Origin of the sequence: Deinococcus peraridilitoris DSM 19664, from assembly GCF_000317835.1 — a bacterium.
Classification (GTDB): Bacteria; Deinococcota; Deinococci; order Deinococcales; family Deinococcaceae; genus Deinococcus_A; species Deinococcus_A peraridilitoris.
The window spans coordinates 1140001-1195100 of sequence record NC_019793.1 but is presented as its reverse complement, the minus strand read 5'-3'; the positions used below and the strand labels follow the sequence as shown (position 1 = coordinate 1195100).

General features: G+C 63.2%; 54 protein-coding genes, 1 tRNA gene and 1 rRNA gene (1 of these 56 running past the window's edge). 34 read left to right on the top strand and 22 right to left on the bottom strand.

All coding sequences use genetic code 11. The features are described 5' to 3' along the window. Positions 1-31: 31 nt before the first annotated feature. Together lpdA and cutA are read left to right on the top strand one after the other, a co-directional pair. The gene (lpdA, locus tag DEIPE_RS05750) at positions 32-1438 is read left to right on the top strand and encodes a dihydrolipoyl dehydrogenase (RefSeq protein ID WP_015235039.1); all 1407 of its coding nucleotides are present in this window, start codon (positions 32-34) and stop codon (positions 1436-1438) included. Positions 1439-1612: 174 nt separating this feature from the next. Then, positions 1613-1927 carry a divalent-cation tolerance protein CutA gene (cutA, locus tag DEIPE_RS05745; protein WP_015235038.1) on the top strand — a complete coding sequence of 105 codons (315 nt, stop codon included), beginning with the start codon at positions 1613-1615 and terminating at the stop codon, positions 1925-1927. A 68-nt stretch (positions 1928-1995) separates the two neighbouring features. On the opposite strand, the gene DEIPE_RS05740 is transcribed toward cutA, so the two are convergent. Both DEIPE_RS05740 and DEIPE_RS05735 read right to left on the bottom strand, forming a co-directional pair. After that, positions 1996-3102 carry a PQQ-dependent sugar dehydrogenase gene (locus DEIPE_RS05740; protein WP_015235037.1) on the bottom strand — a complete coding sequence of 369 codons (1107 nt, stop codon included), beginning with the start codon at positions 3100-3102 and terminating at the stop codon, positions 1996-1998. 90 nt (positions 3103-3192) lie between these two features. Next, positions 3193-4443: an aminopeptidase gene (locus DEIPE_RS05735; protein ID WP_015235036.1), complete on the bottom strand. Its 1251-nt coding sequence runs from the start codon at positions 4441-4443 to the stop codon at positions 3193-3195. Between the two features lie 122 nt (positions 4444-4565). Between DEIPE_RS05735 and DEIPE_RS05730 the strand changes: the two genes are divergently transcribed. Then, positions 4566-4642: transfer RNA gene (locus DEIPE_RS05730), tRNA-Pro, on the top strand. 164 nt (positions 4643-4806) lie between these two features. On the opposite strand, the gene DEIPE_RS05725 is transcribed toward DEIPE_RS05730, so the two are convergent. The 3 genes from DEIPE_RS05725 to DEIPE_RS05715 form a co-directional block, all read right to left on the bottom strand. Continuing rightward, positions 4807-5634, bottom strand: a complete 828-nt coding sequence (locus DEIPE_RS05725) for a DODA-type extradiol aromatic ring-opening family dioxygenase (protein ID WP_041231210.1) — start codon at positions 5632-5634, stop codon at positions 4807-4809. A gap of 429 nt (positions 5635-6063) precedes the next feature. Then, complete coding sequence (locus DEIPE_RS05720; RefSeq protein ID WP_015235034.1) at positions 6064-7293, bottom strand: alpha/beta fold hydrolase; 1230 nt, start codon at positions 7291-7293, stop codon at positions 6064-6066. Positions 7294-7407: 114 nt separating this feature from the next. After that, positions 7408-8547, bottom strand: coding sequence for an MFS transporter (locus DEIPE_RS05715; protein WP_015235033.1), 1140 nt, complete (start codon positions 8545-8547; stop codon positions 7408-7410). A gap of 367 nt (positions 8548-8914) precedes the next feature. On the opposite strand from DEIPE_RS05715, the gene DEIPE_RS05705 reads away from it, so the two are divergent. Both DEIPE_RS05705 and DEIPE_RS05700 read left to right on the top strand, forming a co-directional pair. Next, positions 8915-9622 carry a hypothetical protein gene (locus DEIPE_RS05705; protein WP_157448777.1) on the top strand — a complete coding sequence of 236 codons (708 nt, stop codon included), beginning with the start codon at positions 8915-8917 and terminating at the stop codon, positions 9620-9622. A 198-nt stretch (positions 9623-9820) separates the two neighbouring features. Then, positions 9821-11341 (top strand): DUF4127 family protein, encoded by a 1521-nt coding sequence (locus tag DEIPE_RS05700; RefSeq protein ID WP_015235031.1) that lies wholly within the window; start codon positions 9821-9823, stop codon positions 11339-11341. A 72-nt stretch (positions 11342-11413) separates the two neighbouring features. Here the strand turns inward: DEIPE_RS05700 and DEIPE_RS05695 are convergent, their stop codons facing one another. The 5 genes from DEIPE_RS05695 to DEIPE_RS05675 form a co-directional block, all read right to left on the bottom strand. Beyond that, positions 11414-12511, bottom strand: coding sequence for a serine hydrolase (locus tag DEIPE_RS05695; RefSeq protein ID WP_015235030.1), 1098 nt, complete (start codon positions 12509-12511; stop codon positions 11414-11416). A gap of 290 nt (positions 12512-12801) precedes the next feature. Then, positions 12802-15336 (bottom strand): UvrD-helicase domain-containing protein, encoded by a 2535-nt coding sequence (locus DEIPE_RS05690; protein WP_015235029.1) that lies wholly within the window; start codon positions 15334-15336, stop codon positions 12802-12804. Beyond that, positions 15333-17417 (bottom strand): PD-(D/E)XK nuclease family protein, encoded by a 2085-nt coding sequence (locus tag DEIPE_RS05685; protein ID WP_041230718.1) that lies wholly within the window; start codon positions 17415-17417, stop codon positions 15333-15335. Before DEIPE_RS05685 ends, DEIPE_RS05690 begins: the two co-directional genes overlap by 4 nt. 1 nt (position 17418) lies before the next feature. Then, entirely contained in the window at positions 17419-17883 is a 465-nt protein-coding gene (locus DEIPE_RS23800; RefSeq protein ID WP_157448776.1) for a hypothetical protein, read from the bottom strand. A gap of 307 nt (positions 17884-18190) precedes the next feature. Beyond that, complete coding sequence (locus tag DEIPE_RS05675; RefSeq protein ID WP_015235027.1) at positions 18191-18448, bottom strand: hypothetical protein; 258 nt, start codon at positions 18446-18448, stop codon at positions 18191-18193. A 454-nt stretch (positions 18449-18902) separates the two neighbouring features. Between DEIPE_RS05675 and DEIPE_RS23790 the strand changes: the two genes are divergently transcribed. Further along, complete coding sequence (locus DEIPE_RS23790) at positions 18903-19511, top strand: hypothetical protein (RefSeq protein WP_157448775.1); 609 nt, start codon at positions 18903-18905, stop codon at positions 19509-19511. A 101-nt stretch (positions 19512-19612) separates the two neighbouring features. On the opposite strand, the gene DEIPE_RS05665 is transcribed toward DEIPE_RS23790, so the two are convergent. After that, entirely contained in the window at positions 19613-20014 is a 402-nt protein-coding gene (locus tag DEIPE_RS05665) for a hypothetical protein (protein ID WP_157448774.1), read from the bottom strand. Between the two features lie 177 nt (positions 20015-20191). On the opposite strand from DEIPE_RS05665, the gene DEIPE_RS05660 reads away from it, so the two are divergent. The 3 genes from DEIPE_RS05660 to DEIPE_RS05650 all read left to right on the top strand — a co-directional run bounded on the left by DEIPE_RS05660 (position 20192) and on the right by DEIPE_RS05650 (position 22397). Then, on the top strand, positions 20192-20551 hold the full coding sequence (locus DEIPE_RS05660) for an IS630 transposase-related protein (RefSeq protein ID WP_041230715.1): 360 nt from the start codon (positions 20192-20194) through the stop codon (positions 20549-20551). A gap of 46 nt (positions 20552-20597) precedes the next feature. Beyond that, positions 20598-21035, top strand: coding sequence for a transposase (locus tag DEIPE_RS05655; protein ID WP_157448773.1), 438 nt, complete (start codon positions 20598-20600; stop codon positions 21033-21035). Positions 21036-21938: 903 nt separating this feature from the next. Continuing rightward, positions 21939-22397 carry a DUF6328 family protein gene (locus DEIPE_RS05650; protein ID WP_041230714.1) on the top strand — a complete coding sequence of 153 codons (459 nt, stop codon included), beginning with the start codon at positions 21939-21941 and terminating at the stop codon, positions 22395-22397. 396 nt (positions 22398-22793) lie between these two features. Here DEIPE_RS05650 and DEIPE_RS05645 read toward each other — a convergent pair whose 3' ends face one another. Beyond that, positions 22794-23066 carry a hypothetical protein gene (locus DEIPE_RS05645; protein WP_015235022.1) on the bottom strand — a complete coding sequence of 91 codons (273 nt, stop codon included), beginning with the start codon at positions 23064-23066 and terminating at the stop codon, positions 22794-22796. 126 nt (positions 23067-23192) lie between these two features. Between DEIPE_RS05645 and pstS the strand changes: the two genes are divergently transcribed. From pstS to DEIPE_RS05615, 6 genes are all read left to right on the top strand, one after another. Beyond that, a complete protein-coding gene (gene pstS / locus DEIPE_RS05640; RefSeq protein WP_041230713.1) occupies positions 23193-24212 on the top strand; it encodes a phosphate ABC transporter substrate-binding protein PstS in 1020 nt (339 codons plus the stop codon). Positions 24213-24358: 146 nt separating this feature from the next. Then, entirely contained in the window at positions 24359-25324 is a 966-nt protein-coding gene (gene pstC, locus DEIPE_RS05635) for a phosphate ABC transporter permease subunit PstC (protein WP_015235020.1), read from the top strand. Beyond that, positions 25324-26193 carry a phosphate ABC transporter permease PstA gene (pstA, locus tag DEIPE_RS05630; RefSeq protein WP_015235019.1) on the top strand — a complete coding sequence of 290 codons (870 nt, stop codon included), beginning with the start codon at positions 25324-25326 and terminating at the stop codon, positions 26191-26193. Before pstC ends, pstA begins: the two co-directional genes overlap by 1 nt. Before the next feature lie 16 nt (positions 26194-26209). Next, positions 26210-27004, top strand: a complete 795-nt coding sequence (pstB, locus tag DEIPE_RS05625) for a phosphate ABC transporter ATP-binding protein PstB (RefSeq protein WP_015235018.1) — start codon at positions 26210-26212, stop codon at positions 27002-27004. 16 nt (positions 27005-27020) lie between these two features. Continuing rightward, positions 27021-27665: a phosphate signaling complex protein PhoU gene (gene phoU / locus DEIPE_RS05620; RefSeq protein ID WP_015235017.1), complete on the top strand. Its 645-nt coding sequence runs from the start codon at positions 27021-27023 to the stop codon at positions 27663-27665. A gap of 108 nt (positions 27666-27773) precedes the next feature. Then, positions 27774-28193: a hypothetical protein gene (locus tag DEIPE_RS05615; RefSeq protein WP_157448772.1), complete on the top strand. Its 420-nt coding sequence runs from the start codon at positions 27774-27776 to the stop codon at positions 28191-28193. Between the two features lie 19 nt (positions 28194-28212). Here the strand turns inward: DEIPE_RS05615 and DEIPE_RS05610 are convergent, their stop codons facing one another. From DEIPE_RS05610 to mglB, 3 genes are all read right to left on the bottom strand, one after another. Then, positions 28213-28611, bottom strand: a complete 399-nt coding sequence (locus DEIPE_RS05610) for an ACT domain-containing protein (protein WP_015235015.1) — start codon at positions 28609-28611, stop codon at positions 28213-28215. 153 nt (positions 28612-28764) lie between these two features. Beyond that, the gene (gene mglA, locus DEIPE_RS05605; RefSeq protein WP_015235014.1) at positions 28765-29358 is read right to left on the bottom strand and encodes a GTPase MglA; all 594 of its coding nucleotides are present in this window, start codon (positions 29356-29358) and stop codon (positions 28765-28767) included. Between the two features lie 71 nt (positions 29359-29429). Beyond that, positions 29430-29915, bottom strand: a complete 486-nt coding sequence (gene mglB, locus DEIPE_RS05600) for a GTPase-activating protein MglB (protein WP_015235013.1) — start codon at positions 29913-29915, stop codon at positions 29430-29432. Between the two features lie 201 nt (positions 29916-30116). Here mglB and DEIPE_RS05595 point away from each other — a divergent pair, with 201 nt between their 5' ends. Then, positions 30117-32132 (top strand): phosphodiester glycosidase family protein, encoded by a 2016-nt coding sequence (locus DEIPE_RS05595; protein ID WP_015235011.1) that lies wholly within the window; start codon positions 30117-30119, stop codon positions 32130-32132. 70 nt (positions 32133-32202) lie between these two features. Here the strand turns inward: DEIPE_RS05595 and DEIPE_RS05590 are convergent, their stop codons facing one another. Beyond that, positions 32203-32868, bottom strand: a complete 666-nt coding sequence (locus DEIPE_RS05590; protein WP_015235010.1) for a response regulator transcription factor — start codon at positions 32866-32868, stop codon at positions 32203-32205. Positions 32869-33166: 298 nt separating this feature from the next. On the opposite strand from DEIPE_RS05590, the gene DEIPE_RS22015 reads away from it, so the two are divergent. Further along, entirely contained in the window at positions 33167-33988 is an 822-nt protein-coding gene (locus DEIPE_RS22015; protein ID WP_015235009.1) for a GGDEF domain-containing protein, read from the top strand. Between the two features lie 118 nt (positions 33989-34106). Further along, positions 34107-34430, top strand: coding sequence for a hypothetical protein (locus DEIPE_RS05580; protein WP_015235008.1), 324 nt, complete (start codon positions 34107-34109; stop codon positions 34428-34430). A 57-nt stretch (positions 34431-34487) separates the two neighbouring features. Here the strand turns inward: DEIPE_RS05580 and DEIPE_RS05575 are convergent, their stop codons facing one another. The 3 genes from DEIPE_RS05575 to DEIPE_RS05565 form a co-directional block, all read right to left on the bottom strand. Continuing rightward, a complete protein-coding gene (locus DEIPE_RS05575; RefSeq protein WP_015235007.1) occupies positions 34488-35702 on the bottom strand; it encodes a vWA domain-containing protein in 1215 nt (404 codons plus the stop codon). Between the two features lie 27 nt (positions 35703-35729). Next, entirely contained in the window at positions 35730-36203 is a 474-nt protein-coding gene (locus DEIPE_RS05570) for a hypothetical protein (protein WP_015235006.1), read from the bottom strand. Positions 36204-36279: 76 nt separating this feature from the next. Then, the gene (locus DEIPE_RS05565; RefSeq protein ID WP_015235005.1) at positions 36280-37719 is read right to left on the bottom strand and encodes a sigma 54-interacting transcriptional regulator; all 1440 of its coding nucleotides are present in this window, start codon (positions 37717-37719) and stop codon (positions 36280-36282) included. Positions 37720-37997: 278 nt separating this feature from the next. On the opposite strand from DEIPE_RS05565, the gene DEIPE_RS05560 reads away from it, so the two are divergent. The 4 genes from DEIPE_RS05560 to DEIPE_RS05550 all read left to right on the top strand — a co-directional run bounded on the left by DEIPE_RS05560 (position 37998) and on the right by DEIPE_RS05550 (position 39868). Further along, the gene (locus DEIPE_RS05560) at positions 37998-38210 is read left to right on the top strand and encodes a hypothetical protein (RefSeq protein WP_015235004.1); all 213 of its coding nucleotides are present in this window, start codon (positions 37998-38000) and stop codon (positions 38208-38210) included. A 107-nt stretch (positions 38211-38317) separates the two neighbouring features. Beyond that, positions 38318-38572 carry a hypothetical protein gene (locus tag DEIPE_RS23785; protein ID WP_157448771.1) on the top strand — a complete coding sequence of 85 codons (255 nt, stop codon included), beginning with the start codon at positions 38318-38320 and terminating at the stop codon, positions 38570-38572. A gap of 3 nt (positions 38573-38575) precedes the next feature. Further along, positions 38576-39070, top strand: coding sequence for a thioredoxin-like domain-containing protein (locus tag DEIPE_RS05555; RefSeq protein ID WP_015235003.1), 495 nt, complete (start codon positions 38576-38578; stop codon positions 39068-39070). Between the two features lie 63 nt (positions 39071-39133). After that, a complete protein-coding gene (locus DEIPE_RS05550; RefSeq protein ID WP_015235002.1) occupies positions 39134-39868 on the top strand; it encodes an SIR2 family NAD-dependent protein deacylase in 735 nt (244 codons plus the stop codon). Between the two features lie 152 nt (positions 39869-40020). Here DEIPE_RS05550 and DEIPE_RS05545 read toward each other — a convergent pair whose 3' ends face one another. Then, complete coding sequence (locus tag DEIPE_RS05545) at positions 40021-40482, bottom strand: flavin reductase family protein (protein ID WP_015235001.1); 462 nt, start codon at positions 40480-40482, stop codon at positions 40021-40023. Positions 40483-40597: 115 nt separating this feature from the next. After that, on the bottom strand, positions 40598-41272 hold the full coding sequence (locus DEIPE_RS05540) for a DUF2270 domain-containing protein (protein ID WP_052326767.1): 675 nt from the start codon (positions 41270-41272) through the stop codon (positions 40598-40600). A 112-nt stretch (positions 41273-41384) separates the two neighbouring features. Between DEIPE_RS05540 and mutY the strand changes: the two genes are divergently transcribed. From mutY to DEIPE_RS05515, 5 genes are all read left to right on the top strand, one after another. Beyond that, complete coding sequence (gene mutY, locus DEIPE_RS05535) at positions 41385-42410, top strand: A/G-specific adenine glycosylase (RefSeq protein WP_015234999.1); 1026 nt, start codon at positions 41385-41387, stop codon at positions 42408-42410. 97 nt (positions 42411-42507) lie between these two features. Beyond that, a complete protein-coding gene (locus DEIPE_RS05530; protein WP_157448770.1) occupies positions 42508-43326 on the top strand; it encodes an isoprenyl transferase in 819 nt (272 codons plus the stop codon). 66 nt (positions 43327-43392) lie between these two features. Continuing rightward, positions 43393-44604 carry an HRDC domain-containing protein gene (locus tag DEIPE_RS05525; protein ID WP_015234997.1) on the top strand — a complete coding sequence of 404 codons (1212 nt, stop codon included), beginning with the start codon at positions 43393-43395 and terminating at the stop codon, positions 44602-44604. 75 nt (positions 44605-44679) lie between these two features. Beyond that, a complete protein-coding gene (gene trmH, locus DEIPE_RS05520; RefSeq protein ID WP_015234996.1) occupies positions 44680-45336 on the top strand; it encodes a tRNA (guanosine(18)-2'-O)-methyltransferase TrmH in 657 nt (218 codons plus the stop codon). Positions 45337-45572: 236 nt separating this feature from the next. Then, the gene (locus tag DEIPE_RS05515; RefSeq protein WP_015234995.1) at positions 45573-46793 is read left to right on the top strand and encodes a 2,3-bisphosphoglycerate-independent phosphoglycerate mutase; all 1221 of its coding nucleotides are present in this window, start codon (positions 45573-45575) and stop codon (positions 46791-46793) included. A 180-nt stretch (positions 46794-46973) separates the two neighbouring features. Here the strand turns inward: DEIPE_RS05515 and DEIPE_RS05510 are convergent, their stop codons facing one another. Beyond that, positions 46974-48209 (bottom strand): M24 family metallopeptidase, encoded by a 1236-nt coding sequence (locus DEIPE_RS05510; protein ID WP_015234994.1) that lies wholly within the window; start codon positions 48207-48209, stop codon positions 46974-46976. A gap of 223 nt (positions 48210-48432) precedes the next feature. On the opposite strand from DEIPE_RS05510, the gene DEIPE_RS05505 reads away from it, so the two are divergent. The 7 genes from DEIPE_RS05505 to DEIPE_RS05475 all read left to right on the top strand — a co-directional run. Then, positions 48433-48831, top strand: a complete 399-nt coding sequence (locus tag DEIPE_RS05505; RefSeq protein ID WP_015234993.1) for a HesB/IscA family protein — start codon at positions 48433-48435, stop codon at positions 48829-48831. 243 nt (positions 48832-49074) lie between these two features. Continuing rightward, the gene (locus DEIPE_RS05500) at positions 49075-50865 is read left to right on the top strand and encodes a peptide ABC transporter substrate-binding protein (protein ID WP_015234992.1); all 1791 of its coding nucleotides are present in this window, start codon (positions 49075-49077) and stop codon (positions 50863-50865) included. A 129-nt stretch (positions 50866-50994) separates the two neighbouring features. Continuing rightward, positions 50995-51987: an ABC transporter permease gene (locus DEIPE_RS05495; RefSeq protein ID WP_015234991.1), complete on the top strand. Its 993-nt coding sequence runs from the start codon at positions 50995-50997 to the stop codon at positions 51985-51987. A 22-nt stretch (positions 51988-52009) separates the two neighbouring features. Then, complete coding sequence (gene opp4C, locus DEIPE_RS05490; protein WP_015234990.1) at positions 52010-52942, top strand: oligopeptide ABC transporter permease; 933 nt, start codon at positions 52010-52012, stop codon at positions 52940-52942. 92 nt (positions 52943-53034) lie between these two features. Beyond that, entirely contained in the window at positions 53035-53532 is a 498-nt protein-coding gene (ruvC, locus tag DEIPE_RS05485) for a crossover junction endodeoxyribonuclease RuvC (protein WP_015234989.1), read from the top strand. A gap of 2 nt (positions 53533-53534) precedes the next feature. Then, positions 53535-54185 (top strand): PrsW family intramembrane metalloprotease, encoded by a 651-nt coding sequence (locus DEIPE_RS05480; RefSeq protein WP_015234988.1) that lies wholly within the window; start codon positions 53535-53537, stop codon positions 54183-54185. A 342-nt stretch (positions 54186-54527) separates the two neighbouring features. Then, a 23S ribosomal RNA gene (locus tag DEIPE_RS05475) occupies positions 54528-55100 on the top strand (it continues 2312 nt past the right edge of the window).

The window sequence follows — 55100 nt, the reverse complement described above, 5'->3', positions numbered from 1 at the left end:
CAAGGCGAACACCCGTTAGACTGGCAATCGTATGACTCAGAACTCGGTGGACTATGACCTGCTGGTAATCGGCGCCGGTCCCGGCGGATACCACGCCGCCATCCGCGCCGCGCAACTCGGTCTCAAGGTGGCGTGTGCCGAGATGGGCAACGTCGGTGGCGTGTGCCTCAACGTCGGCTGCATTCCGACCAAGGCGCTCCTGCACGCGGGCGAGGGGATTCGCGGCGCCAAGCACGCCGAGGACTTCGGCCTGACCTTCGGCGAGCCGAAAATGGACATCGCCAAGCTCAACGGCTGGAAGGACGGCATTGTCAAGCGCCTCACGGGCGGCGTCTCGGCTCTTTTCAAGGCCAACAAGGTCACACACCTCGTGGGCGAAGCGCGCTTTCTGGACGCCCACACCGTACAGGTGGGCGGCCAGAAAGTCACGGCCAGAAGCTTTATCATCGCGACCGGCTCCGAGCCCGCAAATCTGCCGCCCTTTCCGGTCGATCAGCAGAAAATCGTGGACTCCACCGGCGCGCTGATGGTGCCCGACCCCCTCCCCAAGCGCTTTCTGGCCATCGGAGCGGGCGCCATCGGCTTGGAATTCGCGCAGGTCTACCACAACCTGGGCAGCAGCGTGAAGGTCATCGAATTTGCGCCGCAGGTCGTACCGGCCGCCGACGCGGACGCCGCGAACACCTTTGCCAAGATTCTGCGCAAACAGGGCATCGCCATCGATCTCGGCACCAAGGCCAACGGTTTCACCGAGCGTGACGGGGAACTGCACGTGGAGCTGGAGGATGTTACCACGGGCGAAAAGCGGGTCGAGGTCTACGACCGCGTGCTGGTCGCGGTCGGGCGCCGTCCGCGCAGCGCGAATCTGGGCCTCGAGGTAGCGGGCGTGCAGGTCAACGAGCGGGGCTTCATCGGCGTCAACAAGAAGATGCAGACCAGCACGCCGCACATCTACGCCATCGGTGACGTCGTGGGGAACCCTATGCTGGCGCACAAGGCCATGAAAGAGGGCCTGGTCGCCGCCGAGGTGATCGCCGGCAAGAAAAGCGAGATGGACGTCGTGGCGATTCCCGCGGTGGTGTACACCACGCCCGAACTGGCCTGGGTGGGCCTCACCGAAGCCGAAGCCAAGGCCAAAGGCTACACCGTCAAGACCGGTAACTTTCCGCTGTCGGCCTCGGGCCGCGCCATGACCCTGGGCGACACCGACGGTTTTGTCAAGATGATCAGCGACGCCAAAACCGATCTGGTGCTAGGCGCGCACATCGTCGCGCCGCACGCGAGCGATTTCCTCAGCGAGGTGGGCCTGGCGCTTGAGATGGCTGCCACCGTCACCGACATCAGCCTCACCGTGCACGCCCACCCTACCCTCAGTGAAAGCGTGCTCGAAGCCGCTGAGAACATCCACAAGCAGGCCATTCACATCATGAACCGCTGAAGCAACAAGAGAAGCCGCCCACGCTATGTGGGCGGCTTCTCGGATTTAGATCCGCACTGGTTTATATCCGCACTGGATTCGCGCTGTGCAGGCATCGCGGTCAGGACGCGGGCGTACCTTCACGCGAGATGAGCCAGACACTCACCCGGTGTGTCCCAACGCGTATTCTGAGGCATGGCCATTGTTGTGCTGGTGACCGTGCCCCCTGACCGGGCAGCGGAATTCGCGCGTACCCTTGTCGGCGAGCGCCTGGCAGGCTGCGTCAACATCCTGAGCGGAGTCCAGTCCGTTTACCGCTGGCAGGGTGATGTCGCCGACGACAGCGAAGCGTTACTGATCATCAAAACAGAAGAAGCGCAATATCCGGCGCTGGAGAAGCGCATCATCGAGCTGCACCCCTACGATATTCCCGAGGTGATCGCGCTGCCCATCGAACGGGCCTGGCCGCCTTTTCTGGGCTGGCTCGGCGACAGTGTACGGACACCCTGAGCGCCGGGCAGGCATCAGGATGTCAGCAGAGAGGCCGGCAGCTTGCGGTCGCGGCCTCTTTGCCGAATTTACTTCCCGAACTGGTACAGGGTTCCCGAGTTGTAGTCGGTGAGGTACAACTCGCCCGCTTCACTCTGCCCGAAGGTTGAGATGTTGTACTCGGTGTCGAGCAGGCGGCGCGCGGTCCAGCGGTTGCCATCGCGCTCCCCAACCCAGACCGTGCCGCTGCCAAAGTCGCCGTAAACGTACTTCCCGACCAGTTCGGGCACGGCCTTGCCCCGATAGACGTACCCGCCCGTGACCGAGACGCCCTCTGAACGGCCGTACTGCAAAATCGGGTCGACCAGCTTGCGCTCGCGCGTGCAGTTGCTGCCCGGGTTGAAGCATTCGTTCGCTTCTTTCAGCCGCCAGCCGTAGTTTTCGCCGCCTTTGCTGCTCCCCGGCTGGAAGTTGATCTCCTCGAACTTGTTCTGGCCGACGTCGGCGATGAAGAGATTGCCGTTTTCGCGGTCGAAGCTGAAACGCCAGGGGTTGCGCAGACCGTACGCCCACACCTCACCCCGCGCGCCGTTCTGACCGACAAAAGGATTGTCCTTGGGCACCGTGTACTTGTCGCCGCTGACATCAAGGCGCAGCAGCTTGCCCAGCAGCGAACTGAGGTTCTGCCCGTGGTTCTGCGGATCACCTCCGCCGCCCCCGTCTCCCGTACCGATATACAGGTAACCGTCCGGACCGAAGGCCAGCTGACCGCCGTTGTGGTTGGCATACGGCTGCTCGATGGTGAGCAGCACGGCGGCCGAACTGGGGTTCGCGCGGTCGCCCTGCGCGGTGTAACGCGCGATGACCGTGTGGCCGTTGGTATTGGTGTAATTGATGTAAAAACGCCCACTTTGCTTGAACTTCGGATCAAAGGCCAGGCCCAGCAGGCCGCGCTCGCCGCCCGCGCGCGTCAAACTGCTCACGTCAAGAAAGGGCTCACGCTGCAGCTGCCCGTTCTTGACGAGCTTGATCACGCCGCCCTGCTCGACCACGAACAGGCGATTCGAGCCGTCGCCCGCATGGGTGACCACCGTGGGCCGCTCGAAACCCGCGGCGACCCGCACCAATTTCACGTCCTGCGCCGCGCCCCACGACAGAAGCAGGGCGGCGCCCAGGGCCATCATTGAATACTTCATGACTTTATCTTGCAAAGTGCGTCGGTGAGGAAAAGTAAGCGACGAAAAAGCGCGCCTCCGGTGAGGCGCGCCGAATGAGGACAGTGTGGCCTACAGAACGAACTCGCCTGCGCGCATCACAGCTTCACGCCGTCCATCCTGGGTGATGCCGTCGACATTCATCTCGGCGCTGCCGATCATCCAGTCGACGTGTGTGAGGCTCTCGTTGCCGCCCTTGGCCGCGAACTGCTCGGTCGTCATGCCCTCGCCACCCTGCACGTTGAAGCGGTAAGCGCTGCCGATCGCAATGTGAGACGCGGCGTTCTCGTCATAGAGGGTGTTGTAGAAAAACAGCCCCGAGCGCGAAATTGGCGAGGAGTGCGGCACCAGGGCCACCTCACCCAGACGGTGTGAACCCTCGTCGGTGTCGATCAGGCTGCACAGTACGTCCTGGCCACTCTCTGCGGTGGCCTCGACCACCCGCCCACCCTCGAAGCGGATGCGGATGCCGTCGATCAGCACGCCGCTGTACGAGAGTGGCTTGGTGCTCACCACCACGCCGTCCACCCGTTCGCGGTGCGGCGCGGTCCAGACTTCCTCGGTCGGAATGTTCGCCGTGAACTCGATGCCCCCCGGCGTGAGCGAGCTGCCCCCACCCCACACGTGATCGTCGGCGAGGCCGACCGTCAGGTCGGTGTCACCACCGCTGAAGTGCAGCGCCCGATACTGCTTTTGCGTGAGCAGCTCCTTGCGCTGACGCAGGCTCGCGTTGTGCGCGCGCCACAGTTCGACCGGATTTTCCTGATCGGCACGTGTCGCGGCAAAAATGGCGTCCCACTGCTGACGCACGGCGTCCTCGGGCGAGGAGCCCGGAAACATGCGCGCGGCCCAGGCAGGAATGGGCGCCGAGACCAGGTTCCAGTTCAGCTGGTTGGTCATCACCATGCTGGTGTAAGGCTTGCGGTAGGTCGACAGGGCGCGCTGGTAGGTCGCAACCCGCTCCGGCGGCACGGTCGCGAGCAGGTTGGGGTCCGTGGCGCGAATGCTGATGACCGCGCCACCGGCCTTGGCAACCTCCAGCTCGGCATCCACCCGCCACTGGCTGAGCTGCTCAAACGTTGAGTCAGGCGCTCCCGAGAAGCGCGCCAGGACCACATCGTCATCATCCCAGCGCACGTCAGCAAAACTGGCGCCCGCCTCGTAGGCTTTGCGCACGATGGCGCGTGCCAGGGGAGCGGTCTCCACGGGAGACTGGACCAGCAGCCGCTGGCCGGGCTGCAGCCCCGCACCCACGCGTACGGCAAGATCGGCGTAATTCGCCAGCTTCTGATCAAACGTTAGGTTGGTCATGCGCGTCAGCATACCGTGCCTTGTTCGTCGCCTTCGTCACGGCGCGCGCTTGACCGTATCGGGAACGGTCCGCTATATTCCCTTGTGCTGGGCACGGAACCGTCGGCGTCGTCAGACTCGACAGGCCAAGGCATCGAGGCGTAGCGCAGCCTGGTAGCGCACTACCTTGGGGTGGTAGGGGTCGTGAGTTCGAATCTCGCCGCCTCGACCAGCAAAGAAGTCCCTCCTGGAGGGGCTTCTTCTTTTTTACCCCAACGTCATCGGTCCTGGGGTTGCCCCCTGTGCAGGAGCGCATTATGCCCGTGCGATCGGTACCATCCGCTCGCGGTCACGAAAAACCGGAGCAGCGACCGCAAGGCGGTCGCTGCTCCGGTTTTATGGCTGAACGTCGGGTTTGGGGGCGTGGACGGCTGCGCAGATCATTCCGAAGTACGTGGGCACTTCATACGACAGAACCTCGACCCGCCGGACGTGGGGTGGAATGGCTCCCGCGAGCACCAGCGTCTGCCAGAGGCCGTCGGGTTTGGCGTCCTCGATCAACCGAGGCTCGAAGGCCGCGAGCGCTTCGAAATTGCCGCTCTCGATGCACGCCACCACCTGAGTATCGAGTTTCACCGCGGCTTCGTGAAAGCCGTACGGTCCCGTTTCCGCGTGCGTGTGTGACCAGTCGCAACTGGCGATCAGACCGACGCGTTTCCCGCACTGCGCGGCGGCCCGGGCGAGCGAGGCACCGAAACGCAGGTGTGGCGTGAACTCAAAAGCGCGTGGTGGATTGATCACCACGACGGGCACTTCGGGCATGAAGGCGAGGGGAATAATGGCACCCCAGTCGAGCGGCATGCACGACAGCGGACCTTCACTCGTCGCGTAATTCAGCAGGGCGGTCGGGACTTCGTCTGCAAGAGCCGTCTGAGCAATATCCCGCGCGAGATCGCGGTCCACCAGGCGTTCCATGACCACGGCGTGGTCGTGATGCTCGACCGTGCCCCGCAGACGTTCCGGATTGGCAATGGCGAACTGCCCTTCGGCCCGGGTGCCGTGCGGCGTGAGGACAACGATGACTTGAGGGGCGGACTGGTGCATGGCGTGGCCCAAGGAGTTCATGCTGCGCCGCGTTCGGGCCATGAGAGAAGCGTCGTCCGAAAGTGCTTCGAGGATTTCCGAGCCGTGCGGGGTGATGCAGGCAAAGACGAAGGGGTTCATCAGGTAAATCCAGCATTTCATAAATGCCAGCCGGAAAAGAGGGCTGGCAGGTGGGACTTGCGCAGAGGTGTGCCGAGCCGGAGCCGTGTTCGAACTGGACATTGACCATCACTGCCAAAAGGGTGCATGGCCATGCCAGCCCTGCCCAGTTTCACCTCTGGGCGGGTAGCCTTGGCGAAAGTGATGGGCTTATGGGCGTTTTGCGCGGCGTGCTTGCCTGGCTACCCACCTGTCCGGCAAACCGGCGGGTTGACGCACTTGACTTCTGCTCGCACATGGATATTCCGAGGGAGTCGAGTGCGCATTTCGCCGACGCGTCTGGTCACCAAAACCAGGCAGAATCCGCGCTCAGGCTTATGAGTTCCAGAAGCACAGCCGACTGCAGCGCACGGTGACGCTGACCGGCGCCCGCTCAGCGAGTGTCTTGCTTCATACCCCTCCGCGGGTCAGATCGATCAACCGGCCCAGCACGCGCTCCCCATCCACGCGCAAGCCGTCGTGTTCGTACTCGTTCGTGAGCCACACCCGCGCACCCCCAATCAGCGCGGCCGTCTCCTCGGAAAAAGACCGTTCGACGTACATGTCCTCCGCGTACACCGCCGCCGCAAGCGGCACTGAGTTCTTCCGCAGGCGCGTTGCGTCGTACAGCGCACCCCACGGTTCACGTGCCAGTAACTCGGCCGCATCACGCAACGGTCGCAGCGCCGCGTACTCCTCGAACATCCACGGAAACACCATCTCACCTGTCAGCATTTCCGGCGCTGCAAACGCCTCCGGCATCACGCGCTGGGCGGACCAGCCTGAAATACAGGCGTCCGCCCAGCAGGCTTCATGCAGCACCGCGTACACCGGATTGCGTCCGAAAGACAACGCGCTCTGCACGTCATACAGAAACGCCGGGGATGTGAAAGGCGATTCCAGCAGGTAATGCAGTCTCTCCAGCCCGTCGCTCATGCCCAGCAGATGACCGAGCTGCCGGAAGCGTCGGGCGGTCAAGCGGTCCCCGCCGGGCAGCCGGACATCCTCTCCTTCCAGGTACGTCAGGAGTTCGGTCACGCGCTGCCGGTTTTGCGGGTAGCGCTCGTAAAACCGTTTGTTGCGTTCCAGTACGCGCGCATAGGTCGCGTGGTACACCTCATCCGGATGATGTCCCAGCGCCGGTAGGCCCCCGGTGATGAACGCCTCCCTCAAGCCCTCGGGTGCGCTGGACAGGTACGTCGTGACGCAGAACCCACCGAAACTCTGCCCCAGCACACTCCAGCGTTCCACCCCGAGTGCCTGCCGGATGGCTTCCGCGTCACGCACGATCGAGTCCGCCCGGAAATGCCGCAGGTACGCGGCCTGCTCTGCCGGTGTCATGCCGGAAAGCAGCCCGATCGGAGAAGACCGGCCTGTGCCCCGCTGGTCCAGCAGCAACACCCGGAAGTCCTGCAAAGCGCGCGGCAGCCACGCGGGCTGCTGCGCTGTGAGGGGTCGGGGCGCCTCGAAACCCGGCCCACCCTGGAAAAACACCAGAAATGGCCGCTCCTGCCCGTCAGGCCGCGCGACCTCCCGCGCGAACACCGTGATGCTCCGACTGTGCGGGTCAGTGTGATCGAGGGGAAGCTGGAATTCATGATCTGTGATGATCAGACCGGGCGTACGGTAGGACGAGGACATGACCCCAGTATCGACCGGGGCCGGCCGTGGCGTTCACGCCTGCAAGCCCAGCTGCCGACGTGGCAGCTGGGCGCGGAAGGAAAAATCTGTTGAGCCTTCGCAGTGTTCCTGCGCTCAGTCTCCCGCGGCGGGCGCCACGACCGGATGGATCAGGGGAAAGCGCACGGTCAGCGCGCCCACCAGCAGGAGCACCGCAGGCACCAGCACCAATGCGCCTTGCACGCCCAGCAGGCTGACCGAGAGCGGCTCGAGCAATTTCCCCGCGTAGGCACACATGGTCGCCAGCAGGGTCGCGCCTGCTCCCATCCCCAGACGTGCCGTCCAGGTGAGCAGGGTCGGAAAGAGCCCGGCCGCCCCGAATCCCAACGACCACAAGCCCAGCACGCTCAGCCATACGCTGGAACTGCACACGAACAGCAAGGCCCCACCAGCTGCCACCACCGCCAGCGTGCGCAGCAACACTTGCGGTGAGAACGTGCGCAGCAGCCAGGCGCTGCCCAGCGCACCCAAAGCGAACACCGCGTAATAACCACCGAGGGCCACTCCCGCCTGGGCAGCGCTCAAGGCGAACCGTTCAACCAACCGCCACGCACCCCAGGCTTCGACCAGGCTCTCCACGAAATACGCCCCGACTGCCGTGACGACCAGCAACGCCACCGTCGCGCGGGGCGTGCGGGGAATGCGTGCCTGAGGCGTCACACCGCGCGCAGGTGACTTCAGGGTGCAGCCGAGCAGCGAACACACCAGCGCGCCACCACTCACGATGAAGGCCACAACCGGCAGGAACTGATGCTCGACGGCAAATCCGGTCATCAGCGCACCAACAATCGCACCCAGCGCGAACGCCGCGTGCACCTGGCCCTGTAAGGCACGGCCTGACTTCTCCAGCACAGCGACCCGGGCGCTGATGTTCGCTTCGAGCTGTGGCGCGACGGTCGCGAGCAGCGCCACGGTCACGAGCAGCAACGCCCCGCTGGGCGCCCGAAACAGCAGGAAAGCCAGCAAGGTCACGATCAGCCCGGGCACCGCGAGCGGGAAGGCCCGCCCACCGCGCGCCGCATGCCGCGCTCCCCACCACAACAGCGGTAAAGCCGCTGCGGTTCCCCACAGGGAAGCCTGAGCCAGGCTGAGGGTACTGAGCTGATGCTGAGCGAGGAGCGTCAGGTACGCGACGCCTGCCGAGGCGTCCAGTACGCCAAGCAAGAGCGACAGCCCTGACAGCACTGTCAGGGGTAAACGAAAATTCAGTTGCATAAGGCCCGGCGTTCCGACGAGCGCCCGCGGGGCACGGAACCGCAATGGTCGCTCTGGAGAACGGGCGGTTCAAGCACCTCCCGGTTTCGGGCCTCGGCCATCCGTGCTGACCTTACCCACGACGTCACCGCTGAAGGGCACGCCGCACGCCACGCTAGATTGGCGATTCCTGTTTATTTTCCCATGAAAAGCCCCTGCAGACCGGTAAAAAGCAACAGTTGGACTGACCTGACAACGCACTTGGTGCCCGAGGCCGCATCCCAGCTGCGGGCAATTCACTTGCGCCGCGCTCACCTGTCCGGACCACCACCATGCTAGTCTCGGCAACCACCGCAATGAACCGGATCAAAGCCATACACGCCCACTCGTGACCTCCACCATGGCCGACCCATCCTTCGTAACCGCCGATGAATCGACTTTACGGCCAATAAACGGGTACGCCATTCTGGCCTTGAAGCCCATACCAACAGCGGTCCTGCTGACCCGCCCGACTGGTATGCCCAGCAGTGCCCACCCGGTGCTGAAAGCCATGCTGGGCGCCACCTGGAAGCCGGAGCGTCTGACGGCCCACCTGAGGGCACCCCGCAGCGACACCGGCGTGGACCGGTCCTTACTCCTGAGGCTGACCCCCGCAGAATTGCTCCTTGCCCGTCAAGCGGCGACATACGACGCCACCCGAACGAACCAGTTCAACCGCTACGCTCCCCTGGCGCTTGACTTGCTGATCGGAGCGGCGCTCACCGTGGAAGTGCTCGAAGGACGCGCGAGCACCGGAAATGCGACGGGAAAAAACAGCAACGGGTACGATAAACGCCTCCTGGGAGCAACCCGGCAGGACGCCTACGTGCTCCGTGAAACCTGCCCTGACCTGGCCGAGGCAAGCGTGTCCGGCCTGCTCGCTTCCTGCATGCTGGAGGGAGCGCGCTGGCAGGCGAGACACAGCGGCGACATCGTCGAGATCGTCGCCGTGAAAGGCGGAACGTTCAAGCTCAACAACGGGCGCTACCTCAACCGTTTTGCCCTGGTCAGCGGGTACGTTCCTGTCGTGATGGGTGACGGCTCGAATCTGCTCTGAGTCCCAGCCGGGCAGCAACGGCTGCCGTTGCTGCCCGGCTGACAGACCCTGCAGCGCTCAACGGGTTCCTGGAGGCCTGAGCCGGCAGGAACTTCAGCGGAGCGGCCGGGAACCATAAGGGTCCGTTCACACGCTCTCCAGGACGCTTCGTTAAGCTTTGCGTGGCCGCTCGCCAATTCCTGGACTCCGGAGGCTTCCTTGTTCGCATTCCGCTTCGCCCACCCCGTACGTCTTGCCCTGCTCATCGTGCTCGGAGCGTTCGGTGGTGCGCTCGCCGCCCCGGTTGAGCGTCTCGCGCTCGTTCCCCTCGATTCACGTCCCGCAACGCGCGTGCTGCCCGTGAAGATCGCACAACTGACCGGCGTGCACGTCCGCACGCCCGACGTGTCGCTGCTCGGCACGGCGGAGCACGGTGCGGATCAGGCGGCACTGCGGGCCTGGATCCGTGAGCAGGGCGGGTACGCTCCCCGCCCGGTCCCAGTCCCGGCTCCGGTTGCCAGAGCCCCCGTGACGACCGCGCACCCCCGACCGGCCACACCGCGGGTCCGACCGTGGCGCGCGCGCTCCAGCACCCTCACACGGTCCCGCCCGCGCACCGCGCGATCGGTGCCCTGGCAGCCTACGCCCCCACCCCCCCGCGCGCCCAGCGCTTCTCAAGCCGCGGACGTGCTCGTCGTATCACTTGACGCGCTGGCCTACGGAGGGCTGGTGCAGTCACGCAGCAGCTCCATAGCGGTCGAGGAGGCCGTAGAGAACCTGAAGGTCGTACGTGAGTGGCGCACGAAAACTGCCAGGCCGGTGTACGCCAGCATCACCCTGCCGCGCGCCAAAGACGCCCAGTACCGTGAACGCAATTACGCCGTGATCCTGGAGATGGTGCGCTGGGCCCGGGAAGGCGTGTTTCAGGAACTGCGCGTGACCTGGGACGACGCGCACGAAGGCTCACCCGCCCTGGTGGAAGCGGCGGCACTGCAGGCCATCGTGCCCCCCAATGTCCTGATGTACCCGGGTGCAGACGAGGTGCTCGCCAGCCTCGCCGTACGTGCCATCGCGCCAGGCGAAAAAACCCTGCGGGTCGTGTATGCCGACGCGCGCGACGCGCGGGAGACGATCGGCTTTGACGGCGTCCCGCTGGAGGACACGGTTGCCGCGCACGCCCGCGCGAACGGCTTTATCCTCACCGAAGGCCAGGCCGACCTGACCTTGTTCGTATTCAACGCGGGCGACCCCGCGCTCGCCGCGCGCGAGATCGCTCGCCTCGCCGGGCGTCCCCTGGCCGTGGCGGACCTGCTGCAGGTGAACACGGCCACCGCGCCCCTCTGGCAGCATCTGCGTGACGCGGGTGTCATTGCGCGCCTGCACGCCCTGGGCGCCTGGGGTACGCCGGGCAACAACGTCGGGACTGCCCTCGCGCACGCGAAGATGACCCTCGAAGCCAACCTCGACCGTGAGGCTGCCCGTGACCTGCTGGCGTACGAATACGCGAACGACGTGCTGTTCAGCAGCAAGGTCCGTGACCAGCTGCAGCGCGAGTTCAGCCCTAAGGAGCTCGGCTCGCTGCGCGCGCAACGCCGCCTGTACGAGATTGCACGTGACGAAGTGCAGCTGCATTTTCCCGAAGGCCGCTACGAAGTCGCCCGTACCCGCCTGCCCTGGGCACGCGCCTTCGAATGGGAAGCCGAACTCACCTTCCATCCCGAAGCGGACGAAAAGCCCTGAGCGTGTGGTGGACACCGGCCCACCCTGACTCCCGCCCCTGGGCTCCAGCCGTGCTGTCACGGAGGTGGGGCGTCACGACTGGTGCAGCGCCAGCACCTTGGCGATCCAGGTCATGACCGCGGGAATCTGTTGCTCCATCCGCTCCGCGTCGAGCGTGTCGCTTTCGTGGTTCAGGTACGTGTAGGCCAGGATGCGCCCGTCCGGCCGCTCCAGGTACCCGGTCAAGGTCAACAGGCGCCAGCCGCTGCCTGCCTTGGCGCCCCAGTACGAGTAGGTGAAGGGTGCACGGACAGGGCGGCAGCACCCCTGCGCCATCACATCGCGAAACACCCGGCGTGTTTCTGGTTGCAGGCCACCCGCCACGAACATCGTCGCCATCAGGTCTGTGTACGCCTTTGCGGTGCTGGTGTTCTGCCAGTAAGTGTCCAGGCGCGCGTCATACCGCGGGCCCTTGAAGTACCCGTCCAGGCGATCGAGCAACGCGCCTGCGTTCACCTGCCGGCTGGCGTGCACCAGCTGCCCGGCAAAGGCCACGCGGTCCGCGGGCGCGAGCGTAAAGTACCGCTCCGCAGACCGCAGCGAGGCGTCCCGGTCGGTGCTGATCACCAAGGCGGGCAACATCCCCGCCTGTGCCGACCAGAACGCCTTGGTCGTCAGCAAGACGCTGGTGCAGTTGCTGGAGTTGGCCGTGAGGGCCGCGACACGCTGTGGACCAACGGCGAGATGCACGATGTCGGACGCGGTGTTTTCACTGTTCCGGATCGTTCGGTCCAGCAGGAAGCGCAAGGTGTTCGTACCGGGTGAGAACGCCTCGATGCTGCGATTGGCCGCCGTTGTGGTGAAGCGCTGCCGGAGCTGCAGGCGCCGGGCGTCTACGTCACGCAGTGCGGCCCACACCAGCACGGGTTTGTAAATGCTGGCAAGCGGACGCAGCGTGTGGGCGCTGAGCGCGTACGCGCGCTCCTGCGGACGCCCTTGCCGGTCGTACTCGGCGGCGTAAAAGCTCACCTGACCTGTCACGACTGGCGGCAATGCTATGGGCGGTGCGGGCGCGAGCACGGCAGGACCACACGTCGGCGCCAACCTTTCCGGCGCGGCGCTGGCAGTGGCGGCCAGGCTCGCGAGCGCCACACTGCCGGCGAAGACGAACGGGCGCGAGGTGACCTTCATGCCGTTCAGCTTAAGGCGGTCGGCACGATCCTGCTGTTTCACCGCACACGGGAAGAAACCTGAATGAGGACGGTCGGCAGCGCTCGGTTGTCCTCGCGTTCAGAAGCGAGGGTTGTCATCGTGACGACCGCTCTGATACCGGCTGAGTTGCCGTGGGCTGCTGGCCTGTTGTTCGGTCAGTCGAATTGTGTTCGTCACAGAAATTACCTCGCAAGGAGTGTATCCGGCGCCAGGCAGCGTCACCTGCGCCCATCTGCGCAGAAGGGGCTACGCCGTTCGGTTCACGTCCGCTACAGCCCGCTTTTTATCTTCGCTTCCTCCCGGTGGATCAGCACCTCCCGCGGAGCCGCGGGAGTCGGCAGGCGCCCCAGGGAGGCGAGACCCAGGTCACCTTCTTCGGGAATGACGGGCGTGATGGACACGCCGGCGCTGCCGAGGCCGGGTTCCAGCAAGGCCAGCAGGCTGTGGCTGGAATTTCCAGACGCCGTGAGAATCAGGTGGTCACGGGCGCGCGTCAGCGCGACGTACAGCAGGCGGCGGGCTTCGGCGTCTTCCCGCTCCGCGCGTGAAGCGTTCATGACCGCGAAGACGACGGGTGGCTCAGCCTCCTCGGCGCCTTCGCGGCAGGCCACACCGTACTCCGGAGAGAACAGCACTCCGTTCGAGCTGCTAGGAGGGGTCCAGCCCAGGTCGGCGACGATCACGACAGGCCACTCCAGGCCTTTCGCGCCGTGCATGGTCAGCAGCGTCACCGCGTCACCGGCTTCAAGGACTGGGCGGGGCACGTGCAGGTCGGCGCTCACCAGTTCGCCCAAGCGGCGGACCACCGGAAACACGTCTTCTTCGCCGCGCTCCAAGCTGCGGATGAAGTCGAGCGTGCCACGCCAGTCCGCGAGGCGTCGCTCGGCATTCCAGAGGTTGGCGAGGACGGCAGTGTACCCGGTGAGGCGGTCGGCGAGTTGCAGCAGACGGCTGAGCGACAGGGCGCGTCGTTCGCTTTGCAGGGTGCGCAGCAGCTGCCGGGCGCGCTGCACGGCTGGGTCTTCGCTGAGGTCGAGCACGTCCAGCCAGGAGCGGTCTTCACGCGCGAGATGCAGTTCCTGCAACGTGCGGTCACTCACCGCGCAGAACGGGGAGCGGAGCGTACCAATGATGGCAAGTGGGTCGTGCAGCGCGACGGCGGTGAGGAGACCGAGGGCGTCGAGGGCTTGGCGCGTTTCGAGCAGGGAACCCCCGCCGGCCTGCACGACCGGAATTCCGGCGGCATTCAGCGCTGCGCCGTATCCCTCAAGTGGGCCCCAGGTTCTGGAGAGCACCGCAATGTCACCGCGGCGGACCGGGCGGGGACCGTCCTCGCCCTGAATGAGGAAACCGCCGCCGAGCAGTTCCTGAATGCGGCGGGCAATGAAGGTGCCTTCGGCGCGCCTGAGTTGGGTGCTCGTGGCGTCTGCCTGCACCAGGTACGCTTCGACGCAGGAGCCCGGCGCGTGGGCTGCTTCACGGGCGGCCTGCAATGGAGCGTGCAGGTCACCCAGCAAGGGCGCGAAGATCGCGTTGCTCTGCTCCACCAGGGCCCGGTGCGTGCGGAAGCTCAGGTCGAGCTGCACTTCCTCGCCACCACCCTCGGCGATGTCCTGGCGAACGAGGCGAAAGAGGCGGACGTCCGCGCGCCGGAAGCCGTAAATGCTTTGCTTTTCATCCCCGACGATGGTGGTGCGGGCGTCGCCACGCAGCAAACGCAGGATCTCGTCCTGAATGGGGTTGGTGTCCTGGAATTCATCCAGGAGGAAGGCCCGCCAGCGGCGGGCGTAGTGCGCGCGCACGTCGGGGTCGCGCAGGGCGTGCAGTGCGTAGACTTCCAGGTCAGCGTAATCCAGCAGGCCCTCGCGTCGCTTGCGTTCGGCGAGAAACGCGCGGACCAGCTCGAAGGCTTCCCGCAGGTCGGGCAGGGCGGCTTCCAGCCAGGTGTCGCTGGGACCGAGCGTGAGGGTAAGCCCTTCCTTCAAGGCGTCCTCGGTGAGCTTGCGAAGGGTCTTCACGGCATCCTTGACCTCGCTGAGGCCGCCGTCCGGCCAGTTTTTCGCGCTTCCCCCGGTGAGTTTCACGTCCAGCAGACCGGCCGCGTGGCTGGTTGGGTCTCCGGGAAGCGCGGTGGCGTGCTGAATCGCTTCCCGGCGGGCGCTTTCGATGCGGTCGTGGTCCGCTCCGGTGAAAGCACGCAGGACATCAAGGGTGTTCTGCCAGGCCACGCTCCCGGTGAGCTTCCTGACCGCTCGGGTTTGCGCTTGCGCCGCCCAGGTGGCCCAGTGCTCGCTGCTGACCTGGAAGGCGCGTTCGGCGGCAATGGGATCGGCAAGGAGCGCACCGAGCAGGTGTGACATGCGGGAGTACGGGATGCGTTGAAAGACCCGCTCGGGAAGGGACGCGAGGGCCTGACCGTACTGCCCGGCCAGCCAGAGTTGCGTCTGCTGCTCGTCCAGGATGCGGGCGCCCGGCAGGATACCCGCGGCTTCCGGGTGGTCGCGCAGGATGCGGGCGCACAAGGCGTGAATGGTGCTGATCTGCGCCGCGTCGAGTTCGGCGAGGGTGTCGAAGTCGTCCGGTCGGGCCAGCTGCACGGCGCGCCGCACGCGGGCGCGCAACTCCACGGCGGCTTTTTCGGTGAAGGTGACGGCGACGATCTGCAGGGGTGTCAGGCCGTGCGCGTCCAGGTGGTGCAGGAAGCGTGCGACCAGCATGTGCGTCTTGCCGCTGCCCGCTCCGGCCACGACCGCGACGCTGCCATCTGCGGCGGCGGCGCGGGCCTGCTGGTTCGTGAGGGTCACGGGGCGGTCTTGCGCTCGAGGCGCGGTCCGGCGCGGCACACGGGCGGGAAGGGGCAGCGGGTGCAGGCTTTGCCCTGCGCGTCCGGACTCGGCACGAACGCACCATCCTGCAGGGCAGTGCGGGCGCGAGTCGCGAACGCTTCGAAGGCGGTTTCGTTGAGGGACACGCGCGCGACCACTTCGGCGGATTTGATCGACAGGTAGTGTGCGCCGCCCGCACGTTGGTCTGGGTGCAGGGCCGGCAGGGCCGCCTGCAGGTACACCGGAAGCTGCAAGTCGAGGGTGAGTTTGCGGTCGGTGTCCTGCACGCCCCAGGGCTTGCTTTTGCCGTTTTTGTAATCAATCACGACCAGCTTGTCTCCCAGGCGGTCGATGCGGTCCACCTGGCCGCGCACCCGGAAACCCTGCCAGCTGCTTTCGAAGGGCACTTCCGCGTCGAGGATGGTGGCGTTCGGCGCGAGGAACGCGGGTGCCTGAATGAGCTTCTCAAGTCGGGCGCGCACCTCGGGTCGTTGCCGCTGCCACTCGGGCGTCTGCGGCCAGCCCAGTTCTCTTTCGGCCTGCTGGAAGGCGTCGTCGAGCGCGGAGAGCATCACGCTGCGGGAGTCCTGATCCGGGCGTTTTTGAGCGCACCCGGCGAGGGTGCGCAGGATCGTGTGCTGCAGCTGCCCCAGACCGAGAGATTCATCCTCGTCGTCCTGGACTTCCAGCCCGAGGAGGTACGACAGCCACCAGCGGAAGGTGCAGGTGCCGAGCGTGCGGAGCTGCCCGGCAGAAAAGACGTGTGAGCGGTGATCCACTGACAGGGCGGTGAGGCCGTCGTACTCATCGAAGGTGGCTTCAGCTTCCCGGCGGCGTTCCACTTCGTGCGCGTGCCGGGCGTGAGAAAGGACGTCATCTGTGGCATCGTGCTGCAGTTGCGAGCGGCGCAGTTTCTCGTGACTGCAGGCAGTCTTGGGGTCGTAGGCCTCGATCGCTGCTCCCAGGCGGGTGAGGTAAGCGCTGGGCAGCGCTTCTCCTCCCGTGGCCGTCAGACGGCCGTAGCTGAGCGTCAGGCTGATCTGCGCGGTGTTCAGCAGCGACCAGAACGACAGCATCTCCCGGCGAGCCAGGCTGCCGGGGACTTCCAGTGGAAATCCTGCGGCCCGCAGACGCAGGCGATCCGCGAAATCGAGCCGTGGATCGTCCTGCAGTGGGGGAGGCCAGACACCTTCCGCCAGGCCCAGGACCACTACGTGCGGAACGGCGGCGCCCACGAGGGCGTACGGCGTGAGAAGCTCGATCGCGTTGCCGCTCGCTTCAGGTGCCACGGCGAGCAGCGCGAGCAGCATGTGTAGTTCATCGACGAACGCTTCAAGGGAGAGACGTTCCTCGGGCGGATCTGCAAGCACCCGGAGTTCCGTATGAAGGGCCCGCACCGCCGCAGCGTCTAGGGAGCTCCTTTCGGTGGCGCGTCGCGTCACGTCACGTTCAAGGAGCAAGGACGTCAGGTGTGACACCCAAAGAGCGCGGCTGTTCTGCTCCGGCCAGACGAAGCCTTCGAGGTTCACCCCCACGTCACGCCAGGCTTCCAGGGAATCTGGCCGTGCTCGGCGTACCGTCTGCCAGGCGCCTCCTTCCAGGCCCTGGTCGAGCGGGTGACCCAGCAAGTGCGCCGCCCTCTCGAACGTCGCTCCTGCTTGCACGACGTCCAGTGCGCGCTTCAGCCAGGAGCCGATGCTCGTTTCGGAGAGGGGTTGGGATGCCGTGACTTCCACGGGCACGCCGTACTCCCACGCCACCGCCTGCACGAGCGGTCCCCACGCCGCGTCATCGGCCACGACAAACGCGATGTCCTGCACCTCAGCGCCTTGAGCCTGCAGTCGTTTGATGTCCGCCAGCGCCGCCCGGACCTCGTCTTCCATCTGCCCGCACGCCCGGACACGAACGCCAGGTTCACACGCCCCCCGCCCGAGGAGCGCCCGCCCTGGCCCGCCCTGCTCGAACTGAGCACGCTCCACCGTCCAGCCGCGCCGCTCAAGCCAGGCGGCGGCCCGCTCATTGTCGTCGAACAGGCTGTGCGCCGTCCAGGGCAGGTACACCTCACTGCAGTCTCCTGCAGTCTCCGGCGAGGGCGTCGAGAAGCTGCAGTTCGTCCTGGGTGAGACGCACGTACCCGAGTAGGGTGAGGCGGCCGAGCGGCGCAATGGTGTGCGCGGCGACCGCGAGGACTTCCGCGCCATCCACCAACCCGCGTTCCCGCAAAAGACGACGGTACTGGCGGGTGACGCGCGCCACACGTCGTACCTGAGCCGCCTGGTCCGCCGTGAGTGTCGCGAGGTCCGCTTGAACACGGAGCAGTTCACGAACCGCGGCTCCGTACGACCTCGCGGTTGCCACGGGATGAGCGGGATTGAGTTCCTCTCTCACTGCCTGGCTGAGGAGGCGGTGGGCCAGGACGGGTGAAGCGACTTCGAGCTGCTGGGTGGCGAGGTGTTCACGGGCGATGCCCGACAGGGGCCGAGCCACACCACCATACCGGGCTGCCGCTCGGCGGTTGAGGGCCACCAGCGTTCCTCCCACGCGTTCCGGAGCGGCAGTGGTGAGGTGGGCCGTACGACGCTGTATGGGAAGCTCCTCGCGAATGATGCTTCAGTGTAATGATTCAGCTTCCGACACGGGTTAGAGCGTTGACGAGCCGACCACGGCTGGGTGAATTTGACCTCCGAGAAATATTACCCAGCGATGTTATGTGACGATGGTGACGTAACCGCCTGCTTTGGCGGACGCGCCAGGCCACTCCGGGGAAAGCAGCATCCCGAACATGCTCCGGAAGTAGGTGGGGTGGAAGTTCCCGTTCACGCGTCCGCACACGTCAGGCGGCCTCCACGACTTCACCGAGACACAGACTGACGGCGGCAAACACGACATTGCGCGGTTGTGCCCATGGACCGGTGATGCGGACGCGCGTGCGTTTCCAGTACTCGTCGTCGCTGATTTCCTCGAAAAGCACCTGCACATCCTCACCGAGCGCCGTCTGGATGGACTCGACGAGGTGCTGTTCGGCCTGAACGCGCTCGCTCAGGTCACGTGTCGGGGCGTAGCGGATCGAGACGAGCCGGGGACGCTTCATGACTTATAGTAAACGCCTTTGTAAATTTCGGATAGAGCAGAATCGGCGCATTCTTTCATCCAGGCGATCGGGCGACTGTCAGCCTGAAGCGGGATGCAGCCTCCCGCTGGTACACCGCTGGTATCCCGTGACGCTGCATGACACGGAGGAGTGGCTAGCGGCGCGACTGATGCACGTCGAGGGTCGAGGAACCCTGCAGAGAAGTGCACGTCCTGCACATCAAGTACCCGGGCGTGATTCAATAAAGTGCGGGCCCTGGCGTTGTGAATCGACGTGCTAGCCGGGCTGACACGCGAGGCGTGCCGGAAACCATAGAACCGAAGACCGCCTTAGCCAGAGGAGCCGCGCATCGGGGCGGCTCCTCTGGCTGGTCTCGGCCTTATAGGGTGGAAGACCCGGGCCGCGTCCGCTAATTTTCACTTGGCTGCGCTCTGTAGGCCTTATTCTTAAAGGGATGAGAAAGATAAACTTGGTCGTTGGTGCAGTCACCATTTCCGCCCTTCTTAGCGCGTGCGGAATGACCTCTTTAGGGCCACAGGTTTTGGTCGGCGCTACCATGTCAGACGCAAGTAGCAGCGTGACCGTCCAAGGACAAGTGCAAAAGGACCCTCAGGGCAATATCACGGGTACAAAGTACACGATTGGTCCGGCAGGAACGGTCAGCTTCGTGTTCAACGCGCGTCCAGGGTCACAAGCAGCTTATATCCTCGGCTACGAGATTATCCGGGATGTGGTCGATGGTGTGAACATGGCGACCACCCCTCCCCGCCGGGAAACAGGCATGAACACATATGTTGCGAGTGGATATGCTTGTGCACGTGTTAGCGGTGGAACCCAGTCTTGTGACCTCAACCTCGACAAAGACAGCACCATGGCCAACGGTGCACCAACAGGCGCGCTGAACATTAACTTTGCGGGTGGACTGGCCCAAGTCGCAATCGACAAAAAGGGAAGTGTTTCCCGAAGCACCGACTTACGTTTCTTCGGGATCTCGGCCACGAATCAGCCTTTCTCTTTCGACGTGACGGGTATCAATTCGCGAGCAATCTACAGCGAGCAATAGGCTAAAGCCCAAATCTACGCGGAAACAAAGGTAGACCCGGTAAACTGCCGGTCCACCTTTGTTTGATGTTTGAACTAATTAGCGCGTTGCTTGGGAAAATTCTATGGAGACTTCATTTCTGGGGCAACTTGAGTGAGGTGTGCCCGCAAGGTGTAGCTGGTCCCATTCACGGTAAGTGAACCGTTCAGGCCCTCCATACCGGCTGTACCAATTTTGTTTTTGCCGGACATCGTCCCGACCTGCGAATTCGCCTGCTGAATATTCGCTTGCCACCCGATATCGCCGTAGTGGAAACTTGCTTGTGGTTTGAAAAATATCCCGCCCTGCGCGGTGGCGGTACCAGTGAAAGAGTAAATCTGGTCCTCGAGGATCAGCGTTCCGTTGAAACGGTAGTGCTGGGCGTTTTCGTAGGCCGCTGTGCTGGTGATTGTCATTGGCAGCGATGCACGTTCTAGGCCGGTGACAGGTGTAGCTGTTCCAGTGTAACTGCCGTAGAAAGGCATTCCACTGCTGACTTTGAGAGGTTGCGGGGGGCCTGCGCATCCAACGAGGGGCACTCCTGCTAGTAGCGCTATGAGCAATAGCGATGTACGCATGACTGAGCGTACATCGCGGGGCCAGCGTCTACCCCAAGGATGTCGGATACCTCTCCTTAGAGCGTTTGTCGTTATGATTGAGGGATGCGAGGGTACTCGTTGGACTTGCGGGAGCGGATCGTGGCGGCGCACGAAGCAGGACAACGTGCCGCGCAGGTCGCGGCGGTGTTCGGAGTTGCAGAAGCAACGGTGTGGCGCTACCTCTATGCGCACCGTCGGGGTCAGTCGCTCGCAGGTCGTACCTCACCGGGCAAACCCCACCTGATGAAGCCAGAGCAACACGACCTGCTCCGGCAGCAGGTGGAACAGCATCCCGACCGAACCTTGCAGGAGCATGCGGACTTATGGTTCGCGCAGACCGGGGTGCGGGTGAGCTTCAAGACCATGGACCGCATGCTGGAGCGGCTTGGGGTCACCAGAAAAAAAGGCCGTCCGCGCGTGTGAACAGCAGGAAGTCGAGCGGCAGAGCTTTCTTGAGGCTATCGCTGGCTTGAAGCTGAGCGAGCTGGTGTGTCTGGACGAAAGTGGCTTCAATAGCGCCATGACGCGCCGTTATGCTCGTGCTCCTCGTGGTGAGCGTGCTGATGCTCAGGTACCCAGGAATCACGAGAAGAATCTGACCTTGCTGTGTGCCTTGAGTCTGTCCGGCCCTCAGGCGGAACTGGTGATCGAGGGTGCCGTGAACGCTCAAGTCTTCGAGACCTACGTTCGTGAAGTGCTGTGCCCCACCTTGCAGCCAGGACAGACGGGGTTGATGGATAACCTGGCTTCCCATAAAGCGGTTGTCAAAGACATGGATCGGTTTTTGATCCATGTTTTTGACCGAGCGGAGAGCGCGCAGTGCCCGAAACCGCTTTTGGGCACGCTGTCAGCGCGGGGAGCGAGTGACCTTGACCAGGAGCGTTTGGAAGCGGGCAGGCGTCCATAAGGGCGTCCGTTCTGCCCAAGACGCGGGCAGGCGTCCATAAGGGCGTCCGTTCTGCCCAAGACGCGGGCAGGCGTCCATAAGGGCGTCCGTTCTGCCCAAGACGCGGGCAGGCGTCCATAAGGGCGTCCGTTCTGCCCAAGACGCGGGCAGGCGTCCATAAGGGCGTCCGTTCTGCCCAAGACGCGGGCAGGCGTCCATAAGGGCGTCCGTTCTGCCCAAGCGGCCAGGCTTGCTCATGCGAGTCCGTTCTGCCCAAGACGCGGGCAGGCGTCCTCATGGGCGTCCGTTCTGCCCAAGACGCGGGCAGGCGTCCATAAGGGCGTCCGTTCTGCCCAAGACGCGGGCAGGCGTCCATAAGGGCGTCCGTTCTGCCCAAGCGGCCAGGCTTGCTCATGCGAGTCCGTTCTGCCCAAGACGCGGGCAGGCGTCCTCATGGGCGTCCGTTCTGCCCAAGACGCGGGCAGGCGTCCTCATGGGCGTCCGTTCTGCCCAAGACGCGGGCAGGCGTCCTCATGGGCGTCCGTTCTGCCCAAGACAATGGCATTGATGGAGTGTCTTCCTCCAAGGGTGGAATGGACAAACGCTCTAAGCGGGAAAACATTCGCCATTTGATCGAGGCCAGGGGCTGTCAGCTGATCTACCTGCCCCCTACAGTCCGGACTTCAACCTGATTGAGATGCTGTTCTCCAAGCTCAAAGCTTTGCTCAGGGGCTGGGCTGCCAGATCTGCTGATGCGGTCATCGCTGCTCTGGGCAAAGCTCTTGCCGCCGTCACGCCAGCTGACATTCTCGGCTGGTTCTCTCACGCCTTACCCCATCAATCAATATGACAAACGCTCTAGAGGACTGGAATAATGCTGCGAAAGTCGTTATTAAACGTCTCAACGGTAAAGTAGAGGCTGCCATGCGAAGCGAAGCTCGACACAATGAAGCTGCATTTGACGACCTACTCCAGGAGACGCGTGTGCTGCTCGCGGGCGCACAGGTACTCACCGCTTTCCTGGTCGTGCTCCCGTTCAGCGCGGCCTTCAGTGACCTGATCCTCCAGGAGAAGTGGGCGTACGTCGCCACTTTCGTGTGCTCACTGACCAGCCTGGTGTTTTTCAGTTCGCCCGCGGTGCACCACCGGCTGATGTGGCCTGTTCGTGCACGCGAGGACTTCAAGGGTTTCGAGACTCGCATGCTGGTGATCGGGCTGGTGCCATTGTCTCTTGCTTGGATTCTCGCGACGCACCTGGTGATGTTCATGGTGCTGGGCGAACCCTGGTCGTGGTGGGTGACCGGGTTGATGGCTGCCCTGCTGATCAGCATGTGGTGGGTGCTGCCTTGGGTGTGGGGCCGTCGCCGTGGGGACGAGTCGTGATCCCAGCCGTTCCCTGACATTGCAGCTGTGATAAAGGTCTGGCAGCGTTCCATTTCATCCTCTGGGCAATAACCTCTCTTGAGCGGCGTTCAGCACAGCACGCTCTGCCACCCTAATCCACTCCTGAGCCTCCTTGCGCGCCTGCATCAGTTGCCCGCGAAAATACACCGCTCATTCTCCCGGCAGTCGTTTGAGCGGGCCAGCTCCGCCTTGGAGACGGCCTCGTTCGCATTCGCGTACTCACGCAGTGTTGCGCGGAGCTGCTGCAGTTCCTCGGCCTGCATCTCAATGAGCCACTGCGCCTCGCGTAGAACGGTAAATGTGTACGGACTGCAGCCCCGACCCAACCCAGACTCGGGCAGGCTAAACGACCGTATTCCCGCGGTCTGTGCCCGCTCAGCCTGCCAGCACCTCGTCGAGCGAAAGCGCATGCCCAGTCTTACGCAGCACCTCGCCCACCACCCCTGCGGGCGGAGCACCACGCCACAGGGGACGTGCAACGAGCAGTTCACCGTCTGCTCCGATGGAGACAAAGCGTAGCTGACCGTCCTCGTTTCGCCAGTCGAACCACACGCCACAGGCGTCCAGACCGCGCAGCAACAGCGCGTCTGTATAGGCTACGTACCGGCCGCGCCACTCCTTGTTCAGTTCCTCGATATTGTGCGTCATACCTTAACGTAGCGAAGTCTGACTTACAGTGGCCTGACAGCAGAGCAGTGACTGCCTGAAAGCTGGCAGAGGAAGCACTTTCCCGGGCTGACCTTTCCTTGACACAAGCGCGCCAACATGACGGCGATGAAGAAGATTCTTGCTCTGGGACTGACCGCCGTGACCAGCACGGCGTTCGCGGTAAACCTCACGGGTGCGGGCGCTACCTTCCCTTACCCGCTCTACTCGAAGATGTTTAATGAGTGGAACAAAATCAGCAGCGACGACGTGAACTACCAGTCGATCGGCTCGGGCGGCGGACAGCGCCAGATTCTGGAGCGCACGGTGGACTTTGGCGCCACCGACGGCCCGATGAACGACGAGGATCTCAAGAAGGCCTCTGGCAAGATTCTGCACATCCCGATCACACTCGGTGCAGTCGTGCCGACCTACAACCTGCCCGGTGTGAACACCCAGCTCAAGTTCACGGGCAAGGTGCTGGCCGACATCTACCTCGGCAAGATCAGGACCTGGAATGACCCTGCCATCACCAAGCTCAACGCCGGCGTCACCCTGCCCCCGCTGCCCATCACGGTCGTGCGTCGCAGTGACGGCAGCGGCACCACCTTCGTGTGGGTGGATTACCTCTCGAGCGTCAGCAGCGAGTGGAAGAGCAAGGTCGGTACCGCGACCACCGTGCAGTGGCCCGTCGGTATCGGCGGTAAGGGCAACGAAGGTGTGGCGGGCATCGTGAAGAGCACTCCGGGTGCCATCGGTTACAACGAACTGGTCTACGCCCTGCAGAACAAGATCGCGTACGGGGCCGTGCAGAACAAAGCAGGACAGTTCGTGGTGGCGAGCCCCAAGACCGTCACCGAAGCGGCGGGCTCCAAGGTCGTGCCTGCCGATACGCGCGTCAGCCTCGTGAACTCTGCCAAGGGATACCCGATCTCCAGCTTCACCTGGGTGCTGGTGTACGCCGACCAGAAGTACGGCAACCGTACTGAAGCGCAGGCCTCGGCCCTCAAGAAGATGCTGGGCTGGATGGTCACCGACGGCCAGAAGTACGCCGAGCCACTCGATTACGCCGGTCTGCCCGGCAACGCCGCGACGCGTGCCAAGGCGATCATCGCTTCGATCACCTACGACGGCAAAGCACTCAAATAAACAAGTCGGGTGGTGGGCCGGGTGAGCAATCACCCGGCTTGTTTGTTGTCGCTGACAACGCTCTCAGGGTGCTGTCAGCCTCAGCTGACGTTTCCATGACACAACCAGGGTGAACTGTTCAGGACACCGCGGAGGTGTGCTTTCGCATGACCAAAATCACTCCCGTCCGTCCCAACAAGAAAAGCGTTTCCTCGCGTGGCGACGGAACTTATCGCGCGCTGGTGCTCGGTCTGGCCCTGACCATCGTGGCCATCTTCGCCATTTCGGTCTACGAACTGGCTTCGTCGAGTTTGCTGTCCATTCGGGAGTTTGGTTGGCGCTTTCTGGTGGACGTCGTGTGGAACCCGGTGACCGGGCGCTTCGGCGCGTTGAACTTCATCGTCGGGACGATTCTCACGAGCGTCATTGCCCTGATCATCGCCGTACCGCTCGCCATCGGCGGGGCCATCTTCGTGACCGAGTACGCTCCCCGCTGGATTGCCGAGCCGGTCAGTTACCTGGTCGAGCTGCTGGCGGCGATTCCCAGCGTCATCTACGGATTATGGGCCGTGTTCGTGCTGGTGCCCATGGTCCGCAGCGCCGAACTGTGGATTTTCTATCAGCCGTGGATCGTGCAGAATCCGCTGCTCAAATGGCTGGTGCCGTCGGCACCCACAGGATTTGGTCTGATGACCGCCAGCCTGATTCTGGCGGTGATGGTGATTCCCTACACCGCGTCGGTGTCGCGTGACGTGATCCGGCTGGTGCCTGCTGATCAGCGGGAAGCGATGTATGCGCTGGGCGCCACCAAATGGGAAGTGATTCGCGGCGCGATCCTGCCCTTCGCGCGCGCTGGCATCTTCGGTGGGGTGATTCTGTCGCTGGGACGCGCCCTGGGGGAAACCATGGCCGTGACCATGGTGATCGGCAACACCCCGTCGTTGCCCGGAAGCATCTGGGACTCCACGGCGACCATGTCGTCGGTGATCGCCAACGAGTTCACCGAGGCCGTCGAGGACCTGCACCTTTCCAGCTTGATCGAGGTGGGCCTGCTGCTCTTTGCGATCAGCGTCATCATCAACTACCTGGCGCGCCTGATCATCGCGCGTCTGACTCCGAAAGGCACCCACTGATGGCCCTGGCCCAACGGCGAGCTTCACTCGATCTGTCGCGCAACCGCCGCGCACGCCAGGTCAAGAACATCATCGCGGCCGGTTTGATCGGTCTGGCGACCCTGGTGATCCTGATTCCGCTGTTTGCCATCCTGTGGTATCTGATCTCGAACGGGATTCAGGCCATCAACCTGGACTTCTTTACCCAGGACCCGGTGCCCGTGGGAGAAGCGGGCGGCGGATTGCGCAACGCCATCGTCGGCACGTTGCTGCTGCTGGCCATCGCCTCGGTGATCGGGGTGATCATCGGCGTGGCAGGCGGCATTTTCCTGGCAGAGTTTCCGCGCCATCCGCTCGTTCCCACCGTGCGCCTCGTGAGCGACGTGCTGTCGGGCGTGCCGGCCATCGTGATGGGTCTGGTGGCGTACGGTCTGGTGGTGATCGCCATGCGCCAGTTCAGCGCCCTCTCGGGCGGCATCGCGCTGGGCCTGCTGATGATTCCCATCGTCGTGCGCACCACCGAGGAAGTGCTGAAGCTGGTCCCGCTCAGCGTGCGCGAGGCCGGCATGAGCCTCGGGTTGCCGCAATGGCGCGTGACGTGGTCGATTGTGCTGCCGTCGGCGACGGGTGGAATCATTACGGGCGTGATGCTGGCCGTCGCGCGCGTGGCCGGTGAAGCGGCGCCCCTGCTGTTCACTGCCTTTGGCAATCCGCGTCTCAGTGTCGACCCGCTGCAACCGGTGTCGGCGTTGCCGCTGGCGATTTTCACGTATGTCGTGAGCCCGTACGAAGAGTGGCACCGTCTGGCCAACGCCGCCGCGTTGGTGCTGGTGCTGCTGATTTTCGTGACGACCCTGCTGGCCCGCTGGGCTACCCGTCGCCGCTTTTAAGGAGAGTTGATTTCCGATGACCATGAATCAGGAAAGAATCCAGGGTGCCCCGACCGGTGCGTCCGTGCTCAGTGTGCAGGACGTGAGCATCTACTACGGCAGCAATCGCGCCGTGAAGAACGTCAGCATGGAAGTCCTGCCCAACTCGGTCAACGCCCTGATCGGCCCTTCCGGCTGCGGCAAGACGACCTTTCTGCGCGCCATCAACCGCATGCACGACCTTACCCCGAGCGCCCGCGTCGAGGGACGGATTCTGCTCGACGGCGAGGACATCTACGGCGACGTGGACCCGGTGGCCATCCGGCGCCGTGTGGGCATGGTGTTTCAGAAACCCAATCCCTTTCCGACCATGAGCGTGCTCGACAACGTGGTGTCCGGCCTCAAGCTGGCCGGAATCCGTGACCGGAGGATCCTGCTGGAGACGGCCGAGCGTTCGCTGCGCCAGGCTGCCCTGTGGGATGAAGTCAAGGACCGCCTGAACAGCCCGGCCACCGGACTTTCGGGTGGGCAGCAGCAGCGGCTGTGCATCGCGCGCGCGCTCGCCGTCGAACCGGAAATCCTCTTGATGGACGAGCCGACCAGCGCCCTCGATCCACAATCGACTGCGCGCATCGAAGACCTGATGGGGGACCTGAAAAAAGTCACCACCATCATGATCGTCACGCACAACATGCAGCAGGCGGCTCGGGTCAGCGATACCACCAGCTTTTTCCTGAATGGTGACATGGTCGAGCGTGGTCCCACCGACGCGGTCTTTACCAGTCCCAGTGACGAACGGACCGAGGCGTACGTCACGGGCCGCTTCGGTTGAGGAGCGGGGCGATCACATGACCCGCAGTGCGTTCGACTCCAGCCTGCTAGGCCTGACTGCCTCGTTCCTGCGAATGCAGAGCCTGGGTCTCGAGCAGCTGGCCCTGTTGCGTGAAGCCCTGCAGTCCGGGCGTATGATGAATCTGCTGGACCGCGTCAAGGCGCTCGACCTGGAAATCGACCAGCTGGAAGTCGATCTGGAAGCGGAGTTGCTCTTGCTGATCGCCAGGCACCAGCCGGTCGCAGGCGATCTGCGCTTCGTGATGATGCTGCTCAAGAGCCTGACGGATCTGGAACGTGCCGGAGATTATGCGGTTCATATTGCGCGCGATCTGGAGGTTCTCAGTGCGCAGGTGGCGTGGTCTCATCCCGGCGACCTGCTGCCGCTGCTTTCGCACCTGACCGGCATGCTCGAAAAGCTGGCGTACGCCTTTGCCGAGCGTGACCTCCCCGCTGCGCAGGAGGTCCAGCGGCTGGATCAGCAGGTAGACGCACTCTACGAGCAGTTTCAGCGTTCGACGCTGACCCGCATGCTCGAGGATTCCCGTTCGCTGGGTGCCGGTTTGCGCGCCACCAGCCTGGCGCGCAGCATCGAGCGGCACGGGGACCACCTGGTCAACGTCGCCGAGCGGATCGAGACCTGGTTGGCCAACACCCGCTGAGCGGGCCACGGGCGCGGTCACGACCAGGCGGGCAGAACGCGGTAAAATGGTGGCGTGAAGCTTTGCCTGTTGCTCGGGCTGACCCTGCTGGGCAGCGCTGAGGCCCTGTTGCTGCCCTTGACCCGGCCCAAGGGCCAGGCGGTCGCGCAATCGGCCTCGCTGAAAATCTGGGTGGACGCGCCGCTGCGTCTGAGTATGCAGGACCCCAGCTACACTGTCAAAAAGGTCTCCGTGTCTGCCCGGGCACGTGAAAACGGCCAGCGCTGCAAACCCGGTTCTTTTGAATTTCTGCAGTGGGATTCGTCCAAGCCCATCAACTCGCTCGGCCGCAACAATGATTTCAAGAAGCATCAGGCCAGCTTTCTCACAGGAGCCCGTAAGGCAGGCTGGAATGTCAGGCTCGTCCGGAGCAGACAGGTCTGGCAGCACTACACCTTCACCCGCAACAAGCAGACTTATTTCGCATTGTTGTCCGATCCCAAAACGTTTCCGGCGTCCTATCAGGCGCTCATTTGCCGCACGCGCTGAGCGCGCGATTGCCGCCGCTTCAGACCGGGTGGGCGGGCGGCAGATGAACGGTGTGGCCGGCAGCGCGCAACGCCCGCACGGCGTGTGCGAAGTGGGATGACTGTACCAGCACGTAATCGGTGTCGAAGGTGGAGAGTGCGAAGATGCCGATTTCCGCCTGCGCGAGTGGTGTGAGCACGGATGCCAGAATGCCGGTCAAGGCGAAATCGAATGGCCCCTCCAGCTCCAGCGCGCGCCAGGGGCCTTCGGCACGCACGCCTGGGGGCACCAGCGCAGCCTCGCAGGTCAGTGAAAGTTCCCGGCCTGAGCGGCTCAGGCTGAAAAACTCGCCCGCGAGTCCCCACTGCGGCAGCGGATCGTGCGGATTCAGGCGGCAGACGGCAAAGTCACTGGTCAGCGCGGTCATGGTGAGGGACATGGCCTGAGCGTAGAACGTGCGGCCCGTTTGATCCAGCCTCGCCCGCGCAAACGCCGATCCACGTTCTCCTGTAGCCTCGAAGATGGCCGCGAGCGTTGCTCGAAGGCACAGACAGATGGCCCACCCGCGGGTGGGCCGTCTGTTCGGCGGGAGTCAGCTTGTCGGCTGAGACAGGCGTTCGAGCACCAGCTTCGAGACCGCCTTGAGGCTTTCGAAGACGCCCGTACCCTTGTCAGCGCAGGACTCGAACACGGGCAGTTCTCCTTTGGGATCGAGCACCGCGCGAATCATCGACAGCGGCAGCGCGTCGGGCAGGTCACGCTTGTTGACCTGCAGAATCAGCGGCACTTCCTTGAGGCTGATGCCGTGCTCGACCAGATTTTCGCGCAAATTGCGCATGCTCTCGGCGTTGGCGCGCAGGCGGTTGGGGGCACTGTCGGCGACGAACACGATGCCATCCACGCCACGCAGAATCAGCTTGCGGCTGGCGTTGTAAAAAACTTGCCCCGGCACAGTGTAGAGGTGAAAGCGCGTCTTGAAGCCTTGCACGCTGCCGAGGTCGAGCGGCAGAAAGTCGAAGAACAGCGTGCGCTCGTCTTCGGTCGCCAGCGAGACCATGTCACCGCGCAGCGACTCGGGAACCTTGCTGAAGACGTGCTTGAGATTGGTGGTTTTGCCGGACATGCCGGGACCGTAGTAGACGATCTTGCAGTTGATTTCGCGGGCGGCGAAGTTGATGGTGCTCATGCGTCACTCCTGAGGCGACTTGTGAAAGTCGAGGTGGCCGGATATTCCGAGCGGATGAAGGGAACGAGAATTCAGCCGAAGAGATCGTCGAGCAGCGCGCCCGCGTCATCCGAGAAGCCCTGGTTGAACTCGATTTTGGGAGCGTCACCGACCTGCAGCAGCACTTCCGAGAGCAACGTGATGGTCTTCTTGGCGTACAGCTTGACCTTGCCGAGTGGGACGCTGGAGTCGAAGATCAGGACCAGCAGCGCCTTGTCGATGATCGACTCGACGTAGAGCACACCTTTTTCGCCTTGGTGAATCTGCTCGCTGAAGGTACGTTCGCCCAGCATGCTCGCCAATGCACTGGTCGCGGCGGCGTTGCCGGCCACCAGCGTCGCAACCGAATCGAGGGCCGGTGGCCGGGGCGCCCACAGCGCTTCCTTGTGCGAGAGTACGAAGCCCTTGCGGTCCACGAGCAGGCAATAGCGAACGCCAGTGGCGCCCAGCAGATCGGACAGCAGGTTCTCGACCTGGTCAAATGCTTCCCCATAAAGGGCGAGTGAAGGCTCAATCATGTCTTTTTCAGTTTAGCGGCGGACTCTTGCAAAGTTGTCACAGCTGGACGATATGCGCCGCCTTCGCTTCTATCTTCATGTTCTCATTCTTTGTCAGGCGTTGTTTTTTACACTGCCAGTGCATGTCCACTTTAATTTCGAGCATTGCTCTCCTTCATCTTCGCTGCCTCGATCTGTCGTGGATCACGCCGGGGGTCTGAAGTGCGCCGTCTTGCCCTGCTGGCCTTGTTGGCGTTGAGCGCCGCCTCGGCGCGCCCGGTCGCCATCGGCGGTGTCCTCACCAGCCCGCGCATCGAAACCAAAACCATGCCCAGTGGAGCAGAAGGGCTGCCGGTGTGGTTTCTCCCGCGTCTGGGAATCACCACGCTCAATCAGGCCGATGATGTCCGACTTGCGCTGCAAAACCGTGAGCTGCGCTTCACGGCGGCAAGCGGCTGGACGGAAAACGGACAGAGACTTGCCGTCCTGGGCGCGCCCGAACTGGTAGGCGGTTCGGTTCACGTTTCGCTGGGCGTGCTGCGCGCGCTGGGCGTGACAATCCTGGGTGACGCTCCTGAAATCCTCGATTTCGCGCTGACCCCCGTGGCGCAGGGAGCGCCCTTGTCCGTCGCGCCCGCACCTGCTCCCGCCGTGACCGTGACACCCCCACCGTCCCTTCCCGTAACTTCTCCCGTGGTTCCGGCGGCCCCTGTGCGTGTTACTCCCGCCCCACTGCCGGCCGTGCCCACGCTTCCTGCTCCCACCCCCCCGATTTCCGGCGCCGGAGTGCAGACACCACCTGCTGCCGCCCCCACCGCGCAGCTGACGCTGGTGCGCAGCAGCCGCACCCTCAGACGCGCTCAGGAGACCCAGCGGGTGGTGCTGGAACTGAGCGGCAATGCTCCCTACCAGTTATCGCAGGACAAGCGCGGGCTGACGCTGACCTTTCCTGCCGTGACGGCCGAAGCTGACCTGCTCGCCCGCGCGGGCTTTTTGCCCGTGGTTCCCGCGCTGCCTGCCGTACCTGCGGTCACGGCGCCCCTGACGACCGGGGCGCTTTCGCCTTCCGCCGTCCCTGCCCTGCCACTGGTGACCCCCGCGCCACTTGGTCAGAAGCTGCAGTCGGGCGATACCCTGACGCTCACGCGCGCAGCAGGCCAGCTGACCGTACGCCTCGAAACCGGTGATGGAGGCCTCAGCAAAGTCTTCACGCTGGACAATCCCTACCGGGTGGTGATCGACACGGTCACCAACCTCGACCCGAGTGTCACCCCACCTCCCGACCTGGAAGCCCTGCCGCCCGGCGCCGCCCACCGGCAGATCGGCAAGCTGCAGTTGCTGAGCTTCGATTCCAGTCATTTCACCCCTAAAATCGTCACGGCAGGGGTTGGCGCGTCGGCCAGCGTGTTCGACCTGGTCAAGCGGGCCGGGGGCGTGGCCGGTGTGAACGGGGGTTACTTCGACCCCAAGACCAGTTTTCCGGTCGATCTGGTGGCGCAAGGGGGCTTGATGCTCAACTCCAGCCTGGAGCGGCGTGCCACCCTCGGCTTCACCGACGAGGGCGTGCTGTTCGGCTTTCCACGGCCACGGTATATCCTGGCCGGTGGCTGGGGAACCCTGACGGTGAACACCGTACGTCCGCAGCCACACCCGAACTGGGTGACGGCGTTTGTCGGCGACGGTCGCACGGGCGTGGGCGGACCGGGTTTCATCACGCTGTATCTCGACGGTGCCAGTGTGACACGCGCGCTGAGCGGCCCCAGCATTCCACCTGCCGGTCAGATCAGCGTGACCTTCGATCCGGTCCGCTTTCCGCAGCTTCCGCAAGGCGCGGGCGCTCCGCTGCAGCTGGTCCTCAACTGGGCCGCTCCCGGCTGGGATGGCGTGCGCGAGGCGCTGTCCGCCGGGCCGCTGCTGGTCGAAGGCGGCCAGTACGCGCTCGACGCCCTGCGGGAGGGCTTTGATGTCAAGACCAGCGTCTGGCGGCCCACCCGGCAGGTGGCGTTTGCGATGTATGCCGGTCAGCCGACCATCGCTTACTTCGACAACGGCACGCCCGAGGAATTCGCGCGTGCGCTGGTCGGGGTCGGCGTCAGCCGGGCGCTGCGTCTGGACAGCGGTTCGAGTGCGACCGTGTACGTGGCGGGCGGGTACTTCAATACCGTATGGAGCCGGCCGGTCCCCAATGCCATCGTGTTCGTACCCAAGGTGACGGCCACGCTGGGAAGTGGCAAGTAGCACCGGGGCACAAGTCACCCGAAAAGAAAGGGGCCGAAGGCATTTGCCTTCGGCCCCTTTCTTGAAAGGTTCAGGAACGCAGGGCGTAGCCGATGCCACGCACGGTGCGGATGATGCCGTAGCCGTCGAGGTCGCGGAACTTGCCGCGCAAGTTGGCCATGTGCACGTCCACCACGTTGCTGTTGGCGGGCAGGCGGCCTTCCCATACCTCGCGCTCGATTTCTTCGCGCGAGTACACGCGGCCCGGTTGACGGGCGAGCAGCGCCAGCAGATTGAATTCGGTGGGAGACAGGCGCACTTCCTGGCCGTTGTACTTGACCAGGCGTTGCTGCAAGTTCAGCTCCATGCCGTTGACCTCGATCGGAGCCCCGCCGTGCTGACGCAGCTGAACCCCGATGCGGGCGATCAGCTCGCGCGAATCGAAGGGCTTGACCACATAGTCGTCGGCGCCGTCTTCGAGCAGGCTGACTTTCTCATCGGCCGTGTCGCGGGCGGTCATCACGATGATCGGCAGGGTCGAGGTGCGCCGGACGCGTGCGAGCACTTCGGTGCCATCGAAGTCAGGCAGACCCAGATCGAGCAGGATCAGGTCGGGTGCCTGCTCACGCACGGTCACCAGGCCCGTCATGGCGTCGGCGGCGTGCATTACTTCGTAACCGGCATCCTCCAGATCGGAACGCACAAAACGGGCGATATCCGGATCGTCTTCGACAATAAGTACTTTGCGTTTGCTCATTTAGTTCAGGAAAGCACCGCCTGGGCGTTACCTACTGTTCACTTGGTAACCAAGCTAACGATGGATTAAGATCGCTTTCTTGTTGCCCGGATAACTGAACGAGTCGTCCGGGCGCGGAATTTTCACCGGTAAATCGAAGTTTTTCACATCAGGGGCAGTCCGGAGCCTTGGGTTGTGAAGTCCAGCTCAAGGAACGGGGCTGCAGCCTGTCCGTCAGGCGAGCGGTTGTCGACATTGCCGTAAGAAGATTGTGAGAATCGCTGTTGCATGCTGTCTGCAGGAAGAGGAAGTGCTGAACATGTCTGAGACTGCCGCGCGAGACGCGCACCTGCTGGCCCTGACGGGCATCGACCGGATCGATGCGCTGCAGGAAGCCGTGGCTCGCTTGGGTGAATGCGACCGGGTACGGGCGGCCCAGTTGGGCCGCGAAGCTTACATGCTCGCGACGCAAGCAGGTGACGAATTGCGCGCAGCCCGCTGCTTGCTGCTTCTGACAGCGCTTGGTCTGCCGATTGTGCCCGGTGAGGCAACGGACGACGATCTGCGCCGGGCGCTTTCGCATCTGGCGTCCGCCCAACTGCTGTATGACGACCTGACCCGCCAGCTTCACGTCCAGGCCGATCAGCTCGCGCGCAGTACGCAGGAGGACCTGTTGACCGGTCTGGCCAGCCGCCGCGCGTTCTGCGAGACACTGGCGCTGTCCTTCCGGCGGGCCCGCCGGCTGAACTACCCTCTCAGCGTGGCCTTGCTCGATCTCGACGATTTTCGGCGGGTCAACGAGGCCTTTTCCTACGCGGTGGGCGACGAGGTGCTGCGCCGTGTGGCGCAGGTGCTGCGTGAGCAGTGCCGTTCCAAGGACCTGCTGGCGCGCTATGGCGGCGAGGAATTTGCCCTGATGTTGCCCGGAATCGGGGCAGGCGAGGTCGATCACACGGCCGAGCGTTTCCGTCAGGCCGTCGAACAGTACAACTGGTCGATGGTGCGCCCGGGTCTGCGGGTGACCCTCAGCGTGGGGGTATGTAGCGATCTGCCCTCGACCGGACACGAGGGCATGCTGGCACTCGCCGAGGAGAAGCTGCTCGAAGCGAAACAGGCCGGGCGCAACCTCGTGCGGGGCTGAGGTTGCCTGCAAAGCGGCGCTCGGCCTGCCGGGCCGCAGTCTTGAGGGAACGTTGACGTCTTGTGAAGTCCTGAAGCGCATATCATCGATTTTTTCGACGAGGCATCTAGCGTGAAGCATGGACCGGACCGAGGAAAGCCACTGGGTTGATCTGCTCTCCAAGGCACAACAGGAACAGCTTCGCTGGCTGCAGGATCACCGCTGTCTGGTAGAAGCGACACACGCGCCTGCCGATCCGTTGCACGACCTGCCTCCCGGTTTCGTGCTGGAAGTCCTGGTCAACAAGCACGGTGTCGTCAAGATTCGCAGCACTGACCTCGCGCAGGCTTTTGACTATGTGTTCGCGGCAGCCAAGAACCTGTTCGAGTTTGTCGAAGCCTATGATTCGACCTGGCGAGGAGTGGAAAGTACCACGGATTCAGAGGCAAAACGAAAAAAGTGAAGCGGGGGAAATTCACCGCTTCACTTTTGTTCTCAGGCTGCCGTTTCTGTCAGTTCGTCAATTGACGACTTTGGTTTTGCCCTTCATATAGTCCATCAGCACGTATTGCCCGATATTGTGCGGCGTGGTGAAGTATGCCTTGCCTTTGGTCATTTCGGTCACGCGCCGCACGAAGCCGATCAGTTCGGCGTCGCGGGCCAGCATGAAGGTGTTGATCTGGATGCCGCTGCGTCGGCAGTTGGCGACTTCACGCAAAGTAGCGCCCAGCACATAAGGATCGAGACCGTAAGCATTTTTGTAGATGCGTCCGTCGGGCAGCGTGAGGGCGCTCGGTTTGCCGTCGGTGATCATCACGATCTGCTTCATGTCCTTGTTTTCGCGTTTGAGCAGCTGCTGCGCCAGCCGCAGGCCGCCCGCGGTATTGGTGTGGTACGGGCCGATCTGCGCCTGCGCCAGTTTCCCTAACGGCACTTCCTCGGCGCTGTCGTGAAACAGCACGAATTTCAGGGTATCGCCCGGATAGCTGGTGCGAATCAGGTGTGCGAGCGCCAGCGCCACCTGCTTGGCCGGCGTGAAGCGGTCCTCGCCGTACAGGATCATGCTGTGCGAGCAGTCGAGCAGCACCACCGTCGCGGCGCTGGAGCTGTACTCGGCCTGCCGGACGACCAGGTCACTCTGCTCCATGTTCTCGAAACCCTTGGAAATGACGTTCGAGAGCGTGGCAGTGGTGTCGAGGTTGAGGGTGTCACCGAATTCGTAGTTCTTGAGTTCGCCGGTCACGTCGATGCCACTCGCGTAGTCACGGGTGTCGTGATTACCGGCGCTGCTGCGCCCGAGACCACCCATCAGGTCGCGCAGGCTGTTGTAGCCCAGAAAGTCGATGGATTTGTCGGTGAGCTGGAAGCGCGCTTCACCGCTTTCCCCCGCGCCACCCCCGGAACCCTCTTCCTCATCGAATTCCTTGCGAATAAAGCCGTCCATCTGCAACTTGTCCATCAAGCGCTGAATCTGCTGCCCCAGGCGGGTTTCCTGAATGTCGTCGGCGTTCATGGCTTCTTCGAGCATCTCGTCAGGCACCATGCCGCGGTCCACCAGGGACTGCAGAATGGCGTCGAACAGGTCGTCCATGCTGGGGCGCGCGTCGGGATCAGGGTCGTAGGGGTCGTTCATGCCCTGGCCCAGCAACGCTTCCTGAATCATGCTCATCAGCTCGGCCGACTCGAGCGACTCGAGTTCACCTTCGAATTTGCTGTAGCGCGTTGTTTTGGACATGGTTGTCCTTCCTGCCCCTTTGGGCAGCTAGCGAACGATGACCTTTACCGTGGCCTCTGGCAGGGAGTCGAACTGACCGAATTGCTGGCTTTGCAGGCGGAGCCTGAGCAAGACTTCGCCGGAAGTGGGAATACCGGCCTTTCCAGGCTCCAACGGCAAGGAGAACATGAACGGATGCTCGCGTGCTTCTGTCACGCTCTTGACGGTCCGCGTTTCGGTCAACGCCAGGTCATCGCCGACGACCAGACTGAGGGACTGAACAAACTGTGTCGCGCACCCAGAATTGCCATATGCGCCGTCCGACTTCACGACAAGCGTGCTCGGCGCCGTCACCACGTAGGTCGCCGTATTGCCGCCCGGCTCGGTGGGCGCGTAGACTTCCAGGCTGGGCGGCGTGATCACAGGAGTACAGACGGGCGGAGCGCCGTCAGTTGCCGCTTGAGTTCCGCACCCTGCCAACACCATGGCCAACGCCACGCAAGCCACTCGTACTGTCTTCATCTGCACCTCCCTGCAATTTTGAACTGGCCTGCGGCTCGAAGGTTGAAGAAGGCAAGCTCGGTCCTTTCACACCACTTCAGTTCCAGCGTCCGCCGCGCTTGACCGTTTCTTTCTCGGGCGCGGCGTAGGATTCCTCGGCGCGTGAGAGCTTCTTGCGACCATACAGGCCTTCCAGGATGAACTCGGCGGCAGCGAGGCGCTGGGCGTCACTGCTGCCTTCGGCCATTTCGGCGGCGAACTGGTAAAGGCCCGGCACGCGGCGAATCTCGTTGAGGGCTGCGCCCGCGTCCCCCTGCTGGGGTACACGAAAGACCTGTCCGCCCTCGAACCACTTCTCGATCTCTTCAGTGTCCACTGAGGCGTAACGGCGGGCAAAGACGGCGCCGGCTGCCTTGCGGATGATTTCGCGCGCGACGTTCTCGGCGCCCTTGAGCTCACCTTCGTACTCCAGCTCCATCTTGCCGGTGATGGCGGGCAGACCCGCGTAGATGTCGGCGATGCGCGTCACGGTTTCGTCACCTGTACGCAGTGCGCGCTGCTCGGCGTTGGCACACGAGATCTCCATCAGGGAGATCGGCAGACGCTGACTGACGCCGGAGAGTTTGTCCACCCGGTTGTCCTCGCGGGCCTGGAAAGCGATTTCCTCGATCAGCTCGGCCACGAAAGTCGGCACGCGCACGCTCTCCTCACGGTAAGCTTCCTGCGCGGTGATGTCCATGCCCAGGTCGACCGTCTTGGGGTAATGCGTGCGGATCTCGCTGCCGATGCGGTCCTTGAGCGGCGTGACGATCTTGCCACGCGCGGTGTAGTCCTCGGGGTTGGCGCTGAAAACCAGCATCACATCGAGTTCCAGACGCACCGGATAGCCTTTGATCTGCACGTCGCCTTCCTGCAGGATGTTAAAGAGCGCCACCTGCACCTTGGGCGCCAGGTCGGCCAGTTCGTTGACCGCGAATATTCCGCGGTTGGCGCGCGGCAACAGCCCGAAATGCATGCTGCGCACGTCACCCAGGGCGGTTCCCAGACGCGCGGCCTTGATGGGGTCCACGTCGCCGATCAGGTCGGCGACCGTCACGTCGGGCGTGGCGAGCTTCTCGACATAGCGCTCAGCGCGCTCGATCCAGCGGATGGGTGTCTCCAGTCCGTGCGCTTCGAGCATCGCGCGTCCCTCGGCTGAGATGGGATTGAGCGGATCGTCGTTCATTTCGTTGCCGTCGATGGCCGGCACGCGCACGTCGAGCAGGTCGGTGATCTGGCGCAGGATGCGGCTCTTGGCCTGACCGCGCAGTCCCAGCAGAATGAAGTTCTGACGTGCCAGCAGCGCGTTGGTCAGCTGGGGAATGACGGTCTCCTCGAAGCCCACGATGCCCGGGAAGAGCGTCTCGCCCGCGCGGATCTTGCGCACGAGGTTGGCACGCACTTCGTCCTGGACCGAGCGGACTTGACCGTCGAACGGGGAACGCCCCTGGTACTCGGGCAGTTGGAGAAGTTCGGCGAGGGTGCTGGGTTGCGGCATGAATCCTCCGAAGCAAATCAGTTGGATGTGGGTTTCGCGTTGAAGGTTGCTTGAGCGGGTGCAAAACTGAAAATGGAAACGGCACTGTGAATTTGCCGCTGAGTCTGCGTGTGAAGCTGAAAACCGGCGGAATGCTGTAGAAACGCTAGCATGCAGTTTCCAGGCGGGACTGTGTGTTAAGAGAGGGTGCCGTGCGCTTCGTGCCTGGGCTCAGGGCTTCAACGAACCACAGGGGCGCCTCACCCACTTCACAGGTTTGCACGGCTACGCTGACCGGTATGAAGCCTGACTGGCGACACTTCGCGCTTGATTTCCTGCGCAGTTTCGTCGTGATTTTCGTCGTGTTCACCCTGATCCGCTATTTTGGCTGGCTCGGTTACGCCGACTCGCGCGGCGACTTGGCGACCTCGGCGGCAGTCGAGGTGATTCCCTCCCTGGGCTGGGCCCTGATCCTGACCGTGATCCGCATCTTTCTTTCCCGACGCACCTGAGCTTCTCTGTGGCGCAACATCATTTTTGAAGACCAGGTCAACTCGCCCTCTAGGAGTCTTAGGACCGACATCCTGTGCGCTTCACCGCCGGGTGTGAACCTGCACGTATGTACCACTTCGTGTCTCGCAGGCTCACGTCCTGGCTGCTCATCGGCATGCTGGCCTGCTGCTGGCTGCTCTCCGTGGGGCATGCGCTCGGTTGGTTGCCTTCAGGACTGGCCTTCGGTCCGGTCATGGCCTGGTCTACGGGTGTGCCGCTGCTGGTGTGGTCGTGCTGGTGCATCCTGGTGCGGATTCGTGGTGGGTGGCGGCCCGAAGGACGAAGCTCCTCGCCTCGAACGCGGCAGGATGTTAGCCTGTAGTGCATGAAAAATGTCTGGCTCATCGGTCTGGTCTTTGTGCTTGCTTCCTGCGGTGGAGGCAAGATCGAAGGCGAAAAGACCTTCAACTATCAGGGCTCGCAGCATCAGCAGGGGCGAATCGATTACACCGAAACTCCACCGGTGGGAGGCCTGCACAATCCGGTGTGGCAGAACTGCGGCGTCTATGACCAGCCCATCGCCAACGAATATGCCGTGCACAGCCTCGAACACGGTGCAGTGTGGATAACGTACCGCCCTGACCTGCCGTCCGCTGAAGTGGACAAGCTCAAGGCCCTGGTGGACGGGCGCGGTCACACCCTGCTCTCTCCTTACCCCAACCTGCCCAGCCCGGTAGTGGTCAGCGCCTGGAATCGGCAGCTGAGCGTGGAGAACGCCGATGACAAACGCCTGGAGCGCTTCCTGGAAGCCTACGAAAGTGGCTCTCAGGCGCCGGAGCGTGGCGCGTCCTGCTCGGGTGGCATGGGCGACACGCTGTAAGCGCCACCCGTAAAGGTGACAGGCTGGTCCTGCAAATGACCGGCCTGTCGTCATAATCTCGGTATGTCATTGTCCCAAGCCCGCCGCGCACTGGGCCGCGCTTCCCGGGTGGCCGTGCTGACCGGTGCGGGGATTTCAGCCGAAAGCGGCATTCCGACTTTCCGTGACGCACAGACCGGCCTGTGGGCGCGCTTTACGCCCGAAGAGCTGGCTTCGCCCGCAGCGTACGCGCGCGATCCGTTGTTCGTGTGGAACTGGTACGCCGAGCGGTACCGCGCCTGCATGCAGGCTGAACCGAACGCTGCCCACCGGGCGCTCGTGGAACTGGAACGCCGCGTGAGTGAGGCGTTTTTGCTGGTCACCCAGAACGTGGACGGTCTGCACGGCCGCGCGGGAAGCAAACGGCTGATCGAATTGCACGGCAATTTGAACACCGCGCGCTGCGAACGTTGCGCCCTCATCCAATCGCTGCCCGCGCCGCGTGATTTTTCGCCTCCCGCGCACTGCCAGCGCTGCGGCGCGCGGGCGCGGCCCAATGTGGTGTGGTTCGGTGAAATGCTGCTCGAAGATGACCTGAAGCGGTCCTGGCAGGCCTTCGAATCGGCCGAGGTGGCACTGGTGATCGGAACGAGCAGTGTGGTCGAACCGGCCGCGAGTCTGGGCCGCCTGGCCAAGTCACGTGGTGCTTACCTGATCGAACTGGGACCCGACGCCACGCCGCTGACACCGTATACCGATACTTCACTGCGCCTCGGTGCGGTTGCCGGAATGCAAGCCTTGATGGAGCAGGACACTTGAGTAGCTCCTACTTGAGTTTTGGTGTTCTCCCAAAACGCGGGGCGAGCGGAGGCAAGTAGGGAAGCGTGTTGCCGCTGGGTTCTGGAGTTCTGCGTGCTGTTTCCAGAACGGTAGAACTGAAGCGGTAGACACCTGGGCGTCCTCCGTGCAGTTCAACCGAGCTCGTGGTACTGACCGCGAAAGTACACCAGCGGATCGTCGTCGGTATACCGGCTGTATTCGACTTCGCCCACGAACAGCGTGTGATCACCGCCCGCGTGACGTTCGGTGCGGCGGCACACCAGTTGCGCGATCGCTCCGCCGATGAGAGGCAAGCCTTCGAAATCCACCCAGGGCACTTCCATTTCTCCTCCGCGGCGCGCGAAGTGGTTGCTCAGCTCCCGCTGGGTGTTGGAAAGAATGCTGACCCCGAAGCGGTCCGCTTCTTCGAGGGCGCCGTGCATGTGCGCGCCCCGGTCGATGGCCACCAGAATCAGCGGCGGGTCGAGGGAAACGGACAGAAAGGCACTGGCAGTCATGCCATGCACTTCGGTGCCGTGCGAAACGGTCACAATGGTCACGCCGCTCGCCCAGCGTCCCAGCGTCTGGCGAAACTCATGCGCAGGAATTGGCATGACAGGAGTGTACCGAAGCCACCGGCCATCGGCCATCAGCCGTCGACACACAACCAGCTGCCCGAAATGTGCGGGGCCACAACGACCATTCGCTAACTGTCCTGACGGGCGTCGTTCAGTCCTGTTCGAGCGGATACTGACGGGTGGCGCGAATGGCCAGGCGGATCAGAAACACATAGAACGTCAGCACCGCGGTTGCGACGATGAAACCCGGCAGGTTGCCGATCGAGGCCAGTTCAAGAAATCCCGCGAAGGTGGGCCGTGCGCCCGGGTCGCGCATCAAATCGAGTTTGGCCATCCAGGCGATCACCACTGCCGCGTAAATCCACAGGTAATTGCGCCGCAGCCGCCAGCCCACCGCGTCCAGGCGTGGAATGGGACTGCGCGGTTTGGCCAGCTCGCCCAAGAGCAGCTGATGCCAGCCCGCGTCGACTTTCTCGCCCAGCATGGCCGGATAAAAGAAGCGCTCCATGATCCGTACCCGGTGATGGGTGATTTCGAAAGTCCGGAAGCGCCGCGCCTCCAGGTGCAGAAAAAAGTAATTCATAAACATCGCGAAAAGAAAGATGGCGTGGCTGTTTTCGCGGTTGCCCAGCCCGAACGACGTGAGACCCGCCGTGGTCACGATGGCCCAGTTGGTGGTGGTGTCCAGTCGGCCCCGATACGCCGTCATGCGTCCCACTTCTGCCCGGTACAGGTGAATCAGGCTGTTGGCCGCGTTGGTTGAATAGCTCGCCTCGGTGATGGCGGGCATTTCCAGCGTGCGGGGGAGTTTGGGTTCGCTTGTCATGGTTTGCAGGGTGGGACAGACGCGTGAAACGCGGGGATACATGCCGGACTCCCCGCCGGGCTGGCGAAGCAGCACAGTCGCGCCGCGGTGGGTTTACTATACTGCCCGCGGCATGACTTCTGACCCATTTCTCTTCCTGCCCCAGGCCCTGCTGGCCTGGTTCGACGAACACGCACGCGATTTGCCGTGGCGTGCGGCGTCGCCAGGTCGGAGAGATCCGTACCGGGTGTGGGTATCTGAAGTGCTGTTGCAGCAGACGCAGGTGGTGCGCGGCAAAGTGTACTTCGAGCGTTTTCTCACGGCGTTCCCGGATGTGGCAGCGCTGGCGACAGCTCCCATTGAGGCGGTGCTCAAGGCCTGGGAGGGGTGCGGGTATTACGCCCGGGCGCGTCACCTTCACCGCGCGGCGCAGGTCGTGGTGCGCGACGGGTTTCCCCAAAATTATGAGGAGTGGCTCGCCTTGCCGGGAATCGGGCCTTATACTGCCGCTGCCATCACCAGCATCGCGTACGGTGAAGAGCGCGCGGTGAACGACGGAAACGTCCGGCGGGTACTGTCACGGCTTCACGCTGAAAAGGAGCCCGGCGAGCTCTGGGTCCAGGCCCGGGCCGACGAGCTGCTTTTTCGCGCGGATCCGGGGCGCTGGAACGAGGCGCTGATGGATCTGGGCGCGACCGTCTGCACGCCGAAAAGTCCGCGTTGTGGAGTGTGCCCGTTGAGTTCCTTCTGCCAGGCGCGAAAGAGCGGCCGTCCGGGGGACTTCCCGACGCCCAAAAGACGCGCGCCAGTGCAGGCGTGGCCTGCCGTGGCCCTTTTGATCGGCGACGCGCACGCGGCGTACCTGGAAATCCGTCAAGGCGGCCTGCTGGGCGGGCTGTCCGGTCTGCCCACAGAACCTGTCGAGGATGGTGACGAACAGGGCGCGCTGGAACGGCTGTTGGGTCGGCTGGGTGCGCGCCACGCCCGACTGCTGGGAACGGTGTCGCACACCATGACGCACCGGCAGGTGACCTTGCGTGTCTACGAAGCGCAAGCCGATCTGCCCCGTCAGGCCATCCAGGCCCACGCCCTTTCGCGGCTGGACCACAAAGCGCTCTCACTGACGCGTCAGGCTCAGACGGCATTGTTTGAAATGTGAGGTTTCCAGCGTGAGTATTCCCGACACTCCAGGTTCAGCGGCGCCCCGTTTGCCCGAGTCGGTATCAGCAGCGCGCGCAGCCTCTACACTGGGGCCCGTGACCGCACCCCGACTTCCGCTTTGGCTGCGCGCCGCGGGCGCGTTCTCCAGGCCGCTGTACTGGCTGTACGGAGGCCGCCTGGAGCGCAAGGTGCGCTCTGCCTCGCGTCTGCCGCAGCACATCGGCCTGATTCTCGACGGCAACCGCCGCTTTGCGCGCGCGGCCGGAATGGCCAGAAACCTCGGGCACACCCTGGGGGCCCACAAAGCCTACGAGGTGCTGGAATGGTGTCTGGAGCTGGGCATTCCGCACATCACCCTGTGGGTCTTCTCGACGGACAACAAGGGCCGCGACGCGGGTGAGGTCGCTCATTTGCTGGAGCTCTTCGCCGGGGAAGCCGCCAAGATGATTCACGATCCACGCATTCACAAAAACCGGGTGCGGATCAAGATGATCGGGGATCTGGAAGACTTTCCCGAAGGCGTGCGCCAGAACCTGCTGGATCTGGAGCGCGCCACCGAAGGCTACGACGGCCTGGTGCTCAACATCGCCATCGGTTATGGAGGCCGCGAGGAAATTGCCGAGTCCGTCCGGCGCCTGTTGCGTGCCAAGGCCGCCGAGGGCGCGTCGCTGGGTGAACTCGCCGCCTCGCTCACGGTGGATGACATCGGTGCCAACCTGTACACCGCTGGCGCTCCCGATCCCGATTTCATTATCCGCACGTCGGGCGAAGTGCGCCTGTCGGGCTTTTTGCTGTGGCAGGCCGCGTACAGCGAATACTATTTTTGCGACGTCAACTGGCCGGGCTTTCGTAAAGTGGACTTCCTGCGGGCGTTGCGCAGCTTTCAGGAGCGCGATCGACGCTTCGGCAAGTAAGTCGCGCTTGCCGGTGCACGGTCAGGTCGGTCAGGACCGTTTCGCCTCGTCATTCAAGGAGAAAGCATGAACCACACATTCGATACGCGTCTTGCCCGGGCGGCGCATCCCGCGGACCATACGCCGTTTGCCGACCTGCTGGCCGCGCTGGAAGGCGCGGACTGGGCGCTGTTGTTCCCTGACGAGGCGGCGCTGCTTTCTGCGCTCGCTTCGCTGTCCGGCGGCGCCACCTTGCGCATCGATCCGCGTGTGCCGCTGCGTGGCGTGGCGGCCCGTGCGGCCGGTTTCGAGCTCGGCGCCTTCGACGCCGATTGGCGTGAGTCCCTGGTGTGGACCTTCCAGCCGGACGAGCGCGCCGTCAAGCGGGCCCGAAAAGCCGAGGCGCGGCTGATTGCCGACGTGACGTACGCGCCGGGCAGCGGTGTATTTGCCAGTGGCGTGTCCCTGGCGGCGTACCGTGATGCGGGCGCCCTGAGCGGCCACGGGGACGTGACCTTTGCAGCGCTGCTCGGTATCGGTGAAGTGCCCGCCTTGAGCGGTACAGGAGTGCCGGCCCTGGCCGAAACCTTGCTGCGCCGCGACCTTGCCAGCCTGGGAGCCCGCCGGGAGCGGCAGCAACGCACCGCGGAGCAACTGGCCGAACGTCTGGGTAAACGGGCGTCGCTGGTAAGCGGCGCCCTGATGCTGGTATCGCAGACCATGCCCTCTACTGGCCTGTTCTCCGCGCAGGCGGCGCTGGGCGGGGTAGTATCGGCGCGGCGAGACACGGAGGGCGAAACGCTGCTGTCGATTGGCCTGGAAGACATCGAAGATTTGTGGAGTGATCTGACCGGTGATGTGGCGCTCGCCGTGGTGGCCGACGATCTGGAAGCGGACGCGGCAGCACAGGCCCCAGAAGTGCCCGCCGTGCCCGGCGAGGCGGCCGACGTTGACGACGTGCAAGACGAGGCGACTGCGCTTCACGCCGAACCCCAGCCCGAAGGCCCCCTCGCGCCAGATTTGCCGCAAGCGCCCGGGTCGGGGGAGGGCGATCCCACAGCAGGGCTGAGCGAAGAACAGCTGGCGGCCTTCGAGCGACTGCGCGAGTGGCGCAACGCCGAGGCCCGCCGTCAGGAGGTGTCGCGCTTCATTGTGGCCTCCAACGCGACCCTGGCTGAAATTGCCCGCCACGCGCCCCAGAATGAAGCCGAACTGCGTCAGGTGAAGGGTATGGGTCCGGAGCGGGTGCGCAAGTATGCCGAGCGCATTCTCAACATGACGCGTGGTCTCGGGAAGTAGAGCGCGTCCTCGCGAACAGGCGCGCCGGTCCGAAGCGCGCCTTTTCTTTGCTTTTGCGCTAAAACGGTGAGGCTTATGACGCCGGAACGGCTCGAAAAAATCAAACGCGTCCTCGATCACCGTCAGCCCAGCCTGACGGTCCTGATGGAAGAAGTTCACAAACCCCACAACTTCAGTGCGATTCTGCGTTCGTGTGACGCCGTGGGTGTGCTGGAAGTACACGCGGTGGTTCCTCGTGGCGGGCTGCCCACCTACAACGCCACGAGCGGCAGTGCCGAAAAGTGGGTGAGCGTTCAGCGGCATGTGTCCGCGTTGGACGCCATCGCCCAGCTGCAGGAGAGGGGAGTGCAGGTGCTTGCCACTCACCTTTCGGCGCGTGCCCTTGACTACCGTGAGCTCGACTACACCCGTCCCACCTGCATTCTGCTGGGCGCCGAGAAGTGGGGCGTGACACAGGCGGCGGCAGACGCGAGCGATCACAACATCGTCATTCCGATGCTGGGAATGGTGCAGAGCCTCAACGTGTCCGTCGCGGCGGCCACCATCCTCTTCGAAGCGCAGCGCCAGCGCCTGCAGGGGGGAATGTACGCGCGGCGCCAGCTTTCCGATGAACGCTACGAGGAGCTGCTGTTCGAGTGGGCCTACCCGGAGCTGGCGCCGCGCTTCCGGGAGCGCGGCGAACGCTACCCAAGCCTGAACGAGGATGGACAACCGGTGATCCAGGAGCGCTGAGGACCGGGCGAACGGTCCGAATCCTGTCGTTCCTGTGCACCGCAGCAGGACTCGCTTGCCCTGCAGCGCTGGCACGCTGTTCGAAGTTGTCGGGACCGGGCAGGCGTAGGCGGCGTTCCGCTCTATTACACTCGTGGACGGAACGCGCTGGTTTCTGGCGTGCCGGCGCCCCGGCACGCCCCCACCGTACTTCTGAATTCATTCCCCGCGCCACGCGCGACCACTGGAGGATATTGATGCTGGATGTCATTCGTGAATTGGCCAAGGAGAGCCCGAGTAAGATCGTGATGGTAGTGCTCGATGGAGTGGGTGGCCTGCCACGAGAAGTCAACGGTGAGACGGAACTCGCGTCCGCCAGGACGCCCAACCTCGACGCGCTGGCGCGTGAGTCGCAACTGGGTCAGGTCGAACTGGTCGGCGCGGGCATCACCCCTGGCAGCGGCCCGGGTCACCTGAGCCTGTTCGGTTACGATCCCCTGCATTACACCGTCGGACGGGGCGCGCTGTCGGCAGTGGGCATCGGCGTGAAGCTCGCGGCGGGTGATGTGGCCGTGCGGGGGAACTTTGCGACCCTGGCGGCCGGGCGGGTCATCGAGGACCGCCGTGCGGGCCGACCCAGCAACGAGGAGAACGTGCGGGTGGTGGGCAAGCTGGGCGCGGCCATCAGCGAACTCGACGGTACCAAAGTCGAGATCTACACCGAGAGCGAGCACCGCTTCGTGGTGGTCTTCCGCTCGGCGGGCACTCCGCTCGGTGCCAACGTGTCCGACGTGGATCCGCAGGCCACGGGCGTGCCGCCCTTGACGGCGCGCGGAAACGACAACGTCTCCGAGCGCACTGCCAACCTCGTGAACGCCTTCGTGGCACGCGCCGAAGACGTCCTGCGGGATGAAGCGCAGATCAACGGCGTGCTGTTTCGTGGTTACAGCGACGTGCCGCACTTTCCGAACTTCCCCGAGGTCTTCCGCCTGCGCTCGGCCTGCATCGCTTCTTACCCGATGTACAAAGGTCTGGCGTCGCTGGTCGGCATGGACGTGCTGGACGTGCCAGGCGAGGAAGACGCTCTGCAGGAGAAAGTGCAGACCTTGCGCGACCATTGGGACCGTTACGATTTCTTCTACCTGCACATCAAGAAAACCGATTCGACCGGCGAAGATGGTGATTTCGAGGAGAAAGTCCACAAGATCGAGCTTTTCGACGAACTGCTGCCGCAGATTCTGGAACTGGGCCCTGACGTGCTGGCACTGGTGGGCGATCACAGCACTCCCAGCACGCTGCTGACCCACAGCTGGCATCCGGTGCCGCTGCTGATCAAGAGCGACTGGGGCCGCAAGGATCTTGCGGTACGCTACACCGAGGAAGAGGCCCAGAAAGGCTCGCTGGGCCTGCGGCGCGGCACCGACGTCATGCCACTCCTGATGGCCAACGCCCTGAAACTGCAAAAGTACGGCGCGTAACACCGTTGGCGCTGAGGTCTTCTTCAAAGCCCAACAGCGTCGTATCGGTTTAAAAACGAGGCAGGAACGGTTACCGTTCCTGCCTCGTTTTTATGCGTTCATCACGCAGGAGGGACGTGCCCCTCATGACTCAGCTTGTCTTTGAGGTCTTCGCATGCCTTACCGCCGCCGCCGGGCATTTCATGCTGAGGTGCCTTTGTGCAGGGCTTCCCGCTGAACGTCTTCCCAGCGACCAAGGCCCAGCACGTATGGCGCCCGCTGGATCGGGGTGGTGACCTGCGGGCCCTGGTCAGCGAAGTAGACATTGACTTCCGAGCGGATGCCATAGCCGCGCTCTTTGGGATAGACGCCGGGTTCGACGGTCACGGCCAGCCCGCCGGTCAGGCGGCGCGTATCGTGCGTCTCCAGGTCGTCGAGGTTGGCACCCGGTCCATGCAGCGCCTCGCCCAGGTTGTGTCCCAGGCGGTGGGTGAAGTGCGAACCAAAGCCGCGCTCTTCGAGAAGCTGCCGGGCCGCGCGGTCGATCTGCCAGCCCTGCAGCTCTCCCCATTCCTGCGAGAGCTTTTGCAAAGCCAGGTCGCGGGCGTCAGCCACGGCAGTCCAGGCGAGCATGAACTCCTCGCCCATGGGTCCCGCGTGCGCCATCCAGGTGACATCTGCGTGCGGCCGGCCGCTTTCCTGCCCCCACAAGTCGATCAGGACGCACTGGCCGAAGCTCAGCGTGGCGTTGTTGGCCTCGTCCGGCGCGTAGTGCGGATTGGCAGCATTTTCGCCAAAGCCCACGATGGCCGGATGGTCGGTGATCAATTTTCCGGCCTGAATCTGCTGCATGATGACCGTCTGCACGTCGAGCTCGGTGACGGCCTCTCCTGTGAGCAGGCGTTCGTGAATCAGCTGGAAGGCAGCGTCCTTGGCGCGCATCAGTACGGAGACGGCGCGCTGGTGGGCAGCAAGGTCGTCGCTGGTCCATTTCAGAAAGGCCTGCAGCAGGTCGGCGCTGCTGACGATCTCTGCTCCGGTGGCCCGGACGCGCTCGAGCGTACCGGCGTCCACAAAGGAAACGTATGGAACGTCGCCGCGCGGACTGTATTCCATCGCAATCCGGAGGGGTAATCCATCATGGGCGAGCAGGCGCTGCAGGGCCGCGTCCAGTTCCTGGTGCGAGCTGTAAGGCTCCAGACGTGCGCTGCCCTGACTGATGGTGTTCCAGGCACTTTCCTCGATCCGGTGGTGCAGCACCAGCGCCGCCCCCCGGCGGGGTACCCATACGAAGTAACGCCGGGTGAGGTGTGCCCGCTCGGGAAGGCCCAGCAGGGTGCGGGCCAGCGGGTTACTGCCCCGAAAATCATAGATCAGCCAGCCGTCGAGGTCGGTGGTAAGCAGTTCTTCACGAATTCGCCCAAGTGCGTTGTGCATACCTCAGCATAGGGCGGGCATCGCGCATCCGAACCCGGTGGTCAAAGGACTTGTTGGATGTTCTTCGACCTGACAGGTGCGTCAGCCACAAGCTGGAATGGCTGGAGGTGGCGTGAAGGGCGCAGTGGCTTGCCATAAAACGCACAACCTAAAGCCGAGTGAACTTGTCCAGTTTATGTGATGGGGCACCTTCTCGTCAGAAGCGCAGTGCTACCCTTCAGACATGACGCAGGCAACGAACGCAATCAGCATCAGTGACTTCGGTGCGCAAAAAGCGCAGGAGATTCTGAAAAGCAGCGGCAAGAGCGAAGCGGGTGTGCGCGTCTTCGTAAAAAGCGGCGGCTGCAGCGGTTACCAGTACGGCATGGCCATCGACGACCGCGAACTCGAAGGTGACGTGATCGTGTATGACAAGGGTGTCAAGCTGCTCGTCGACCGCATGAGCCTGCCCTTCCTGGAAGGCAGCGAGGTCGACTTCCTCGAGAACATGATGGGCGGCGGCTTTACGGTCAACAATCCCAAAGCCACTTCGGCCTGTGGCTGTGGTCATAGCTTCCGTACGGACGGCGCGAACGCTCCGGCAGGTGAGGGAAGCGGCGGTTGCGGCAGTTCACACGCCTGAATTCAGAGTTTTTCAAAGCGCTTGACCAGCCCGGTCAAGCGCTTTTCCATTTGTCTAGGTTAACTTCTCATTTAGCTGACGTTGACACGCCATTTGGCCTACCTATAATGGCGGTGTCAGAAACTCAAGCTGGCGAGAGTACCAGCGGTATCGGTACTTGGTGCCCGAACAACGAACCCAGGGAGGCAATTTTATCTTTGGCCGGTCTTTGCCCCTTCGGTTTTGGCACTCAAAAGGAGTCCTATGAGAAAAATCGTAGCCCTTTCGGCCCTTATGCTCGGCGTGGCGCTGGCTGGTCCCCGCCAGAACAACGTGATCATTGGCGCGTCCCAGGAGCCTCCTGCCATTCAGGACTACTGGAGCACCAACAACCTCGCCATTTCTTCGGAAATCAACGGGTACACCACATCCAGCCTGACCGTCAAAAACGACGCAGGCCAGCTGGTCGCCGACCTGGCCGAGCGTGTTCCGACGGCTGCAAACGGGGACATCAAGACCACCCGCCAGGGAAACCGGGTGACCAGCAACTCGGTTACCTACCGCATTCGGCCCAACGCGCGCTGGTCCGACGGAACGCAGATCACCGTGCGCGACTTTCAGTTCTGGCTGGAAGTGCAAAACGACGAGCGTGTGCCGGTGCCGACCCGCGAACCCTGGAACACCGCCAAGATCACGCGCGTCAACGACAAGACCTTTACCGTCACCTTCACCCCCGCCTACCTCTTCGCCGATCAGGTCGGCCCCGGATACGCCCCGGCCCACATCATGCAGGCCGACTGGAACGCTTTCAAGACCGCCACGGCGCAGATGGACGCCAAGAGCCAGGGGAAAGAGATCAACGAGCGCTGGCAGCAGTTTCTCGGTCGCCACACTACGGCCACCGGTCTGCCCAAGGTGTCGAGCGGGGCTTTCCGCCTGACCGCCTGGCGGGCAGGTTCCAGCATGACCCTCGTGCGCAATCCGAACTACTGGCGCAAGCCGCCGGGTGATGAGAAGAACTACGCGCAGCAGGTCATCTTCCGCTTCATCGGCGATACCAACACCCTGCGCGTGAACGTGCTGTCCGGTCAGATCGATGCGCTGGCCACTGTCGGCGTCACCTTCGATCAGGGCCTGGAACTCCAGAAGTCGGAAGGCAACCGCTTCAAGACCTTCTTCGTACCGGGCGGTGTGTGGGAGCACATCGACATCAACAAGTTCGCGAACGTCCAGAAAGTCAAGGACCTGAACCTCGACGACAAGCGCATTCGCCAGGCCCTGCTGATGTCCATCAACCGTGATTCTCTCGTGCAGCAGCTCTATCAGGGCAAGCAGCCGGTCAGCCACAGCTTTGTGAGCACGCTGAGCTCGCTCTACAAGCAGGACGTACAAAAGTACCCCTACAACCCCGACCGTGCCAAGCAACTCTTCGCTGCAGCCGGCTGGACCCCGGGCTCTGACGGCATCCTGCAGAAGGACGGCAAGAAGTTCCAGATCAACTTCACCACCACTGCCGGTAACCGCATCCGCGAGCGCGTCCAGCAGATCCTGATCGCGCAGTGGAAGGCTGTCGGCGTGGACGTGCAGGTCGCCAACCAGCCTGCCTCGGTGGTCTTCTCGGAAGACTTCATTCAGCGGGCCAGCGAAGGCCGTTGGGACATGTTCATGTTCGCCTGGGTGCAGGATCCGGCGCTGGAAACTGGCAACCTGTATTCGGCCGAGACGCAGAATGGAGACCCCAACATCCCCACCTCTGCCAACGGGTACGCGGGCCAGAATATTGGTGGCTGGAACAACGCCGAGTTCAACGGTCTCTACAAACAGGCCCTGCAGGCCTTTGAGGCAGCGCCCCGCAAGACGTTCTTTGACCGCATGCAGACGATCTGGGCGGAAGAGATTCCCACCATTCCCCTGTACAACCGTGCTAACCCGTACACCAAGGCGACCGGGCTCGTGAACTACACCTTCTCGGCTTCGAACCTGTACCCCAGCTGGAATGCTTACCAGATCGGCTGGTCGCAGAACGGCGCCCGTGAAGTGAACGTGCAGCGCTGAGCGCTGAATTGACCGTGCACAGAAGTTAAATGATGCGGGGGGCCACGGCCCTCCGCTTATATTTAAGGCAGCTCTCAGAGCATCGGTGGATGTTGCCGAGACTTCCCCGCAAGAAAGGGACCATTTTCCATGTCGATTTACATCGTGCGGCGACTTTTACAGATGATTCCGCTGCTGCTGCTGATCAGCCTGGTTATTTTTACCCTGACAGCGCTGCAGCCTGGCGATCCCATCGACCAGTTCCGTTTCAATCCGCAGACGACAGCCGAAGACATCGCCCGTCTGCGGGCGTCGTATGGTCTCGATCAGCCGATCTACAAACGCTACTGGGCCTGGCTGACGCGGGCCGTGACCGGGGACCTTGGTTATTCTCAGGTCCTCAACCAGCCGGTCACACAGTTCCTGTTCGAGCAGCGTTTGCCCAATACCCTGCTGCTGTCGGGTGTGGCGTTTCTGGTGTCGATCTGTGTGGCCATCCCGCTGGGAATTTTCTCGGCCCTGCGTCAGTACAGCAGCGCAGACTACTTCCTAACGTTCATGAGCTTTATCGGCTTCAGCGTGCCGGTGTTCTGGCTGGGCATCATGCTGATCTATCTGTTCGCCGTCGTCCTGCCCACCGCAACGGGCGGAGCGATCTCGCTGCCGGCCGGTGGGATCGAGACGGTGGGCATCGAAGGCTCGGGTTTCTGGATCGAGGCACTCGACCGGCTCAAGTATCTGATTCTGCCGGTGTTTGCGCTCGGCTTTATTCAGGTGGCAGCCTGGACACGCTTCATGCGCGCCAGCATGCTGGAGGTCATCAATCAGGATTATGTGCGCACGGCCCGCGCCAAAGGCCTGAGCCAGCGGGTGGTGACCTACAAGCACGCGCTGCGCAACGCCGTGATTCCCATCGTGACCATTCTCGGCCTCTCGATTCCCGGTCTGCTGGGCGGCGCGACCCTCACCGAGACGGTGTTCATTTGGCCGGGCATGGGCCGGGCCATCTTCGATGCGCTGGTGGCCAAGGACTACAACATCGTGATGGCCGCGCTCACCTTTCTGGCGCTGATGACGGTGGTCTTTACCCTGATCACCGACCTGGCCTACGCCATCGTCGATCCGCGCATTCGCTATTCCTGAGGACCAGCCCGACGAGGTACCCATGACAACAACTGCCGTTCCCAAACGATCCAGCGGTCAGTCCACCTGGTCGATCGCCATGCGCCGTTTTCGCCGTCACAAACTGGCCATGGCCAGCCTGGTGGTCATCGTACTGCTGGTGCTGATGGCCCTGTTTGCTCCGTGGATCGCGCCACAAAATCCTTTCCAGTTCGACCCCAACAACCTGCGTCCATACGAGCCCCCGAGCGCCTCCCACTGGTTCGGCACCGATGACCTCGGGCGCGATGTGTTCTCACGCATCATCTACGGTAGCCGCATCAGCCTGGCGGTCGGTTTCTCGGTGGCGTTCCTGGGCATTTTTATCGGCACGCTGATGGGCGTTCTCGCCGGCTTCTTCGGAGGCTGGGTCGACGTCATTATCAGCCGCTTTATCGAGTTCATGCAGTCCATTCCGACCTTTCCGCTGCTGCTGGTAATTGCCAGTATTCTGGCGGTCAGCGACGCCGAGCCGATTGTGGCCTTCCGCAACACCTACCGCGAAAGTGCCAGCGTGTTCATCGTGATCGTCGTGCTGGCCCTGCTGGGCTGGATGGGCACTGCCCGCCTGGTGCGTGGAGAGATCCTCAAGCTCAAGAACCTCGAGTATGTCGATGCTGCCCGCGCACTGGGTGCCAAGAACAGTCGGATCATGTTCCGCCACCTCGTGCCGAACACGGTGGCGATCATTATCGTGCAGACCACCTTGGATGTCGGTGCCGCCATTCTGGTCGAGGCTGGACTGTCGTTTCTGGGCTTCGGTATTCAGCCTCCGGTCTCCTCGTGGGGCAACATGCTCTCTGGCGCGCAGGAAGCGGTGTTCTCCAGCCCCTGGCTCACCTTTTATCCGGGCCTGATGATCCTGCTCACCTGCCTGGCCTTCAATTTTCTGGGGGACGGGCTGCGTGACGCCCTCGATCCACGCAGCCGCCTGTAAGATCCCGGACCCAGTTCCCGCAGAAGTCAGAGGTTTTTCCTCTGGCTTCTTTTCTGCTTTTCAGCGGCTCACGCCCTGCTATCCTGACCGTGATGATCGTGCTTGGCATCGATCCCGGCCTTGCCAACCTGGGAATCGGCATTGTGGAAGGTGACGCGCGCAAAGCCCGTCACCTGCACCACGTGTGCATCTATACCGAATCGGCCTGGCTGCTGCCCAAGCGACTGCTGTACCTGCATACCGAGCTCACCCGGTTGCTCGAAGTGTTCGCCCCGCAGGCGGTGGCCATCGAAGACCAGTACCTGCGCAAGCAGGCTGACGTGGCCTTCAAGGTCGGACAGGCCGTTGGTGTTGTGCAATTGGCTTGCGCCCAGGCGGACGTGCCCATCTATGCGTATGGTCCCATGCAGGTCAAGCAGACCCTCGTGGGTCATGGTCGTGCTGACAAAACCCAGATCACGTATATGGTCAAGGCGTCGCTGGGACTGCGCGAGGTAGGCTCGTCACACGCTTCCGACGCACTGGCGTTGGCGCTGACCCACCTGGCGCAGCAACCGATGCAGCGCGCGCTCGCCACGTCACGCCGGTAAACATGGAAGTGGTTGTGCTGCTGGGGCTGACCGTGCTGCCGACGGTCTTCTGGCTGTGGTTTTTCGTGCGACGTGACGCGCACCCCGAGCCGCCGCGGCTGCTACTGCGGACCTTCGCTTACGGTGGTCTCGCCTGGCTGCTGTCGGCATTGCTCGAACTCAGTGTGCGAGGCGTCCCGGGGCCGGTGGTCACCCTGCTGCTGATCGCGTTGATCGAGGAAGCAACCAAGCTGCTGGCGGCCAGTACCGCCGCGCGCGAACGCGAATTCGACGAGCCGATGGATGGACTGATTTACGCCGTAACTGCCGCGCTGGGTTTTGCCTTGTTTGAGAATCTGGCGTACGCCGTGCAGTTTGGCATTGAGGTCGCGCTTTTACGGGCGTTGCTGACCGCCCTGGCCCATGCGCTGTTCAGCGCTCCTCTCGGATATGGACTGGCACGGGTCCGCTTTGGCGGTGGACGCTGGTGGCGTACGCGAGGTCTGCTGGCAAGTGCCACGTTGCATGTGGTGTTCAATGGTCTCTTGAGTGGGGCAGCTAACTGGTGGCAACTCCCGGTGTTAGGGCTCACTCTGCTGGCCATGTATGTTCTGGCACACACACTGTATGTGTCGGGAAGGAAGCGTCAGGAGAGCGGGCTCGACCGAATCTGACCGTGGCTGGCGCAGGGCCCGCTTTTCAGATTTGCTTCGAGTGGAAGTTGCCCGGGTCTTTTGCCTAAATCGGGACACTGGGGTGGGGTTTGTCAGTGTTGACATTATTGGGCGTGGTTATCGACTTTTGTCGTCCTGGACGGCATCAATTCTCGGGAACAGCTCGGTGGACAAGAACCCCAGGAGGAGCGCTTGACAACACGAGAGACTTCACCTATTCTTTTTGAGCCTCGCAGGAGGCGGTCCTTGAGAGAGGACGTGGAGCATGACAACACGAGTGGCACGCGCGAGCGTGAGGTTGGATTCCGAGAGGGATTCAACGAAAGAAATGACCGATGAAGAGGTCAAGATGGAAAGGGTCCACGGTGGATGCCCTGGCACTGGAGCCGAAGAAGGACGTTGCGACCTGCGAAAAGCCACGGGGAGTTGGAAGCAAGCATTGATCCGTGGATGTCCGAATGGGGGAACCCACTGCGTGTGAACACGCAGTACTCCGCAAGGAGAGGGAACTCAGGGAACTGAAACATCTCAGTACCTGAAGGAGAAGAAAGAGACATCGATTCCGGTAGTAGCGGCGAGCGAACGCGGAAGAGCCTAAACCAGTTGACTTGTCAATTGGGGTTGTAGGGAGAACGAGATCGAAGCCAACAGCTACTCGAACCACCTGGAAGGGTGGACCGAAGAGGGTGACAGTCCTGTAGAGGAAAGTTGGAGGCTAGTAGTTCTTACCTGAGTAGGTTGATATTCGTGGAATGTTGACTGAAACTGCCCGGACCACCGGGCAAGGCTAAATACTCCCAGTGACCGATAGCGCATAGTACCGTGAGGGAACGGTGAAAAGAACCCCGGGAGGGGAGTGAAAGAGAACCTGAAACCGTGGACTTACAAGCAGTCACGGCCCCGCAAGTGGGTTGT

Excerpts from the sequence above, each read along its gene's own strand:
- DEIPE_RS05590 (WP_015235010.1), bottom strand. The coding sequence starts at position 32,868 with ATGAGCAAACGCAAAGTACTTATTGTCGAAGACGATCCGGATATCGCC.
- DEIPE_RS05575 (WP_015235007.1), bottom strand. The coding sequence starts at position 35,702 with ATGTCCAAAACAACGCGCTACAGCAAATTCGAAGGTGAACTCGAGTCG.
- DEIPE_RS05675 (WP_015235027.1), bottom strand. The coding sequence starts at position 18,448 with ATGAAGCGTCCCCGGCTCGTCTCGATCCGCTACGCCCCGACACGTGAC.
- trmH (WP_015234996.1), top strand. The coding sequence starts at position 44,680 with ATGACGCCGGAACGGCTCGAAAAAATCAAACGCGTCCTCGATCACCGT.
- DEIPE_RS23790 (WP_157448775.1), top strand. The coding sequence starts at position 18,903 with ATGAGAAAGATAAACTTGGTCGTTGGTGCAGTCACCATTTCCGCCCTT.
- DEIPE_RS05565 (WP_015235005.1), bottom strand. The coding sequence starts at position 37,719 with ATGCCGCAACCCAGCACCCTCGCCGAACTTCTCCAACTGCCCGAGTAC.
- DEIPE_RS05695 (WP_015235030.1), bottom strand. The coding sequence starts at position 12,511 with ATGAAGGTCACCTCGCGCCCGTTCGTCTTCGCCGGCAGTGTGGCGCTC.
- phoU (WP_015235017.1), top strand. The coding sequence starts at position 27,021 with ATGACCCGCAGTGCGTTCGACTCCAGCCTGCTAGGCCTGACTGCCTCG.
- DEIPE_RS05540 (WP_052326767.1), bottom strand. The coding sequence starts at position 41,272 with ATGACAAGCGAACCCAAACTCCCCCGCACGCTGGAAATGCCCGCCATC.
- opp4C (WP_015234990.1), top strand. The coding sequence starts at position 52,010 with ATGACAACAACTGCCGTTCCCAAACGATCCAGCGGTCAGTCCACCTGG.
- pstS (WP_041230713.1), top strand. The coding sequence starts at position 23,193 with ATGAAGAAGATTCTTGCTCTGGGACTGACCGCCGTGACCAGCACGGCG.
- DEIPE_RS05515 (WP_015234995.1), top strand. The coding sequence starts at position 45,573 with ATGCTGGATGTCATTCGTGAATTGGCCAAGGAGAGCCCGAGTAAGATC.
- DEIPE_RS23785 (WP_157448771.1), top strand. The coding sequence starts at position 38,318 with ATGTACCACTTCGTGTCTCGCAGGCTCACGTCCTGGCTGCTCATCGGC.
- DEIPE_RS05510 (WP_015234994.1), bottom strand. The coding sequence starts at position 48,209 with ATGCACAACGCACTTGGGCGAATTCGTGAAGAACTGCTTACCACCGAC.
- DEIPE_RS05715 (WP_015235033.1), bottom strand. The coding sequence starts at position 8,547 with ATGCAACTGAATTTTCGTTTACCCCTGACAGTGCTGTCAGGGCTGTCG.
- DEIPE_RS05610 (WP_015235015.1), bottom strand. The coding sequence starts at position 28,611 with ATGTCCCTCACCATGACCGCGCTGACCAGTGACTTTGCCGTCTGCCGC.
- DEIPE_RS05650 (WP_041230714.1), top strand. The coding sequence starts at position 21,939 with ATGCGAAGCGAAGCTCGACACAATGAAGCTGCATTTGACGACCTACTC.
- ruvC (WP_015234989.1), top strand. The coding sequence starts at position 53,035 with ATGATCGTGCTTGGCATCGATCCCGGCCTTGCCAACCTGGGAATCGGC.
- DEIPE_RS05645 (WP_015235022.1), bottom strand. The coding sequence starts at position 23,066 with ATGACGCACAATATCGAGGAACTGAACAAGGAGTGGCGCGGCCGGTAC.
- DEIPE_RS05525 (WP_015234997.1), top strand. The coding sequence starts at position 43,393 with ATGAACCACACATTCGATACGCGTCTTGCCCGGGCGGCGCATCCCGCG.
- mglB (WP_015235013.1), bottom strand. The coding sequence starts at position 29,915 with ATGATTGAGCCTTCACTCGCCCTTTATGGGGAAGCATTTGACCAGGTC.
- mglA (WP_015235014.1), bottom strand. The coding sequence starts at position 29,358 with ATGAGCACCATCAACTTCGCCGCCCGCGAAATCAACTGCAAGATCGTC.
- DEIPE_RS05570 (WP_015235006.1), bottom strand. The coding sequence starts at position 36,203 with ATGAAGACAGTACGAGTGGCTTGCGTGGCGTTGGCCATGGTGTTGGCA.
- pstC (WP_015235020.1), top strand. The coding sequence starts at position 24,359 with ATGACCAAAATCACTCCCGTCCGTCCCAACAAGAAAAGCGTTTCCTCG.
- DEIPE_RS05660 (WP_041230715.1), top strand. The coding sequence starts at position 20,192 with ATGCGAGGGTACTCGTTGGACTTGCGGGAGCGGATCGTGGCGGCGCAC.
- DEIPE_RS05545 (WP_015235001.1), bottom strand. The coding sequence starts at position 40,482 with ATGCCAATTCCTGCGCATGAGTTTCGCCAGACGCTGGGACGCTGGGCG.
- lpdA (WP_015235039.1), top strand. The coding sequence starts at position 32 with ATGACTCAGAACTCGGTGGACTATGACCTGCTGGTAATCGGCGCCGGT.
- DEIPE_RS05555 (WP_015235003.1), top strand. The coding sequence starts at position 38,576 with ATGAAAAATGTCTGGCTCATCGGTCTGGTCTTTGTGCTTGCTTCCTGC.
- DEIPE_RS05725 (WP_041231210.1), bottom strand. The coding sequence starts at position 5,634 with ATGAACCCCTTCGTCTTTGCCTGCATCACCCCGCACGGCTCGGAAATC.
- DEIPE_RS05740 (WP_015235037.1), bottom strand. The coding sequence starts at position 3,102 with ATGAAGTATTCAATGATGGCCCTGGGCGCCGCCCTGCTTCTGTCGTGG.
- DEIPE_RS05735 (WP_015235036.1), bottom strand. The coding sequence starts at position 4,443 with ATGCTGACGCGCATGACCAACCTAACGTTTGATCAGAAGCTGGCGAAT.
- DEIPE_RS22015 (WP_015235009.1), top strand. The coding sequence starts at position 33,167 with ATGTCTGAGACTGCCGCGCGAGACGCGCACCTGCTGGCCCTGACGGGC.
- mutY (WP_015234999.1), top strand. The coding sequence starts at position 41,385 with ATGACTTCTGACCCATTTCTCTTCCTGCCCCAGGCCCTGCTGGCCTGG.
- pstA (WP_015235019.1), top strand. The coding sequence starts at position 25,324 with ATGGCCCTGGCCCAACGGCGAGCTTCACTCGATCTGTCGCGCAACCGC.
- DEIPE_RS05480 (WP_015234988.1), top strand. The coding sequence starts at position 53,535 with ATGGAAGTGGTTGTGCTGCTGGGGCTGACCGTGCTGCCGACGGTCTTC.
- cutA (WP_015235038.1), top strand. The coding sequence starts at position 1,613 with ATGGCCATTGTTGTGCTGGTGACCGTGCCCCCTGACCGGGCAGCGGAA.
- pstB (WP_015235018.1), top strand. The coding sequence starts at position 26,210 with ATGACCATGAATCAGGAAAGAATCCAGGGTGCCCCGACCGGTGCGTCC.
- DEIPE_RS05560 (WP_015235004.1), top strand. The coding sequence starts at position 37,998 with ATGAAGCCTGACTGGCGACACTTCGCGCTTGATTTCCTGCGCAGTTTC.
- DEIPE_RS05505 (WP_015234993.1), top strand. The coding sequence starts at position 48,433 with ATGACGCAGGCAACGAACGCAATCAGCATCAGTGACTTCGGTGCGCAA.
- DEIPE_RS05495 (WP_015234991.1), top strand. The coding sequence starts at position 50,995 with ATGTCGATTTACATCGTGCGGCGACTTTTACAGATGATTCCGCTGCTG.
- DEIPE_RS05500 (WP_015234992.1), top strand. The coding sequence starts at position 49,075 with ATGAGAAAAATCGTAGCCCTTTCGGCCCTTATGCTCGGCGTGGCGCTG.
- DEIPE_RS05580 (WP_015235008.1), top strand. The coding sequence starts at position 34,107 with ATGGACCGGACCGAGGAAAGCCACTGGGTTGATCTGCTCTCCAAGGCA.
- DEIPE_RS05550 (WP_015235002.1), top strand. The coding sequence starts at position 39,134 with ATGTCATTGTCCCAAGCCCGCCGCGCACTGGGCCGCGCTTCCCGGGTG.
- DEIPE_RS05720 (WP_015235034.1), bottom strand. The coding sequence starts at position 7,293 with ATGTCCTCGTCCTACCGTACGCCCGGTCTGATCATCACAGATCATGAA.
- DEIPE_RS05665 (WP_157448774.1), bottom strand. The coding sequence starts at position 20,014 with ATGCCTTTCTACGGCAGTTACACTGGAACAGCTACACCTGTCACCGGC.